This window comes from Rhizobium sp. BK181 (assembly GCF_014193305.1).
In the GTDB taxonomy this organism is placed as follows: Bacteria; Pseudomonadota; Alphaproteobacteria; order Rhizobiales; family Rhizobiaceae; genus Rhizobium.
In genome coordinates, this window is record NZ_JACHZA010000029.1 from 1 (window position 1) to 43789 (window position 43789).

General features: G+C 57.7%; 35 protein-coding genes and 12 pseudogenes. 18 read left to right on the forward strand and 29 right to left on the reverse strand.

Annotated features, from left to right (window positions below):
• From FHT77_RS29810 to FHT77_RS29820, 3 genes and pseudogenes are all read left to right on the forward strand, one after another.
• Nucleotides 1-132 (forward strand): annotated as a pseudogene (locus tag FHT77_RS29810) (IS30 family transposase); the annotation flags it as partial.
• Between the two features lie 120 nt (nt 133-252).
• Entirely contained in the window at nt 253-1626 is a 1374-nt protein-coding gene (locus FHT77_RS29815) for an ISNCY family transposase (protein WP_183759097.1), read from the forward strand.
• A 359-nt stretch (nt 1627-1985) separates the two neighbouring features.
• A pseudogene (locus FHT77_RS29820) lies at nt 1986-2741 on the forward strand (ISNCY family transposase); the annotation flags it as partial.
• A 174-nt stretch (nt 2742-2915) separates the two neighbouring features.
• Here FHT77_RS29820 and FHT77_RS29825 read toward each other — a convergent pair.
• Nucleotides 2916-3242 (reverse strand): annotated as a pseudogene (locus tag FHT77_RS29825) (VOC family protein); the annotation flags it as partial.
• A gap of 267 nt (nt 3243-3509) precedes the next feature.
• Between FHT77_RS29825 and FHT77_RS29830 the strand changes: the two are divergent.
• Complete coding sequence (locus FHT77_RS29830; protein WP_183759125.1) at nt 3510-4082, forward strand: response regulator transcription factor; 573 nt, start codon at nt 3510-3512, stop codon at nt 4080-4082.
• Nucleotides 4083-4455: 373 nt separating this feature from the next.
• On the opposite strand, the gene FHT77_RS29835 is transcribed toward FHT77_RS29830, so the two are convergent.
• The 5 genes and pseudogenes from FHT77_RS29835 to FHT77_RS29855 all read right to left on the reverse strand — a co-directional run bounded on the left by FHT77_RS29835 (nt 4456) and on the right by FHT77_RS29855 (nt 7440).
• Complete coding sequence (locus FHT77_RS29835) at nt 4456-5037, reverse strand: fasciclin domain-containing protein (protein ID WP_183759098.1); 582 nt, start codon at nt 5035-5037, stop codon at nt 4456-4458.
• A 151-nt stretch (nt 5038-5188) separates the two neighbouring features.
• A complete protein-coding gene (locus tag FHT77_RS29840; protein WP_183759099.1) occupies nt 5189-5842 on the reverse strand; it encodes a ChrR family anti-sigma-E factor in 654 nt (217 codons plus the stop codon).
• Nucleotides 5839-6414, reverse strand: a complete 576-nt coding sequence (locus FHT77_RS29845) for a sigma-70 family RNA polymerase sigma factor (protein ID WP_246712847.1) — start codon at nt 6412-6414, stop codon at nt 5839-5841. Before FHT77_RS29845 ends, FHT77_RS29840 begins: the two co-directional genes overlap by 4 nt.
• Nucleotides 6415-6627: 213 nt before the next feature.
• A pseudogene (locus tag FHT77_RS29850) lies at nt 6628-7046 on the reverse strand (DUF2177 family protein).
• A gap of 28 nt (nt 7047-7074) precedes the next feature.
• Nucleotides 7075-7440 carry a DUF2147 domain-containing protein gene (locus FHT77_RS29855; RefSeq protein WP_183759127.1) on the reverse strand — a complete coding sequence of 122 codons (366 nt, stop codon included), beginning with the start codon at nt 7438-7440 and terminating at the stop codon, nt 7075-7077.
• 162 nt (nt 7441-7602) lie between these two features.
• On the opposite strand from FHT77_RS29855, the pseudogene FHT77_RS29860 reads away from it, so the two are divergent.
• Nucleotides 7603-7776, forward strand: a pseudogene (locus FHT77_RS29860) (hypothetical protein); the annotation flags it as partial.
• Nucleotides 7777-7955: 179 nt separating this feature from the next.
• On the opposite strand, the gene FHT77_RS29865 reads toward FHT77_RS29860, so the two are convergent.
• Nucleotides 7956-8504 (reverse strand): NAD(P)/FAD-dependent oxidoreductase, encoded by a 549-nt coding sequence (locus FHT77_RS29865; RefSeq protein ID WP_183759100.1) that lies wholly within the window; start codon nt 8502-8504, stop codon nt 7956-7958.
• Between the two features lie 77 nt (nt 8505-8581).
• Nucleotides 8582-9190: pseudogene (locus FHT77_RS29870) on the reverse strand (Urease operon accessory protein).
• Nucleotides 9191-9330: 140 nt separating this feature from the next.
• Between FHT77_RS29870 and folE the strand changes: the two are divergent.
• The 5 genes and pseudogenes from folE to FHT77_RS31175 all read left to right on the forward strand — a co-directional run bounded on the left by folE (nt 9331) and on the right by FHT77_RS31175 (nt 13771).
• Nucleotides 9331-9939 (forward strand): GTP cyclohydrolase I FolE, encoded by a 609-nt coding sequence (gene folE / locus FHT77_RS29875; protein WP_183759101.1) that lies wholly within the window; start codon nt 9331-9333, stop codon nt 9937-9939.
• Nucleotides 9940-9981: 42 nt separating this feature from the next.
• A pseudogene (locus FHT77_RS29880) lies at nt 9982-10711 on the forward strand (SDR family oxidoreductase).
• Nucleotides 10712-10729: 18 nt separating this feature from the next.
• Nucleotides 10730-12292: a cryptochrome/photolyase family protein gene (locus FHT77_RS29885; RefSeq protein WP_246720228.1), complete on the forward strand. Its 1563-nt coding sequence runs from the start codon at nt 10730-10732 to the stop codon at nt 12290-12292.
• A gap of 45 nt (nt 12293-12337) precedes the next feature.
• The gene (locus tag FHT77_RS29890) at nt 12338-12481 is read left to right on the forward strand and encodes a DUF2256 domain-containing protein (RefSeq protein WP_210281074.1); all 144 of its coding nucleotides are present in this window, start codon (nt 12338-12340) and stop codon (nt 12479-12481) included.
• A gap of 441 nt (nt 12482-12922) precedes the next feature.
• Nucleotides 12923-13771: an FAD-binding domain-containing protein gene (locus FHT77_RS31175; protein WP_210281071.1), complete on the forward strand. Its 849-nt coding sequence runs from the start codon at nt 12923-12925 to the stop codon at nt 13769-13771.
• Between the two features lie 254 nt (nt 13772-14025).
• Here FHT77_RS31175 and FHT77_RS29900 read toward each other — a convergent pair whose 3' ends face one another.
• The 3 genes and pseudogenes from FHT77_RS29900 to FHT77_RS29910 form a co-directional block, all read right to left on the reverse strand.
• Nucleotides 14026-15468 (reverse strand): YncE family protein, encoded by a 1443-nt coding sequence (locus tag FHT77_RS29900; RefSeq protein WP_183759103.1) that lies wholly within the window; start codon nt 15466-15468, stop codon nt 14026-14028.
• 74 nt (nt 15469-15542) lie between these two features.
• Complete coding sequence (locus tag FHT77_RS29905) at nt 15543-15932, reverse strand: DUF305 domain-containing protein (RefSeq protein ID WP_183759104.1); 390 nt, start codon at nt 15930-15932, stop codon at nt 15543-15545.
• A 104-nt stretch (nt 15933-16036) separates the two neighbouring features.
• Nucleotides 16037-16796, reverse strand: a pseudogene (locus FHT77_RS29910) (alpha/beta hydrolase).
• Nucleotides 16797-17219: 423 nt separating this feature from the next.
• Here FHT77_RS29910 and FHT77_RS29915 point away from each other — a divergent pair.
• Nucleotides 17220-17507, forward strand: a pseudogene (locus FHT77_RS29915) (helix-turn-helix domain-containing protein); the annotation flags it as partial.
• 328 nt (nt 17508-17835) lie between these two features.
• Here FHT77_RS29915 and FHT77_RS29920 read toward each other — a convergent pair.
• The 6 genes from FHT77_RS29920 to FHT77_RS29945 form a co-directional block, all read right to left on the reverse strand.
• Nucleotides 17836-19434 (reverse strand): MFS transporter, encoded by a 1599-nt coding sequence (locus FHT77_RS29920; protein WP_183759105.1) that lies wholly within the window; start codon nt 19432-19434, stop codon nt 17836-17838.
• Nucleotides 19431-19874 carry a DoxX family protein gene (locus FHT77_RS29925; protein ID WP_183759106.1) on the reverse strand — a complete coding sequence of 148 codons (444 nt, stop codon included), beginning with the start codon at nt 19872-19874 and terminating at the stop codon, nt 19431-19433. Before FHT77_RS29925 ends, FHT77_RS29920 begins: the two co-directional genes overlap by 4 nt.
• A gap of 172 nt (nt 19875-20046) precedes the next feature.
• Nucleotides 20047-22029 carry an amidohydrolase gene (locus FHT77_RS29930; protein ID WP_183759107.1) on the reverse strand — a complete coding sequence of 661 codons (1983 nt, stop codon included), beginning with the start codon at nt 22027-22029 and terminating at the stop codon, nt 20047-20049.
• Nucleotides 22029-22316 (reverse strand): XapX domain-containing protein, encoded by a 288-nt coding sequence (locus tag FHT77_RS29935; protein ID WP_183759108.1) that lies wholly within the window; start codon nt 22314-22316, stop codon nt 22029-22031. The genes FHT77_RS29930 and FHT77_RS29935 overlap by 1 nt, the downstream gene beginning before the upstream one ends.
• Before the next feature lie 66 nt (nt 22317-22382).
• Nucleotides 22383-23072 carry a hydrolase gene (locus tag FHT77_RS29940; RefSeq protein ID WP_183759109.1) on the reverse strand — a complete coding sequence of 230 codons (690 nt, stop codon included), beginning with the start codon at nt 23070-23072 and terminating at the stop codon, nt 22383-22385.
• A 391-nt stretch (nt 23073-23463) separates the two neighbouring features.
• Nucleotides 23464-24351 (reverse strand): helix-turn-helix domain-containing protein, encoded by an 888-nt coding sequence (locus FHT77_RS29945; RefSeq protein WP_246720230.1) that lies wholly within the window; start codon nt 24349-24351, stop codon nt 23464-23466.
• A 203-nt stretch (nt 24352-24554) separates the two neighbouring features.
• Here FHT77_RS29945 and FHT77_RS29950 point away from each other — a divergent pair, with 203 nt between their 5' ends.
• Entirely contained in the window at nt 24555-25115 is a 561-nt protein-coding gene (locus tag FHT77_RS29950) for a hypothetical protein (protein ID WP_183759110.1), read from the forward strand.
• 59 nt (nt 25116-25174) lie between these two features.
• On the opposite strand, the gene FHT77_RS29955 is transcribed toward FHT77_RS29950, so the two are convergent.
• On the reverse strand, nt 25175-26107 hold the full coding sequence (locus FHT77_RS29955) for a VOC family protein (RefSeq protein WP_183759111.1): 933 nt from the start codon (nt 26105-26107) through the stop codon (nt 25175-25177).
• Between the two features lie 117 nt (nt 26108-26224).
• Here FHT77_RS29955 and FHT77_RS29960 point away from each other — a divergent pair, with 117 nt between their 5' ends.
• Nucleotides 26225-27124, forward strand: a complete 900-nt coding sequence (locus FHT77_RS29960; protein ID WP_183759112.1) for a LysR family transcriptional regulator — start codon at nt 26225-26227, stop codon at nt 27122-27124.
• 40 nt (nt 27125-27164) lie between these two features.
• On the opposite strand, the gene FHT77_RS29965 is transcribed toward FHT77_RS29960, so the two are convergent.
• The 3 genes from FHT77_RS29965 to FHT77_RS29975 all read right to left on the reverse strand — a co-directional run bounded on the left by FHT77_RS29965 (nt 27165) and on the right by FHT77_RS29975 (nt 29361).
• On the reverse strand, nt 27165-27893 hold the full coding sequence (locus FHT77_RS29965; RefSeq protein ID WP_183759113.1) for a gamma-glutamylcyclotransferase: 729 nt from the start codon (nt 27891-27893) through the stop codon (nt 27165-27167).
• A gap of 75 nt (nt 27894-27968) precedes the next feature.
• Nucleotides 27969-28427: a RidA family protein gene (locus tag FHT77_RS29970; protein WP_183759114.1), complete on the reverse strand. Its 459-nt coding sequence runs from the start codon at nt 28425-28427 to the stop codon at nt 27969-27971.
• A gap of 97 nt (nt 28428-28524) precedes the next feature.
• The gene (locus FHT77_RS29975; protein ID WP_183759115.1) at nt 28525-29361 is read right to left on the reverse strand and encodes an alpha/beta fold hydrolase; all 837 of its coding nucleotides are present in this window, start codon (nt 29359-29361) and stop codon (nt 28525-28527) included.
• A 661-nt stretch (nt 29362-30022) separates the two neighbouring features.
• Here FHT77_RS29975 and FHT77_RS29980 point away from each other — a divergent pair.
• The gene (locus FHT77_RS29980) at nt 30023-30190 is read left to right on the forward strand and encodes a hypothetical protein (RefSeq protein ID WP_183759116.1); all 168 of its coding nucleotides are present in this window, start codon (nt 30023-30025) and stop codon (nt 30188-30190) included.
• On the opposite strand, the gene FHT77_RS29985 is transcribed toward FHT77_RS29980, so the two are convergent.
• The 3 genes from FHT77_RS29985 to FHT77_RS29995 form a co-directional block, all read right to left on the reverse strand.
• Complete coding sequence (locus FHT77_RS29985; protein WP_183759117.1) at nt 30187-30459, reverse strand: AAA family ATPase; 273 nt, start codon at nt 30457-30459, stop codon at nt 30187-30189. The genes FHT77_RS29980 and FHT77_RS29985 overlap by 4 nt on opposite strands.
• 234 nt (nt 30460-30693) lie before the next feature.
• Nucleotides 30694-31155, reverse strand: coding sequence for a hypothetical protein (locus FHT77_RS29990; RefSeq protein ID WP_183759118.1), 462 nt, complete (start codon nt 31153-31155; stop codon nt 30694-30696).
• A gap of 772 nt (nt 31156-31927) precedes the next feature.
• A complete protein-coding gene (locus tag FHT77_RS29995; RefSeq protein ID WP_312859794.1) occupies nt 31928-32422 on the reverse strand; it encodes an MgtC/SapB family protein in 495 nt (164 codons plus the stop codon).
• A 296-nt stretch (nt 32423-32718) separates the two neighbouring features.
• Between FHT77_RS29995 and FHT77_RS30000 the strand changes: the two genes are divergently transcribed.
• Together FHT77_RS30000 and FHT77_RS30005 are read left to right on the forward strand one after the other, a co-directional pair.
• Nucleotides 32719-34584, forward strand: a complete 1866-nt coding sequence (locus FHT77_RS30000; RefSeq protein WP_409527476.1) for an AI-2E family transporter — start codon at nt 32719-32721, stop codon at nt 34582-34584.
• A gap of 210 nt (nt 34585-34794) precedes the next feature.
• On the forward strand, nt 34795-36072 hold the full coding sequence (locus tag FHT77_RS30005) for a cation:proton antiporter (RefSeq protein WP_183759121.1): 1278 nt from the start codon (nt 34795-34797) through the stop codon (nt 36070-36072).
• A gap of 49 nt (nt 36073-36121) precedes the next feature.
• Here the strand turns inward: FHT77_RS30005 and FHT77_RS30010 are convergent, their stop codons facing one another.
• The 3 genes from FHT77_RS30010 to FHT77_RS30020 all read right to left on the reverse strand — a co-directional run bounded on the left by FHT77_RS30010 (nt 36122) and on the right by FHT77_RS30020 (nt 39064).
• Complete coding sequence (locus FHT77_RS30010) at nt 36122-36568, reverse strand: NUDIX hydrolase (RefSeq protein WP_183759122.1); 447 nt, start codon at nt 36566-36568, stop codon at nt 36122-36124.
• Nucleotides 36569-37133: 565 nt separating this feature from the next.
• Nucleotides 37134-38150, reverse strand: a complete 1017-nt coding sequence (locus FHT77_RS30015; protein ID WP_409527477.1) for a linear amide C-N hydrolase — start codon at nt 38148-38150, stop codon at nt 37134-37136.
• An 86-nt stretch (nt 38151-38236) separates the two neighbouring features.
• A complete protein-coding gene (locus tag FHT77_RS30020; RefSeq protein WP_246720231.1) occupies nt 38237-39064 on the reverse strand; it encodes a hypothetical protein in 828 nt (275 codons plus the stop codon).
• A gap of 504 nt (nt 39065-39568) precedes the next feature.
• Between FHT77_RS30020 and FHT77_RS30025 the strand changes: the two genes are divergently transcribed.
• A complete protein-coding gene (locus FHT77_RS30025) occupies nt 39569-42229 on the forward strand; it encodes an autotransporter outer membrane beta-barrel domain-containing protein (protein ID WP_183759124.1) in 2661 nt (886 codons plus the stop codon).
• A 107-nt stretch (nt 42230-42336) separates the two neighbouring features.
• Here the strand turns inward: FHT77_RS30025 and FHT77_RS30030 are convergent.
• Together FHT77_RS30030 and FHT77_RS31820 are read right to left on the reverse strand one after the other, a co-directional pair.
• A pseudogene (locus tag FHT77_RS30030) lies at nt 42337-42603 on the reverse strand (PHP domain-containing protein); the annotation flags it as partial.
• A pseudogene (locus tag FHT77_RS31820) lies at nt 42600-42788 on the reverse strand (DNA polymerase Y family protein); the annotation flags it as partial. The pseudogenes FHT77_RS31820 and FHT77_RS30030, both read right to left, overlap by 4 nt.
• Here FHT77_RS31820 and FHT77_RS30035 point away from each other — a divergent pair.
• Nucleotides 42788-43344, forward strand: a pseudogene (locus tag FHT77_RS30035) (IS630 family transposase); the annotation flags it as partial. The pseudogenes FHT77_RS31820 and FHT77_RS30035 sit on opposite strands and share 1 nt — an antisense overlap.
• Nucleotides 43345-43789: the final 445 nt, after the last annotated feature.

Genomic DNA, 43789 nt, shown 5'->3' on the forward strand with positions numbered 1-43789 from the left:
TCGGTCACAGATGCCGATCTGATCGAGATCTGTAACCGGCTCAACGCAACACCCCGCAAATGCCTTGGCTATCGAACCCCGGCCGAAGTCTTCCGAAAGAAACTGCTCGCGCAGATCAGACATGCCGGCTAGCTTGATGAGCCACAAAAGTCGCGGTTCAGCATGAACTCACACCGCAAAGTTAGAATGTCCTGTTTCTGCAAAGTAGAAATGTCACTCTCTCCCCGGGTTTGATGACGGCGGAGATTGCGGATGGGACTGATTGCGATGAGCGAGCGTGATCTGCAGCGGATCGAGATTTTGTCGAAGGTGATCGCCGGCCGGATGACCCTGGTGTCAGCGGCGCATGTGCTTGACCTGAGCGAGCGTCAGGTGCATCGGCTGCTGGAGCGGATGCGGACTGGCGGCGCGGCATCGATCAGACACAAGGCGATCGGTCGGCCATCGAACAACCGGATCAGCGACGGTGTTCGCGATTACGCGGTGACGCTGGTTGGCGAACGCTATGCGGATTTTGGGCCGACCTTGGCAGCCGAGAAGCTCGCCGAACGCGATGGCTTGCGTGTGTCGCGCGAGACACTTCGAAGCTGGATGGCGGATGCCGGACTGTGGCTGTCGCGCAAGCAGCGCCGAACGTTTCATCAGCCGCGGCTACGACGCGAAGCCTATGGCGAGCTGGTGCAGATCGACGGGTCAGAGCATCGATGGTTCGAGGATCGCGGACCGCCGTGCTCGCTGCTGGTGTTCGTCGACGATGCGACCGGGAGGTTGATGCAGCTGCGCTTTGTGCGTTCCGAAAGCGCCTTCACCTACTTCGAGGCACTGGCGCTCTATCTCAAACGTCACGGCGCACCGATTGCCTTTTACTCGGACAAGCATTCGGTGTTCCGGGTGGCGAAGAAGGATGCCAAGGGTGGCCAGGGCATGACCCAGTTCGGGCGTGCGCTTTGCGAGCTAAATATTGAGATTCTTTGCGCAAATTCGAGTCAGGCCAAGGGCCGTGTCGAGCGGATGAACCGGACGCTGCAGGACCGCCTGGTCAAGGAGCTGCGGCTTTCTGGCATTGATACCATGGAGGCAGGCAATGCGTTCTTGCCGGACTTCGTGGAGGACTACAATACGCGATTTGCGATCATCCCTGCCCGCCCAGACGACCTGCACCGGCCGATGAATCTGGCGCCTGATCGGTTGACGGAGATCCTCTGCAAGCGTGAGCAGCGCTATGTCGGATCGCAGCTGACGTTCTCGTTCGAGCGCAAGCGGATCATGCTGGAGGAGACAGAGGTGACGCGTGGTTTGGTCGGTCGCTATGTCGAGACCTATGCCTATGCGGACGGTCGGCTGGATGTGCGTTGGAAAGGCTATTGCCTGCCCTACTCGGTGTTCGACAAGGATCAGCGGGTGACGCATGCGGCGATTACCGAGAACAAGCGGCTGGGTGAACTCCTAGCCTATATCAAGGAGCGTCAGGACCAGCAGGAACAGCCGGTCGTGAAGAGCAACAGTGACAAAAATGGCTATAAGCCGAGGGGTCGCAAGCCCGGAAGGCGCACGGATTACATGAACGATCCGGCGGTGATTGCGCGACGTGAGAAGGCTCTGTTGCGGCAGCAAGCTGCCGAGTGACGGGTCGATTGGATCGTCTCAAAGCTAAAGCCGAAGGGGTGTGTCCCACCCGCCCCCTCCCTTCCCTTGCAACCTGGCCCAGCCGGTCCGGTCGGGGGCTTGCCTCAGTGCAAGTGGACATGGTGAGTGTCGCATTTCTAAATGGCTGAAGACCCGCCCAAGGTGACATTTCTACTTTGCAAATCGGCGGACATTTCAACCTGGCCGCCACAATGTTTGTAGGGGCTATTTAGTAATGCGACAGTTGGGCCAGTTAGAGATGCGACAGTCTCGCCTCTCGACGTGCTGGTCAATGCCAACGTTGGGAGCAAGGATGACGACCTCCAGTCTGGTCGAGACCATGAGCGGTCGGAGTCGTCATGTCCTTTATGATCACCATGTCGCAGAAAGAATTGCATCGCCTCGAAGTTATTCAGAAGATCCGTGATCAGCGCCTGAGCGTCGTTCAGGCCGCCGAGCTGCTCGGCCTCAGCCGAAGTCAGGTGCACCGGCTGCTGCAGGCCTATGACCGCTCCGGCGCGACCGGCCTAGTTTCGAAGAAGCGATCACGACCGAGCAATCGGCGCCACAGCGAGGAGTTTCGCAATGCGGCGCTGGATCTGATCCGCGAACGCTATCTGGATTTCGGCCCGACGCTGGCCCGCGAGAAGCTGATCGAACTGCATCACATCTCGGTGGCCAAGGAGACGTTACGTCAATGGATGACCGAGGCCAGCATCTGGATCTCGCGGCGCGAACGCAAGAAGCGGGTTTTTCAGCCGCGTGGCCGGCGGGATTGTCTCGGCGAACTCGTCCAGATCGACGGCTCGCATCACTGGTGGTTCGAGAACCGCGGTCCCAAATGCGCCCTGCTCGTCTACATCGATGACGCCACCGGCAAGCTCTTGCATCTGCGGTTTGCCGGATCGGAGAACACCTTCGACTACTTCCATGCGACGAAGGCCTATTTGCAGCAGTGGGGCAAGCCTCTGGCATTCTACAGCGACAAGCACGGTGTCTTCCGCCCAGTCCATGCTTCGGAGAAAGACCGGACGAGCGGCCTGACGCAGTTCGGCCGAGCCCTTTATGAGCTTAACATCGACATCATCTGCGCCAATACCCCACAGGCCAAGGGACGGCCCGCCCTATCTCCCGAAGACATGAGCCGTGGCGTTTCAGGGTGCTCGGCGCAATCATTCCAGATCTCGATGATGTCGTCGAACGGAAGTGCGCTTCAGCGGCGCTATCGAAGAGATCATGACCCACACATGCCGATCTATGGCGTCTTCGCAGTTGCAGTTAATTCGACTTTTACCTAGCAAGCGACACGTGTCATCAATATCATCCACGACAAACATAGAGCGCAGGTAGCCGAAGCCATTCACTGGGGCGTTGCGGTGATCTTCGACGACCGATGGGTTTAAGAAGCGGGAAAGCTCCAGCCGGCTATGACCATCCGGCGTGCGCATCATAGCGATCTCGATACGCTGATCGCCCAATCCGGTGATACGTCCAGCCCACTCTCCTTCGACCGTGGCCCGCCCCTCGAGTTCGAGACCAAGATCGTGAAAGAAATCAATCGTCGCTTCGAGATTCTCTACGACGATTCCTATATTGTCCATCCGCTTGAGTGCCATGTTTATACTCTCCAGTGCGCCGTTTGAATTTACGATCTGTCGCCTTGTCGTAGAAGGGCGCGCGTCTCCAAGGCGCCGCAGCACTGGACACTCGTCCTGACGGTCGCCGATCCCTCCGACCCAAGGGCTTCACGAGCGGTCTGCAAGACCGCGAGCAACCTGACGAAGTTCCGCAAGGCATATAGATCTGATCTGAACAAGAAAATCACCGTAGATAAGGGGCTAGCTTTGTTCGCTGCAGTCCCAAGGGGTCCCTAGGAGGAGGCAATGGAAGGAACACCCGACCAGCCCGATGTAGTAGATGGTGAGTCTACGGAACGCTTGAACGTGCTCTTGGTAGACGACGACAACGCTTTCGCGCATCGACTTGGCAAGGCCCTAGAAGATCGCGGTCTGAATGTCGAAATCTGCACGACGATTGAGAACGCGGGCTCTGTTATCAGGCTCGGCCACCTTGATATACTTATAACTGATCTACGCATCGGCGACGAGAACGGTCTTGAACTCGTGAAGCTTTGTAGGGAAGTTTCGCCCAACATCAAGTCGCTAGTCCTTACTGGCTATGGCCACGTCAGCGCTGTTGTTTCGGCGGTGAAACTCGGTGCGACCGAGTTCTTGAGCAAGCCCGCCGACGCAGACGAGATTTTGGAGATACTCGGACTAAGCCAGCCTGAAGAGCAAAGTGGCGGCCCTTGTCTAACGCCTGCCGAACAGGTTCGATGGGAACATATCAACAGGGTATTGGCTGAAAACGGGTACAACATATCCATGACAGCGAGGTTGCTGAGATTGCACCGGCGGACTTTGCAGCGACTGTTGACCCGTGGCCAGCCGCGCTGATGACTACAACATAAACACAGTTGATTTTGTTTTGATCCGCGGTTCGAGCACTCCGTAATAAGTCCGTTCCATGCAGAGCCCTAAAGCGATGGAACCGGCTCCACACCCCAGGAGCTGACGCGGATCGGCATCGGATCCGCAAGGGCCGGCCTCCGCCGGCCCTTTATTGGAGGAATTTATCAATGGACTACGAAGACGGCATGACAGTGTTTTACGATCCGGTATCAAAGACGGTAATCGTTGTCTTCCGCGGAGTAACTACGATACTGAAAGGACCCTTCGAGAGTGCACGCAGTGGCGTCTCCGCTGGTGAAGACCTGTGCACTAAACTCGGTTGGCGTTCGAACCGGCCGGATGCGGATGCTGACTTCAGTCAAACGTGAACATATAAAGTGCCGCGCCGAGAGTATCGCAGAACTTTATCGATCACGTGGATCACGCCGTTCGACTGCTTGACGTCAGCTATCGTCACCGTCGCCGTTCCTCCTGCCTCGTCAGTGAGCGTGATCTTGCCCATGTTCTCTTTAGCCTTCAAAACACAGCCGCCGACCGTCTTGATGTCATGTTCGCCGCCATCATCCTTGATCATCTTGGCGACGGTGCTGGCCAGCGCATCAGCGGCAACCACGTGGCAAGTCAGAATTTTGGTGAGCTTTTCTTTGTTTTCGGGCTTGAGTAGAGTCTCGACGGTTCCTTTCGGAAGCGCCTCAAAGGCTTCGTTGGTCGGAGCGAACACGGTAAGCGGCCCTTTCCCTTCAAGTGTGGAAACCAGGCCCGCAGCCTTGACGGCAGCGACGAGCGTCGTGTGATCCTTCGAATTCGCGGCGTTTTCGACGATGTTCTTGTCCTCGAACATCGCCGCTCCACCGACCTTAGGGTTGGCGGCATATGCAGCCAAGCAGCCGGTCATCATGCTGGCCAACGCGACTGCCGAAACTACCAGAAATTTCTTCATAATCTTCTCCTCTCAATGCCGGCCTCTTGGCTCGGTAGAGGTTCTACGAATAACCGCCGCTCCGGTTCAAAAACGAAGAAAGATCGTGCAAAGTGATCTGCACAAGAGGCTGTGAGCAGGTCTGCGATTGTTGGATCGATGATACTGACCGTCAAATCCCGAGGATTGGCTGTATCAACCGCAAAAACCTGCTCTTGAAGCGTAGCGGCGCCTCGGTCACGGCAAGACATATACAATCTTTGCCAGCATCAGCCTTAGGCTGATGCATCAAGCTGTCGTCGGCCATCTCGACATCGCCTCGCGCAAATGTCGAAACCTCGTCGCTGAAGCTCCCGTCAAGCACCAGCGTCAATTCCACGCCCCGGTGAGAATGCTCCGGGACCGGCTGACCGGCAGCAATCTTGAGCAGTCGCACTGTCGTTGTCTCGTCGCCGGTCGGTATCATCATTTGGGCAGCGCCGCGCCCGAGCTGGCGCCACCTTAGACCGCCCGCTGCGTCGATATAGGTCCTCAAAGGTTCCGGATATGTCCGATCCGAAGCGAAACGATTTTTGATTGGCACAACCTTGTCGATCTGGCCTGCATCGATTTTTGCTTTTAGACTTTGCCAGCTTTGCGAGACATCGGCATCATCAGCGGATTCACTGTCGATAAAATACCCCCCAACGCTTTCGAAGGTCGACAGCTCCGATCTGCATGCCGGGCACAAGGCAAGATGGGTCGCCACAGCAACGCTCCAGCCTTCAGCCAGGGTCCCGGCCGCATATTGCTGGAGCATGTCGCCGTCCAGATGATGTTTTATCATTTGGCTTCGTCCTGAAGCGCTGTACGAAGTTTCTCGCATGCAAGTCGTATCCTTGATTTCACCGTTCCAATTGGGAGGTTTAGTTTTTCTGCGATCGTCGAATGGGTGAGCCCTTCGAAAAACGACATGCGCAGCACTTCGGCATATCTCCCCTTCAAATTTGTCATTGCGCGGCGTAGCGCTGCAGCGCTTTGCTGACGCTCGATTAGCACGTCAGCGGCCTCAAACTCATCCGGGACGAACGCCGGATCGTTTGGATCGAAATCAGGCTTTATAGCTCTGCGAACAGAGTCTATCATCTGATTTCTGGCGATCGTGAATATCCAGGTCGACGCCTGCGCCCTAGACGGGTCGAAAAGCGCAGCCTTGTGCCAGACGCGCATCATCGTCTCCTGCGCCAACTCCTCTGCCAGTATCCGGTTTCCTCTCGTCATTTTCACCATGTAAGAGCGCACGCGCGGATAAAAGTGCCTATAGAGGAGTTCGAACGCGCCGATATCGCGCGAATCTACCACCGCGGCCATCAACACCCTGATCCGTTCTGCATCTAAGCTAACGGTTTCTTCCTCCAATTTACCGACCTTTCGCGCCCCGCCCGACGACGTCGGCCACACTTTCGCGTCGGCGCATGTGGCTCGAAGTACTCCGGTTCGAAGCGGCATCTGTATATTCATGGCGTAACCTACGCATCAGCGCGCTGCTGGATCAAAAAATGAATTCAGAAATTTGCCTCGAACTATCTGCTTGGGCTTGGATAACCCCGGCGCCGACGTCGCGTGCGAGCATCAAAGGCGCGCCACAGTGCCAAATTTCCGCTGCGTGACCCAAAACCCAACGCCTGATGCTGCCGCCGACAAGACCATTTCCCAGATAAGGTCGGCGACCGTCAAGCCAGTCGACCAGTTTCTCAGGGTGGACTGGTTGGTCAGGTCATAGGTGGCATAAGCCATGAAACCGACGGCAGCGCCGTAGATGATTGCTGTCGCTATCGATCCTGAGATGTACCCTGTCCTGACAGCGAGGAGGTCAGCCCAGCGGCGTAGACCAGGTAGAAAGCCACTGCCGGCGCCAATCGGAACTGCGGCGCAAGCATCTCGCCCAACGTCGGTCGATAGAGACGGTCGGCCATGGTGCTCAGCCAGACAAAATCGATTGCGACGAAGGCGATCAGCGTTGCGGTGTAGGCGGTCAGGTAAGTTTTCATACGGGGCTCCCAGATGGATTTTTCGAGCTCAGTTTATGCGCGTCCATTCCACGCCCTTGCAGATCAAACCGGCGATGACACAGCCTTTCGTGGTCATCCTATCGCCATCGACTTTGACTGTAAGCTTGTAGATCAGGTCGCGTTGCGGGTCGAAAGCGGTACCCGGGTAGCTGCCCTCGCTGTCTTCCGTGATGGACATAACCAGTTTGCCACCTACCTTCTCCTTCGGCGTGCCGGGCTTTATCCAAGTGTTGACCGCGCAGATATCAGCGCCGCACGACGCAATACGCACACGCGCATTTCCGCCTGCGCGCGCCCAGTTGCCGTTTATATCGGAGGCTTCAGCAGGGATGCCGCTCCAGCAAGAAAAACGGGAATTGCCCAGGCAAACGATTTCGCTCTGTTCCTTCCGTTCGCTGTCGCGAGCCTGATGACCTTTATCGGGCTACGATACGCGGGGCTTTGGCGCCGATAAAGAGACATCAGAAACTGAAGTGCAAATTAACGATCCAGGGAGGTCTCAATGAAAAATCATCTCAGTAGCGTACGGCCGTTCATGCTCGCGCTTGCCGTCATTGCGTCGGCAACGTGCCTCGCACAGGCCGAACCCGATGGCGTGAAGGTCGAACCAGACCATTACCGCGGCACCTGGCTGGAGGCCGCCAGAAGACCCATGTATCTGACCTACGGCTGCGTCGCGGGCTACTCAACCTATAGGCCCGGCCCATCGAACGGCATCAAGAGGCATATCGACGTTGACATCGGCCCAAACGCCATTGGAATTAACAACAAGAGAAGCGGGCTCTGGACGAGCCGGTTTTGAGTGGTTGTAGGCTATCCATCCAATAACTGGATCCGATACACGAGCGGCGGCGAAGAGCTCGGGAGGGTGAGAATTTCGCTTTATCATCAGCGTGAAACCCGCAAGGTTTCATGGTGGGAAAAGCTGGCGGGCAAGAGCGCCGCACTTTGTGGCGCCCGCGCAGTCGCAACGATCCAGTCGAACGGCCCCTCCACAAGTTCGCCGGAGTGTATAAGCCAGCGACCAGGCTCTCCGCCGATCTCTGCCACCCGGCAGTCAAGACGGATATCGAGGCCCTTCGCCATCGCTTTCGTCAAGGCGGTCATAGAGGGAACGGCGACATACCTTGTCGTGCTTGGAACCACGTGTCGCGCCGGACCACCTGCGGTCAACGACACCACATCGCCTGTCCAAGGCTTGACCAAACCCACCCCGCAAGCCTGCTCTATTTCCCTGCGAAAATCCTGATCCCGTACTGTGAAATATTGTGCGCCGTGATCGAACGAGACGTCGTCAATCCTGCGTGTCGCCATCCGACCGCCGACGCCTCTGCTTTTTTCGAAGACGATCACGTCTGCAATTTTCTGCAGTGACCTAACAATAGTCAGCCCCGCAATACCCGCCCCTATAACCCCAACTCGCAGCCGTTCCGCCATTCGAGTTACGCCTCCCATTTCTGCTGCTGCCTCGCGTCACCGTATTTGCTGCCGGTTCGCTCCGCAGACGTCAGGCTTCACAGCCTTCGCAATTGCCCTTGCGCGATCAGCCGATCGACGAAGCCGCGCTCGGCGTCGAACGGATGCCCATCCCATCCCTGATGCGAGAAGCCAGCGAGTAAAACCTGATCGCCAGACGCTGCAACCTCGCCGATCACTTAGGCTATAGTGATTAACCCAGAGCTCGGCACAATGTACGCGCCCGGCATGAGCCCTCGCAGCTCCAAATCCAAGAGATCATGATATCGGCGTGGAATCACCGCAAAGCTTTCGCCGGTGTTAGTGGCGAAGCTTGCAAAGCTCTCAGTATAATCGTCACAAAAATCGTTGAGCTCGGGATATTGTATCGCGAAGACCGGCTTGAGTTCGGCAAACCTTGAAGTCTCGCGAACACACCAGATCTCCGCAGCACTTTTCTCGGCCGGGCTGTTGCGCCACTCCCCATTTCCAATCATTGCGGCAGCAGGACGGCCAGTATTGCAGACCGCGACGATATCCGTTCGACGGCCGCCCTCGCCGACCGAGCGACAGCCATTGAAGCGAACGACAAGATCACTGCCGTCAATTGCACGCGCTTCACCGCGCGAAAATGAACCGTTGCCAACTATCACGATTGTTCGCGCCATCTCTCTGCTCCACGGTAACTGCATGCTTACGAGGCAATCGCGAAACAGATCAAAAAGTTGGAACCTAATGCGCTGGAAATTTGATCCGACCGATGGGTGGCGTCGTACCATCTGGGTTGTCATAGCGAAGGACATTTCTAATGGACGCAACCGCCAACGATACCGACTTTCTAGCGGCCGCGGAAATACCAACTCAGGAGGAAGCCGAGGCCGCCGTGCGGACCTTGATCCGCTGGTCTGGCGACGACCCGTCCCGTGAAGGTCTCCTCGATACCCCGGCGCGTGTCGCCAAAGCTTATCGGGAACTTTTCGCCGGCTATGACACAGCGCCGGAAGACGTTTTGGCGAGGATCTTTTCCGATGTCGCCGGTTACGGCGACATGGTGGTCGTCAAGGACATCACATTCCATTCGCATTGCGAGCATCACATGGTGCCGTTTCATGGTGTTGCCCATATCGCGTATTTCCCTGATGGCGGCGTCCTTGGACTTTCAAAAATGGCACGAGTCGTGGACCTTTATGCCCGTCGGCTGCAGACGCAGGAAACAATGACGTCGCAGATTGCAAAAGCCCTCGACGAGAGCCTTCGACCAAAAGGCGTGGCCGTCATGATTGAAGCGGAGCACATGTGCATGGCGATGCGCGGCATTCAAAAGCAGGGTGCCAAAACCATAACTACGACATTCATGGGCCAGTTTGAAGGCTCTGCGCAGGATCAGTCGCGCTTCATGATGCTGGTGTGCGGCTGATTGTCCGAGCTGGAACCATCCGATTTGCAGGGAGTACGTTCAATGGCGGGGAAGCTGGTGACATCGTTAGACCCCGGATACTCGGCCCTCGGGTCCAGTGGCGGCATCGGCCATGCGATCGCCAATTGCTTGGAAGCCGATCCCAATTGTTCAAACACGGTTCAGCTTTTGCGCCGTGATGATCAGCTTGACATCACTGACGAAGAATCCGTCCATCGCGCAGCCGATCGGTTTCAATCAACGTCGTTCGATTTGATTGTGTGCGCGACGGGAGCTCTCACCATAGATGATGCCGAGCCGGAGAAGTCGATCGGACAGATTTCGCAAAACCGCCATGATGAACCAGTTTGCCGTCAATGCCATTGGACCGGCATTGTTACTGAAGTACTTCGTTCCGTTGCTCGCCAGGAAGAAACGGGTGATCTTCGCATTCCTGTCGGCGCGCGTCGGGTCGATCGGCGACAATCAGCTCGGCGGCTGGATTTCTTATCGATCCTCCAAGGCCGCGCTGAACCAGATCGTCCACACTGCCGGGATCGAAGTGTCCAGGGCAAATCCCGCATCGGTGGTCGTCGCAATGCATCCAGGCAGTGTTGCCACATCCCTGTCGGATGGATTTTCCTCCGGTCACGAAAGGTCGGAGCAAGACGACGCCGCGCGATCCGTTCTTCAGGCGCTTGACGCGCTAGAGCCCGCAAATACCGGCGGCTTCTTCGCATATGACGGGAGCTCAATCGTTTGGCATCAGACATCGCAAATTCTTCGCTGGTGACCAGAACCTGATTAGACCTTGCAAGAGGCTTCGTTGAAACGTGCTCGCAACCTGATCTTTGTGCTTGGCGATCAGCTATCGCTCTCGCTGTCCAGCTTCGATGATGCTGACCCGAAGCACGACGTCATCGTTATGTGCGAGGTCATGGAGGAGGCCTCATATGTCCATCACCATAAACTGAAAATCGCGCTGATTTTCTCTGCGATGCGCCACTTCGCAGCAGAACTCCAGGATCGAGGCTTCTATGTCCGTTACACAAAGCTCGACGATCCCGACAATTCCGGTTCCTTCACCGGTGAACTCAAACGAGCTGTTGAGACTTTACGACCGCGACGTATTGTCATCACCGAGGCCTCCGAGTGGCGAGTCCTTGAGGAAATGGGAAAATGGCACGAAACCATCGGTGTCTCGGTCGAAATACGAACAGATGGCCGTTACCTCTGTTCGAAAGCCGAATTTCAAGATTGGGCACGGGACCGCCGATCCCTGACGATGGAATATTTCTACCGGGATATGCGGCGCCGGACCCGACTCCTAATGAGCGGAACCGACCCGGAAGGCGGCCGATGGAACTTCGACGCTGAAAACCGCAAGCCGGCGAAGCCCGATCTTCTTCGGCCGCGGCATCCACTCTACCGTCCCGATAAGACGACCACGGAGGTGCTTGGGCTTGTCGAACGGACATTTCCGAAAAATATGGGGTCGACCGCAAATTTTTCATTTGCGGTAACGCGCGCCGACGCCGAAGGGGCGGCGCGGACTTTTATGAAAGAGTTCCTGCCGAATTTCGGTGAGTCACAGGATGCGATGCTGAGTGAGGATCCCTTTCTCAATCACGCGCTCTTATCGTTTTACATCAATATCGGTCTGCTCGATCCTTTGAATCTTTGCCGTCAGGCGGAACGAGCCTACATCGAGGGCGACGCTCCACTCAACGCCGTGGAAGGTTTTATTCGGCAAATCATCGGATGGCGCGAGTTTATCCGTGGTATCTACTGGTTGAAGATGCCGGGATACGAAAAGAGCAACGTCTTCGAGGCGCACAGACCGCTTCCCGAGTTTTTTTGGACCGGCGATACCGACATGGCCTGTGTTTCGGATGTGATCACAAAGACGATCACCCACGCCTACGCCCATCATATCCAGCGCCTGATGGTGGTCGGCAATTTCTCGATGCTCGCGGGGCTCAATCCGTTTGAAGTGCATCAATGGTATCTCTCGGTCTATGCGGACGCCTTCGAATGGGTTGAGTTACCCAACGTCATCGGCATGAGCCAATTCGCCGATGGCGGCTTCATGGCGTCCAAGCCATATGCGGCCAGTGGCGCCTACATTTCCCGGATGTCTGATTACTGCAATGGCTGCCGATACAAGGTCGCCAAAAAGATCGGCGATGATGCCTGTCCTTTCAACTCGCTCTATTGGGACTTCATGGATCGTAATGCGGCGGGATTGTCTAAGAACCATCGCCTCTCACAGGTCTTGTCCACATGGCGGCGAATGGATGAGGACAAAAGGCACACCTACCGCCAGAGCGCTGCAGCTTTTCTAAAAAAGCTGGATAATCGAGAGCGTGTTTAATTTCTCCCGAAAGCGCACAGGAAGGGCTGGCACCACGTGACGAAGATGGTCAAAAAATCCGATCTGCGGAGAAAAATCTGTTACGCCTGTGGGTTGCCTTTCGCTTGGCGACGAAAGTGGGCAAAGAACTGGGGCGATGTGAAGTTCTGTTCGGATCGCTGCCGGCGTTCGAAAGCGGCCAAAATTTGAGGAGTTTGTCTTCCTGTACCGGGGTAAGCGAGTGTTAGCCGCAAATCACCTGAGGGTTGAACCGCGCCCCGCCCGGCAGCGTAACAGCTCTAGTTCGAAATCTGAGACAAACATGCTAACCTTGAAAGAAACGCCACCTGAGCAAACAGAGTTTCGTAAGCCGCGATCACGCGCTGCAACGGCTGGAGGAATTCCTGCCTGCAGCGGGCTCGCAATACGCTCGGTTGCGGAACTTCGATCGGGGCACCGGGCAGCATGTGCATGTTTCGCGGCTGTTGGCAGCACTGCGGCGTCGGGTCGTCTGTGAAGCCGAGGTGATCGCGGCAGTCGTGGCGCGGCACGGGATCGTCCAAGCTGAAAAATTCATCAGTGAGATTTTCTGGCGGACATACTGGAAGGGCTGGCTGGAGCAGCGGCCGGCGGTGTGGACGGGCTACATGAATGAGCTGGACAGAGCGCACGCTCGATCATGATTATGGTATGTGCCAGATGCATGACGCCGCCTGCGAGGGCCTCAGCGGAATTGACTGCTTCGATGCCTGGGTCGTGGAACTGAGAGACATCGGTTATCTTCACAACTGGGCCAGGATGCAATTCGCCTTGATCTGGACGTTTACGCTTGGTCTACCCTGGGAGCTGGGCGCCGCCTTCATGTTCAGCCATCTTGTCGATGTTAACCCGGCGTCCATCACCTTGTCCTGGCGCTGGGTCGCGGGACTGCACACGAAAGGCAAGGCCCATCTTGCCGATGCTGACCGCATCCGCGCTATGACCAACGGCCGGTTATCTCCCGAGGGTATCGCGCGGAAGGCAGTCATTCCAGCTGACGGCATCATCGTGCCACCACCCCCTCCGGTTCGAGATTTTACGCGCTCGGATAAAGCGCAAGCGGCCATGGTGCTGATAACCATCGAGGATCTCTCGCTCGAAACACTGCCTGAAATGCATGAAATTGCGATCAAGGCGATTGCGGTTTTAACAGCTGAACATGAACGGGATCGTATGGCGCTGAACGATGCGCTGAGACGGGCAGCAAACACGTGGCCGCAGGCCGCTGTTCTGGGGTCACCGGAAGAGGACGGGTTTCGAACTGCAAAAGCGCTGGGTTGCGGTCAGGTGATTACAGGCTTTTCGCCTATCGGTCCAACAGCTCGAAGGCTCGATATGCTGGGGCAAACGGCTGCCGGCCGCGGAATGCTGTTGGCAGAACACTTGCGAAGCTGGGACCAAAAGGCATGGCCCTTTTGCGCAAAGGGTTCCATGCCCTCAAACAGCGCACTCCACTTTTGATCAGTAGAATGCTATTGCCAAGGTTTGCCATCATTGCGATCAACAAGCTCACGATTACGTACGCCAAGCGCCTAATCGTGGGGTGTTCAGGTGAATATGGGGAGCCGACCACGGGCGGTGGGGCACCGAGTCCAGCGGCGGACGCACGAATGATCCTCATCATTAGACGATTCCCGATAAGAGTTGTGCTTTTCTAACGCGCTGATCCAACGCTAGGTAAAGGAAAGGCGATCGAGTCGAACACCCTCAATTGTCTACTTGGCAGACACTTGGACTTGCAGGACGCGTCCGGCGCGGCCATCAATTGAGGCCGCAATCACCAGGAAGCGTTTCTCGTCCTCAAGGTCAGGTTCCACGATCTGACGGATGGGCCCAACAGCATTGACGATAGCCGCGCCTGCGGGATTTGTCGTAAAAGATGCTAAGGCCTGCAATGTTCCTCCGCCGTTAGGGTCCGAAGAAAGCGCCAGAATGTAGGGTGTCTTTGGGTCAAGCCCGGTCACGGATGCCTGCAGGACTTGAGTAAGGCCCTGGTCAAAAAGGCTGACGCTTGTTTTGGCTTTATTTCCTACGTCGACTGAGACAAGCTCTAGATGCGCAGCCTCGCCGGCTTTGCCAAGGGCTGTCAGATTCTGCGTCCCATTTCCGACTGGGACTGCGTTTGGCACGTATATTACAGCCTGAGGCGCTTGTCCTATTGGGATGTTCGCGATGACCTTGTTGTCAGCGGTGTCTATCACAGCGAACTGATCTGCGTTTTCCAGACCAACGTAGACGCGACTTCCGTCACCAGACGGCCAGATGCCGTGGGGTAGGAAGCCAACCGGAATGGTTGCTACCAGCTCAAAATTGTCAGTGCGGTATACTTTCACCTCGTTGGCACCTCCAACCGTGACATAGGCGAATGTGCCATTTTTATTCACGACAATGTTGACATGATTGGTAATGGGCCCCGTATCAATTGTCTCGATCAAATTGAAAGGTGGCTGCGCGTTGAACACCTGGGTCTTTCCAATATCCTTCAAAGTAAACCAGACCTGCTTTCCATCTGGCGATGCAGCTATGTTTGGGCAGAACGGACTTGCCTGCTTGACGCGTCCCACGATTTGATAATTGGCAACGGTCACTATAACGGTCTCGGGATTGAAAGACGAACAGATGTAGCCGTACTTGCCGTCCGGCGAGAATATCTGCATCCCGGGACCCGGCGGCACCTTGATGCGTGTCCTTTCTTTAAAACTCGCGACGTCGATAACGGACACATAATCCTCGCCTCGAACGGTCACCCAGACTTCTTCGCCGTTAGGCGTGAAGAATGCCTCATGTGGAGACCGACCGACGTAAGTTGTGTGCTTCACCGCGTTGGTAGCGGTGTCGATGAACGATACGGAGTTCGAGCCAATAGAGACAACGGCCAAGGTCTTCTTATCAGGCGAGAAACCCATCCCGTGGACCAGGACTTGGCCTTTGTAAAGCGGACTAAGATTACCGGGCTGCGGATCGCCCAGCTTGATCACTCCAAGAAGCTTGTTAGCAGAAGGGTCAACTACCGATACCGTGTTAGAAAATTGTTCAGCAGCGTAAGCCCGATCACGACTGCTGACCGCAATGTCAGGGTCGGAAGCTGCAAATGGGACTTGCCCGGCCCAACAGCAAATTGGAGTAAGCGCGGCGAATACGATGATGGTTGACTTCATGCACATAAAAACCTCCCTGTCGCTTCCAAAGTTGCACACAAGCTGGTAAAATGCTCATGGCGAAACGTACTCAATCACCTCGCTCCGAGCGGGGCAGCCGGTGGCGGCACGTCTCCAACCGCCCTCTTCATCGAGACAATCTCTTGTCCCTGAGTAACTATGATTTCTTGAGCTAACCGCCTCAGCGGTTCATTCTTCCCGAACCGCAGATACACTAAAGCCATATCTATTGCGCCTTGATGATGTGGTGCCATCATTGCGACGAAGTCACGATCCACATCGCCCGTATGACGCACGGCCATCTGCGCCATCATCTTTTCCATCGCAGCATTCGTTTCATCGAGCCAACCGTTGACCGCCACTGAGTCCTGGGTAGTGGGCTCCCTTTTATGGTGGTGCTCACCTGCAAAAGACCACGATGTCCACACCACGGTAGCTGCTAGGAATACTTTTGAATTTGACATATCGAGATTCCCTTTGCGGTGAGGCCGCCATTGTCCCAGCGAGGAAGCCTAATCGCTTTTTGTGTGAACTTCCCGCCCTCGCCGGTTAGAAATAATCGGTTCGGCTATTCGGACTTTTCGATGATCTCTACGACCGTGTCTGGGTGCGATATCATAATCACATGCGAACCGCCCTTTATGACTACGGCCTCTTTGGATCCGGCCCTCTTCGCCATCCAAGCATGCGCTTCGGCCGGAATGTTCTTGTCGGCGTCTCCGTAAATGAACCTGGAAGGAATATTTTTCCAGCTCGCAACTGTAGATGCCTCTGACACAGCGACGTCTGTCACAGGCCGTTGCGCTGCGCCATAACGGCAGCGCCGGCTTTTGGCACATCGGCAGCAAACTGTTGAGCGTCTTGCTTGATGTAAAAATCGCTTGTCTTACCATCGAGTTTGATAGGCGCGGCTAGAGTGGGCGGCAAAAACGTGCTACCAGGAAATCGATTAGTTAACGAAGAGCAGTCGCGCCTTTATCTGGTGCGAAAGCAGCGACAAAGACAAGAGACCTCACCTTTGCATTGCCCGCAGCTACTTCATTGATGACAGAACCCCCGTAAGAATGTCCGACAAGAATGACGTCTCCCGGCAAAGAGTCGACGATCTTGCGAACGTACGCACCGTCACCTGTGACACTCCTCAGCGGATTAGATGCAGCAGCAACTGGATATCCATCTTGCTCCAGCTTCGCGATCACCTTACTCCAGCTTGACGAATCCGCGAAGGCACCGTGTACTAGGACAACTGTCGGTTTTTCTTGTGAGTGAGCGATGTTCACCCCAACAATAGCGATAGCTGCGAGTGTGATAAGTGCCTTGATTACCATATCCTTCCTCCTTATGATCAGACATTTGTACGCACGCTGTATCAAATGGATCATCTACATTGTGGGAAGTAAACAGCGGTGCAACCGGCCGAGGCCGATTGCGGACCTTGTGTCGCGAAGCGTATTTCGAACAAAAGGCCGTAACCAGTTCCTTGTGAATCTCCAGAGGGCTTTCCGGAATATCCGTCTCAATGGTGGCGTTGCGCACCAAAGAACCGACTAAGCCGTTGAGGCCGTCTTCGACAACCCCATCAAATGCAGAGCGCACCGGCCATATACAGAAAATCTGCCACAGATCGGCGACGTTGCCAGTCGCTTGTCTCTCGCTGATAGACGCCTTCACGCTGTCGCCAGCTTCAGTATTTTCGCCATTCTGGCCCCTATACGCAGCTTGCTCTCGCCGACCAACGACGCCTACATCAGCTGGTGGCGGCAAAAGTGCCTGTCAACGAAATGGCCCGTCAGCTTGGCCGCCATCGTTCGACGATTTACCCCGAGATCAAGCGCAACACGTTTCGCCATCGTGAACTGCCGGACTACGACGGCTACTACAGCACGGTAGCTCACGATATCTCTAAGGACCGGGGACACCGGCTGAGAAAGCTGCGGCGGCACCCGAATTTACGCACGGAGATCATCAGCCAGTTGGAGGCACGCTGGTCTCCGGAGCAGATCGCCGGGCGCCTGTTGTTGGAGGGGCGCAGCCTCGTCGCATGCGTCGGCGACGTCACCTTGCAGGTTGATTTCCGAAAGCATCGTGCGGCTTTGATCCCCAACTGCGCCGTGCAAGTGCTAGCGAGTATCGAGCGGTAAAAGAACAATTGCCAGTGAGAAAGCCGAAGGGGAATGTTATCACCCGAAGGGTAGGAAGGGAGGGAAACTTCATTTCTTGACCTCTATTTCTGTTAGGTGCCGCGACGTCGCTCCAGCTTTGACGCCAGATGCCAGCTTCAACAATTGCATCAATTGTTTCGAGTTCATTGCGCGTGGCGGCATAATGGGCTGGGCGGCCGAAGCCGCCACCCTGCCCAAGTCTTCATCATGCGGCACCAGGCCGATTGATCGTCAGGAAGTGACGGACAACAGGTTTCTCGGGACCGACATGGTAGGCCAGCACCCTGCCCTGCAGGTCGGCGTCGGCGTTGGAGACCCGCTTGTGCTGGCGAAGATGTTCAGCCCAGGATTCCACCATGAACCATTCGACGATCTTTTCCGGGTCAGCAGAGTCCTCGGTGACACCCCAGCCATAGGCACCATCGCGGCGGCGTTCGTTGGAAAGATGATCGATGGCGTGCAGGAATGCGCTGCGGTGCTGCTTCTCGACCTTGTACTCGATCAGGATCAGAACCGGACCACGGTCATGGGCAACGGGTTCCGCAACAAGCGGCTCAGGCCAGTGATTGGACGGCACCATGTCGGCATCGCCTGCAGGAAGCTTCACGTGGTGCATGATGAACCCGGCCACAAGCAGTCCGGCGGCTCCGATGAGCAGGGTCGATTGGATGCCGACAGCCTCGCCGACCGCGCCCCAACCAAGGCTCCCGGCAGTCATCGCACCATTGAAGACGGTGAGGTAGACGGCGAGGCCGCGACCACGCACCCAGTTCGGAAGAACAGCCTGGGCCGCGCCGTTGAGCGTTGTCAGAGCAGTGATCCATGCCGCACCGAGGAACAGAAGAACGATGATGGCAACGATCTTCGGCGGGGCGAGTGACAGGACACCCATGACGGCAGCGGTGATCAGCGCGGCACCGAGAAGCAGGCCGTCGGAACTCAGGCGTTCGCGCAGCTTCGGCATGACCAAAGCGCCACCAATCGCGCCTGCACCGACTGCACCGAGCAGGATGCCGTAGAAGCTGGCATCACCACCCAGCAACTGCCGGGCCACGAGCGGAAGGAGCGCCCACACGGCGCTGGCGAAGGCGAAGAAGATCGCGGCGCGCAGGAGGACGACGTGGAGCGGTTTGCTCGAGCGGGTGTAGCGAAGCCCGGCCCGGAAGGCACCGAAGAAGTTCTCCTGCAGCGCGTCGTTTGCATTCTTCGCCCGTGGCCACCAGACCAGAGCTGCGATCACCACGGCGTAGCTTGCGACATCGGCGCCGTAAGTGATCCCCGCTCCAAATGCTGCGAGAAGCAGGCCGCCCGCGGCAGGCCCGATGGAGCGGGCAATGTTGATGCCGAGCGAGTTCAGCGCCACGGCGCTCTTGACATCCTCGCGCTTCACCAGTTCCGGAACGATGGCCTGCCAGGTCGGCCCCATGAGCGCCGCACCGATCCCGCCGAGGAAGGTCAGACCGATCAGCGCGCTGACCGACAGCATGCCCGTCTGGGACAGGATCATAAGCGAGATGCTGACGGATGCCAGCAGGAGCTGGACGGCGATCAGGAACTTGCGGCGATCGAGGATGTCTGTGAGAACGCCCGCAGGAATGGCAAGCAGGAAGATCGGCAGGGTTCCGGCCGCCTGGACCATGGCGACCGCGGCCGGCGATGCCGAACGATCCGTCATCAGCCAGGAGCTTGCGACGTCGCGCATGAAGCTTCCGGTATTGCCAAGGACGGTGGCGATCCAGAGAACCGCAAACACAGGCTGTGCGAGTGGCGCGAAGGTTCCGCCGGATGCTTTTGCCGCGCTCATTTGCCTGCTCCCTTTGTGAGGTCGAATGCGGCGACGAAGAGGAATGCGCCAGCGAGGCCAACATGTTCAAAGAACGCGTTGGTCGCCATCATGCGGTCCATGCCGGGAGCCATCTCCCAGAAGCGGAGGGCGATGAAGGTCGCGAGAAGTGTGAAGCCAGCCAGCGCCAGGGCGCCTGCCCAACGCAGAACGCCCGAGACCACCATGGCTGAAGCCGCCAGTTCGAACACGATGACGGCGAGTGCGAAGAAGGCGGCTGGGTGGAGACCGAAGTGGTCCATTTCGGCCAGTGCGCCGTTGAAATCGAAGATCTTGGTGAGCGGACCCTGGATGTAGGCGGCGCAGAGCGCAAGCAGCGACACGGTTCGCATGACCGGAGAGGCGACGATGCGTGCCAGACTGCTCCGGACTGGATTCGACATAGGGGATTGGTGGGTCATATCTGCTCCTGCGTTCGCCGATCTGTTCGAGCGGCTGCGTTTGATGGAGCGATATTGGCTGGTTAACATCTTACCAACAATTGCAGCAATCGTTTCGATTTAATTGCTGTTTTTGAAATTATCCGATGGGTCGCTCGGGCGGCGGCGTGGCCGCCCGAGCGCAAAGCTGAGTTTAGACCGCCCAGCAGGAGCAGCCGAGCGCGCCGAAGAATCCCTTGAGGTCGGCGATCGGAAGCTTGGATGTCCAAGCTCCAACATGGTCATGGCCATGCACGCCGCAATTGCTGGCACATCCGCATGTGGAGATCGCCGTGCGGCGCAATGAGCGAGCGCCTGCGCCTTCAGGTTCGCCCCACGCCGCGTAACCGCCGAACTTGCGTACGGGAGACCAGTCGGGCATCGCTGGCGGGATGTCGTTCTCGTCGAGCGTCTTAAAGTCGCCCGCGCCATAGACGATCTTGCCGCCGACCATGGTCAGTTCCGAGGTGAGGAACGAAATCTCGTCCTCGGAGCAGGAGAAGAAGTCCTTGTTCGGCACCACGAGGTCGGCAAACTGGCCCTTCTCGATACGGCCCTTCTTACCTTCTTCGTTCGAGAACCATGTGACCTTTTCGGTCCACATGCGCAGTGCGGTCTCGCGATCGAGGCAGTTTGCACGCGGGTAGAGCTGCATTCCGCCGACTGTCTTGCCGGTCACCATCCAGGAGAGCGAGACCCACGGATTGTACGAAGCGACGCGGGTGGCATCCGTCCCTGCCGAGACATTCACACCCTTGTCGAGCATGCGCTTAATCGGCGGCGTGGCTTCCGCCACTCCATGGCCGTAGCGCTCAACGAAATATTCGCCCTGATAGGCCATGCGGTGCTGAGTGGCGATGCCGCCGCCGAGTGCGGCGATGCGGTCGATCGAGCGATCCGAGATGGTTTCGGCATGGTCGAAGAACCAGTTCAGTCCTTCGAGCGGAATGTCCCTGTTGACCTTCTCGAACACATCGAGGGCGCGGGAGATGGTCTCGTCATAGGTGGCGTGGAGACGCCAGGGCCAGCGGTTTTCCGCCAGTACGTGGACGACCTCTTCCAGCTCGCCTTCCATTTCCGGAGCCATCTCTGGACGGGGCTGGCGGAAATCCTCGAAGTCGGCAGCCGAGAAGACCAGCATCTCACCGGCACCGTTGTGACGGAAGTAGTCGTTGCCCTGCTTGTATTTGACCGACCGCGTCCAGTTCAGGAAGTCCTGTTTCTCTTCCCTGGGCTTCTGGGTGAAGAGGTTGTAGGCCAGACGCACCGTCATCTGGTTCTCATCGGAGAGCTTCTGGATGACCGCGTAGTCGTCCGGATAGTTCTGGAAGCCCCCGCCCGCATCGATCACGCCTGTCACGCCGAGGCGGTTCAGTTCGCGCATGAAGTGACGGGTCGAGTTGACCTGGTAGTCCAGAGGAAGCTTCGGCCCCTTGGCGAGCGTCGAGTACAGAATGCCCGCATTCGGCTTCGCGAGCAGCATGCCCGTCGGGTTTCCGTTGGCATCGCGCGTGATTTCGCCGCCGGGTGGGTTCGGCGTATCGCGGGTGTAGCCGACGGCGCGCAGGGCCGCGCCATTCAGGAGTGCCCGGTCGTAGAGATGCAACAGGAAGACGGGGGTATCGGGAGCGATCGCATTGATCTCCTCGATCGTCGGCAGGCGCTTTTCGGCGAACTGATGTTCAGTGAACCCCCCGACGACGCGAACCCATTGCGGCGCGGGCGTGATCGCCACCTGGCGCTTCAGCATGTCCATCGCATCGGCGAGCGATCGAACGCCGTCCCAGCGCAGTTCCATGTTGTAGTTCAGGCCGCCGCGCACGACGTGGGTGTGGTTGTCGATCAGACCCGGCAGGACGCGCTTGCCCCTGAGGTCGACGATCTTCGTGCTGGCACCAGCCATCGCCATGATCTCGCTGTCGGATCCGACTTCGAGAAACAGGCCGTCCTTGATGGCGATCGCCGTGGCGTTCGGATTGGTCCGGTCGAGGGTCGTCACGCGGCCGTTGTGGAGGATCAGGTCGGGATGCATGGTGTCTACTCCGGTCTGGTTTGGATCGGCGGCTTTCGCGGGGGAGAAGAGGTTCGAGAACGCCAGGCTCGACGCGCCTCCAAGAAAGGATCGACGCGTCGTCATCAGCTCCGCTCCTCCGCTTTCGCCTCCGCCTGATGGGCGAGGTCGATAAGATCGCCGCCCTTAGGCAGGTGGCCGAACACGTGCGGCTTGATCTGATGGAGCCATGAAACGGCTGCTGGCTCCTTTGTCCAAAGCGACTTCGCGAGCGGGAGGATCTGCTCGCCGACCAGAATGCCGAGAAGTCCGACCAAGGCAATGACAGGCGGAGCCGGCGAACGGACGTTCAGGAGGCTGTAGACGATGCCCACAAGCAGACCTGCACCGAGAGAAAGAAGATAGATTTTCACGGGATGCCCTCCACGGTTAGAGAAAGGCCGCTCCGACGGGGTTATCGGAGCGGCCTGATCAGGCCCTTACTTGGCGGGGTTCGGGCCGATGCGCTTGCCGTGCTTGACACGTTCCTCTGCGCCGTGAACCATCGTGTAGGCGTAGTCGATGCCCATCCCGTATGCGCCGGAATGCTCCTTCACGAGGGTGGTGACAGCATCGTAGGTTTCCCTGCGAGCCCAGTCGCGCTGCCACTCGAGCAGGACCTGCTGCCAGGTGACCGGGATCACGCCTGCCTGAACCATCCGGTCCATCGCGTATTTGTGCGCGTCGGAGGACGTGCCGCCGGAAGCATCCGCGACCATGTAGATCTCATAATCTGGAACATCATGCAGGGCCGAGAGTGCGAAGGTTGTGTTGCACACTTCCGTCCACAGACCGGAGACGACGATCTTCTTGCGGCCCTCGGCGGCGTTCTTCGCCAGCGCGTCACGGACGTTCTGGTCGTCCCAGGAGTTCATCGAGGTGCGCTCGAGAATGTCGTTCTCCGGGTAGACGGCAAGTAGTTCCGGAAAGGTGTTGCCCGAGAAGGATTGCGTCTCGACCGTGGTGATCGTGGTGGGGACGTTGAAAATCTTGGCGGCCTTGGCGAGGCCGACGACATTGTTCTTCAGTACCTGGCGATCAATCGACTGGACGCCGAACGCCATCTGCGGCTGCTGGTCGATGAAGATGAGCTGGGTGTTCGCGGGGGTCAGGACTTCGAGCTTGGACATGGGTCAATTCCTCTTCGGTTGCTGTACCGCCTGTTGCGGTGTCAGAAATGGGCAGCAGCGTCGATCGGAGCGCACGGCGCTCGTTCTGCAATCCTTGAAGTGTTTGCGGATCGGTGTGGCTCCGCTCACTCGTTGTCATTGGCTGCTGAATAGAAACCTAACGCATCGGATAACCGCACGGAATTGCAATATTGATTGTGAATGAATTACGGATTTCGCAACAATTCCCACTAATTTAGGTGCCCTTCCCCGTTCGGTCACGGGAAGCGCCCGCCGCTCACCCGATGGGGCGGATTTTCGCGCGACATTGGAGGAAGGTCTTGTCAGATAGTCAGATGCGTAGAACAAAAGACAGGCAAATCTTGGCGTGCGCCAAGCGCTTCCATGCGCGTCACGCGGTTCGCCGCCAGATACCAGGCGTCGTGCCAACGACATTCGCGAACACGCGAGTAAAGTGGTTCTGATCCGAGAAGCCGCAGGAAATCGCCACTTCGGAGAGAGAGGCGTCCGTCTCAAGCAACAGCGTCCGTGCCCGGGTAATCCTCTCGCGCAGCAGCCATTGATAGGGTGTCACGCCCGTCGTTTCGCGGAATGCGTGGATGAAGTAACCGCGGGAAAGACTGCAAGCTTCCGCGAGCTCCGCGATCGAGACGTTGCCGTGAAGATTGTCGAGGATGAGCGCCTTGGCGACATTCTCCTGGGCGCGGGAGAGTTTGCGCGATCTCGATCCGCTTGAGACGGCACGCTCGCCGTATTGCTGGATGACGTGTGTTCCAATGGCTGCCGTCAGTTGATCGACAAACAGCCTGTTGGCCTTTTCCGGGTTTTCGAGCGCAGGTATCAGAGCGCGTGCCAGGTTGGCGAGAACGGGATCCGGATGGGCAGTGATAGTGTTCAGCGCCGATACTGTCGGGAGATCGGCTTCATCGGCGATCAGGGCAAGCGAGTCGGGAGAAATCTCGAGGAGAAGGAAATCGAAGGGAGCCGCGAGATCGGCCTTGTAGTCCTCTCCCAGGCTGCGGATGTAGACAGAGTCGTGGTCGAAGACATGCGTTGTCGCGTGGTGCTCATGGAAAATGCGGCGGGTATGGCCTGGAAGCGTCGAGACACCGACGGCAAATCCACGGTCGCTGGCGGGCGTGGAGACCTGCTGCAGGAAGGCGTCACGTGACCCCTTGCGCAAGACGGTGAGACCCGCGCCGCGAATTGTTTGGTTCCTGTAGAGCTTGTCGAACGGGCAGCCGAAGCTGTCGGTCGATTCGTTGCCGGGATTTTCCAAGGGAGTGGTGGATTTCCTCAGCAAACACGCTACCTTCCAGTTCGCCTAAGCTGTTTCTTTCCCCATCACCTCCCGGAAAGATCGAGGTACTTCTCTATCCTAATGTGACCGGGCGCGCCACAACGGTGGATTGAACGGAAAATTGCTAACCAGCGGCCCGGAACATCCATCCGACTTTCAGGCCCTTTTCATACGAGTTCATTGTGAGTGAAGCATCGGCGGTCGCCGACAAGATAGGCGAATGGTTCCAGGCAGGCAATGCTCGCACTCTCGTGACGAGACCTTTCCGCGATACCGAGATGACGATGGCCCACGTCGTTCGCGACTACGCCGAGCATGATCCTGCAGTCGTAATCCCGGCCGACGAGGCGTTTCTCATCGTGCTCTATCTAACCGATGTCGAGCATTCGGACATCTGGCAGGACCGACCGCCATCTCTGCTTAGGATCTATCCCGAAGGATCCATCTGTCTCGTCAACCTGGAAAATGGCGCTGCGATCGCCGTCCGCGGACATTTCGAAGCACTCGTGATCCATCTCCCACGCAAGCATCTGGCCGAGCTTGCGGAGCAGACGGGTGAGTCCCCTGTCGACGATCTGACTGTCTGTCGTGGCATCGACGATCCGACCGTGCGGGACATCGGCGCGGCACTACTTCCCCTGATTGGCGAGTATGAGGTGGACCAGTCGCTCGTCGCACATATCGCACTTGCCCTGAACGCCCACATCGCCCATTGCTATGGCCGTTCGAGTAGGACGCACTGAACGCGCCGCAATCACAGTGGTTCGCGGCGCTCGAGGTCCTCATGGCACGAAAGAGCGCGTCAGGCTGCCAGCGGCACGAGGTTGGCCTGGATCTGATCCCGGTAGTCCTCGTATCGGCTCGGGAGCTTGAGAACTTCTCCGAGATGCGCGGTGTCCTCGTCACGGTTGAACCCAGGCTCGTTGGTGGCGACCTCGAACAGGATACCGCCCGGCGTGCGGAAGTAGATGGCCCAGAAGTAGTCGCGGTCGATGACGGGTGTGACTTGATAGCCCGTGTCCATCAGCGCTTTGCGCACAGCGAGCTGCTTCTCGCGGTTGTCGACGGCAAACGCAATGTGGTGAACTGATCCCGCCCCCTGACGCGCAAAGGGCGTTTTCGGCAGGGATGCAAGATCAATCGTGTCCGCTCCGTTTCCGTTTGGAATGATGAAGCGAGTCACGTCGCCGTCCTTTTCGGCGCGCTGGTACCCCATGAAGCCGAGCAGCTCTTCCGTCGCAGCCGTATCGTGCAGGCTGAAGCGAGCGCCGGCGAAACCGCGGATGGCCGCATCGTCGGGAATTCCACCCGCCCGCCATGGCGAGCGGTTGTCGTCGGCGGTCTCGATTAGCGCAAGACCGTCGCCATCCGGGCCCATGAAGCGAAGACGGTTGGCACCGAAGACAGTATCCGTTTCCAGACCGTCGACACCTTGAGCCGCGAAGCGATCCTGCCAGAACTTCAGCGAGCCCTTTGGAACCGAGAACTGCGTCTCACCGACCTCACCCACGCCCGCACGACCAAGCATCATGTTCGGGAATGGGAAGTAGGTCATCACCGTGCCTGCGGAACCATTCTCGTCACCGTAGTACAGGTGGTAGACGCTCGGATCGTCGAAGTTGACAGTCTGCTTGACGCGCCGCAGGCCCAGCGTGTCGGTGAAGAAGCGATTGTTCTGCCGCGCGTCCGATGCCATCGAAGTCACGTGGTGAAGTCCCCTGATGTCCTGGATCATGTATGTGCCTTTCAATCAGCGCTGGTGTTCAAGTGTTGATATGAATGTACACCCGTTGATCACAGCGCGGAATTGCAATATTCATTGTGATTGAATTGCTAAATTTGAAACAATGATATGAACGACTACAAAGCCCTTCGAACTTTCCTCCTTGCCGCCGAGAAGCGGAACTTCGCGCAGGTAGCCCGCGAACTGGACATGACACCCGCAGCCGTAACGCGTGCCATCGCCGCGCTCGAGGCAGAACTCGGCGTACAGCTCTTTGTGCGCACCACGAGGCAGGTTTCTTTAACGACCGATGGCGCGATCTTTGCCGCGCAGATCCAGCCCGCGGTGAAGACGCTCGAAGACGCGCGGTGCGAGATGATGAACGCGCACAAGGCCGATGAGGGACGGCTTCGGATCAGTGCGCCAACGTGGTTCGGCAAGACCGTGCTCCCGCCGATCCTTTCAGGATTCAAGGAGCGCTATCCGAAGATGAGCTTCGAGATCTCGCTGTCCGATGGATTGGTGAACATCGTCGACGACGACTACGATCTGGCGATCCGCATCTCGTCGCAGCCTTCGGACAAGTTCACGATCTGGAGGAAGATCCGGGTGGTGACGCGCATCCTGGTCGCCGCTCCCGGAAGCAGATTCGCCGACATGCAGCACCCAAACGAACTGAAGCCCGATGACTGCCTCGCGTACAGCGGCGAAAGCCGGCGTGAGAACTGGGTGCTGTCCGACGGCGGGTCAAGCATCACGATTTCGGCAGGTCGGGCCTTCAGCGCCAACAGCGGAGAGGTTCTGGCGGACATGGCCGCCGACGGCGCGGGTGTCGCGCTGCTTCCAGGATTCAACATCGCCGATCACATCAATAGCGGTCGCCTTGTCCACGTCTTCAAGGGATGGGCGCCGCCGAACCTGTGGCTGACGCTGTTCTACCCGCCCTACCAAGCCCTCCCGCCAAGGATTGCGTCATTCTCCAAGTTCTTCGAGGATCAGGTCGCGGCAAAGATGGTCATGTTGGACTGACGCACGCACATGCCCGTCACCATGATCTGGCACACGCCTTTCAGCTTCGATCATGCTGTTGGAATGCTCTAAGCCTAGCTGCGACTATTTGCTGTAGCTGCCACAGGTTTCGATCATAGATTTTGCGATCCGCCAGATCTGAAACCGTCCGATGCAGGTACTCCGCGCAAGATCCGGCAGGTCCACATGCCTGGGCGATCAACCCTGCCGCCTCTTCGAGGGGGATCTTCTCCGTGAGCGGAGATTGCCTGCCGCTCGCCCAGAACGTGAGCGCGCGCCGCACACCCGTCGGTGTCTTGACCGCAACCCAACGCACCATATCGCACACTTCGGCATACCGAATCTCTCGCGCCAGAAGAGTACGCAGATTCTCCCTCTTGGTAGTGCACGGAAGCTTGAGGACAAGACCCGAACAGCTTCCTCCTGGCCGAAGCGCGAGCATGAGACCGGGCGCGTCGGAGGTGGCCCTGAGCCGCTCAATCCTCAACGAGAACGCACGGTGCCAGCCGTAAGCGACCGCCTCTTCGCTGGCGGCCACCTCGAAACCCGGATTCCACATCAAGGATCCGTACGCGAACACCCATATCTCCTCGTCATCAGCCTCTTCCTCAACCCTGCTGACGAGGTCGTCGAGCTGCTCGGGCGAGATCGGGTTCCAATTGGGTTCCGGTCCCTGGTCTTCGACAATTCTGATGGTCGTGGCGACGAGGTCGGGGGTGAGTTCCATGGTAGCAGGTGCGGGCGCCTTGGCAGCCGGTGTTTTTGGCATCGTGTGAACCGTTTCAACGGGTTTGCCGCCTGAGGCCCATCGTCTCCGGCGCTTCATGGAGTAGCTGCCGCCCGATCAATCAGCGGAACGGTTGATGATTGCCCGGAAAGTGATTTCGACGATCTGTTCGGGGAAAGCCAGCGCCGAAACCCCGATTAGGTTGCTGGCGCACTGAGGTACATCCGTACCGTACATTTCCTTGCGGACCTTGGATCCAGCCGCAAACGCGCTAGGAACATCAAGCACGTACAGTGTCTCTTCAATGACATCGTCGAGGGTCGCACCATATCTGGCGAGCAGAGTCTTTGCGTTGATGTAGGTCTGGCGGATCTGGCTCTCCATCTGCGAGAAGTCCGCAGGCCGCTTATCCTCATCGAGTTCCGCCGGAGCGACAAGATTGCCGTTGCCATCGTGGCTCAACTGGCCCGAGACATAGATCGTGTCCTTGACCTGCACGGCTTGAACGTATCCGAAGGCGCGCTCCCAGGCGACGCCATGGTTCTCTACTTTCTTGGACGGGTTGCTGTTCGTCATCGTAGATTCCTTTCATCGAATGATGGCGCGCCGAGTGGGCACTCGCGGTTCATGGAGGCGACGGATGCGTGGGACGCCGCACCCGCCGCCGGACCGATCAGGCCTTCACGAAGGCCAGGAGATCAGCATTCAGGACATCGGCGTTGACGGTCAGCATGCCGTGCGAGAAGCCGGGATAGGTCTTGAGCGTGCCATTCTTCAGGAGCTTGGAAGACTTCAGTGCGGAGTCTGCGATCGGCACGATCTGGTCGTCTTCGCCATGCAGGACGAGGGCTGGAACCGTGATTGCCTTCAGATCTTCCGTCTGGTCAGTTTCAGAGAACGCCTTGATGCCGTCGTAATGCGCCTTCGCGCCGCCCATCATGCCCTGGCGCCACCAATTCTGGATCACGCCTTCCTGGACTGTCGCGCCATCCCGATTGAAACCGTAGAAGGGACCAGCCGGAACATCACGGAAGAACTGCGCGCGGTTGGCGGCAAGCGCCGAGCGGAAACCGTCGAAGACTTCCATCGGCAGACCTTCAGGATTCGCTTCAGTCTTGAGCATCAGTGGAGGTACGGCGGAAACGAGAACCGCCTTGGCGACGCGGCCGGCTGGCTGGCCGTGCTTGGCGACGTAGCGAGCGACTTCACCGCCGCCGGTGGAGTGACCGATGTGGACGGCATTCTTAAGGTCGAGCGCTTCGACCACGGCGAAGGCATCCGCGGCGTAGTGATCCATATCATGGCCCTCGGAAACCTGAGCGGAACGTCCGTGACCACGGCGATCGTGCGCAACGACGCGATAACCCTTCGACAGGAAGAACAGCATCTGGGCATCCCAGTCGTCCGACGACAGCGGCCAGCCGTGGTGGAAGACGATCGGCTGCGCGTCCTTCGGACCCCAGTCCTTGTAGAATATTTCGGCGCCGTCCTTGGTGGTTAAATATGCCATTGTCTTGGTTCCTTCGGTTGAGCTGGATGCTGATGCAGCCTCGGCTGCAAGATTGAGAGACGGTGAAATCGCCATGGCTGCGACGGCGGCACCGGCGGAAACGAGTGCGCTCCTGCGCGTCATGGAAGAAAAGGTCTGCGTCATTTTCGGCTACCTGCGGCTTCTTCGTTGAGGCATCAGGCGACGCTGAGTTCGTCTGACGGGCGGATAGTGCCGCAAGCGTAGGGCGCTCACAATTGCGCCAGTTGTTTCGATTTTATTGCGGAATCTGAAATGGTGACGGTGGTCGACGGTCCCGATGGCTCCTCAACATTTCGTCACGCGACGGTCCGATCAGCCCAGTTCCTGAGTGCTCAAGGAAAACGCCCTCCCCTTCGCCAGCAGCTTTAGTGGAAGTTCCGGCTTTGGACCTTGACGGTGTCGATATGGAGGTTCGGAATAAAGATATCGCGCACTTTGCTTGCTTCGGACGGTCTTGTGGCATCTCCGCCCCCCGAGGAACTGTGAGCGAACTCGCCAACCCGTCCGCACTGCAGCTTGAATTCCGCAGCACGGGTCCCGGTAGCGACGATGGTAGCCCATCGCCCCTCTCGGCACCGGACAGGCCAGAGGTCGCCGCCGCAAAGTCTCGATAGTCCTCGGCGCCAAGGCTGTCGTGCAGATGCATCCTGAAGATGGCCTCACGCGCGCTCTGTTCCGGAAGCGAGATCTCGACGTGACGGTCAAGCCATCCTGCCCGCAGGATCGCAGCATCGACCATCTTGGGATGATTGCAGGCAGCGACGACGATAACACCCTCCCTGCCGTCGATGCTGTCGAGTTACTCTAGGAGGCCATTGATCGCCTTGATGTCGTAGGACGCATTGCTACCCTGAGCGCCATCCCTAGATCCGAAAGCGTCGACCTCGTCGATGAACAGGATCGCTGGCGCAGCATCCTTGCCTTGAAGCTCTTCTGCATGGCCTTCAGGAAGTCGTTGAGATATCCCTTCGCCTGCCACTTGGCGTACGAAGTGGCGATCAGCTTGACATGGCATGAGGCGGCGAGCGCGCGGGCGAACATTGTCTTGCCCGTCCCTGGCGGACCCGACAGCAGCATTCCCTTGTCGACGTCTTCCCAGGAGATCGTCCCCGCGCGCCAGTCGGCGAGCTCTCGCGCAAGATCGAGCCCCCACTCCTTCGCTTCGCCGTAGCCCCTCCATGTCTTCGAGGCGCACCTGCGAGAGCGCTTCGGGATCCTTGGTCTGCTTTGATGCCGAGGGTTCCTCCCGCGCCATCTTTTCAATGATTGCGAAGGCGCGCGAGATCGGCCGGCCTCGTGTCATCGCAAGCTTCAGGCGTTTCCAGTTGGATCTCGCGAGCGCCTCCGCTTGCAGATCGGTGACACCGATACCGTATGCCCACCGAACCACGCCGCGCACCAGGCGACTGTCGGGAGACGGAACGTGGACGATTGCATCGAGAGCGTGCCGGAGATCCGATGGGACGCTTCTGCCGACTTGAAGAGGATGATCGTCTTCGTGTTCTGCAGCATGTCCAACACGGAGTCGGTTGAGGATTCCGCCTTTTCGTTATCGAACGCCTTGACCTGATCCCGGAAGCGAAAATCAAGTTCCCGGTCGATCACCACGAGCGCTGCCCGCATGTAGGTGACCCTGCGATCCCAGTCGGGAACGATTAGTCCGATGGCGTAGCGAGTGGCACGCTTCAACGGTCGGATGGCGCCGCTGATGGACGCGTATGCGAGGAATTCGGGCAGCGAGAAATCGTGCCCGTCGCGAGAAATATTTTTCATTGTGTGATTCCGGATTGAAGAAGATGTCGGCTGGCGCCCGATGGCGCGTCACGTCATCCCGTATCCGGCGCACCCGCGTTTCCGGGCTGATCAGGGCTTCATCCAGATCGATCTCCAAGAATCCTTGGAGGACAAGCGAGGCCACCGTCGGCATAGGTCGCCCTTCCCTCACCCGACATGCACTCGGCGACTGTCAACGATCCCATCTCCTCTAGGCCGGCCACGAGGCGAATCGTGTCACCGAGCGGCGCTCGGTAGAGGCCGTATCGGAGAAGATCCTGCGCATTCCGGAGTCGAAAGCTGTCGGCGAATTCGATCATCGCCACGGGGCCCCATGGATTCGATCGCGCTGGATAGCCAGACCGGCGGCGATGGCTCCTCCTGGCCGACGTCGATCAGGAAGGATCCGCCCGCGACGGTCAGCACTAGGAGTCGAGCTGGTATTCGTCGTCCCCGTCACGCGGCGGCGGCGGCGCAGCTCTCCATCGAACGACATCGGGATCGAGATCGAGCAGGCATGCGAAGTCCCTCGCCTGTTGGGATCTGAATTGCGCGGCCATCGCATTTGATAGCCGCCATCGGTGTGTAGATCGTTGAAAGCGTGACCTCGCGCGGGACAGCAGCATCCCAGCGTCATTCGAGACGCTCTTCATGGCATCCCTCGAAAACGAAACGCAGAACTGGGTTCGATCCTACGAATTGAGACTCGTGGAGCTTGCCGTCATGACACCTATCGATACCACCGCCGAGCTGCGGAGCATCGCTTTGGAAACTATTCCTTTGCCTGAAAATCCTCGGACAGGCTGTTGGGGCTAACTTCGTTCACTTGGGCCTCAACCTTGAAGTTCGCCATTACCCGCAGGGTTGCAAAAGTCGCGATTGAGAGAACGATGGCAGTCTCGTAGGCGCCCAATCCCACTGCTGCACCGATCGCACCGGTTGCCCATAGGCTTGCGGCCGTTGCCGTGCCGCGAATACTAGCTTTTCCGACCAGTATCGCGCCACCGCCGATAAATCCGACCCCATTGATGATCCCTTCAACGATACGGGCGGTCGCTTCCGCATTTTCTTTGGTCACGGTTTCGGCCGCCTGAATGAATCCACAGGCTGCGATGGCGACAAGCGGGAAGGTACGCAGGCCGGCACTACGCTCGTTCCGTTCCCGATCCCATGCAATCGGTAGCGCAAGGATATAGGCAGCCAACAACGCGGTAAGGTTTCGCAGCAAGTCGCCTTGAACGCCGATATTGTCAAACCAGTCAGGCACCACTTCCTCCATGGTTGTGAACCGTGAAAGATGGGCGACGGTGGATATCCGACAAGACGTAGGTCTGCCGAAGGACGAAAGAACTCACGAGAAGAGGCCAGTATGGGTAGCCCTTGTCGGCTGTCCGGACCAAGCCGTTCCCATCCTCTCTTCGAGCAAGCGCCGCTCGATAAACTTCGAAGCAGCGTTATCTTCAATCGATGATGACATGGTCGCATCGAACCACGGAGGCTTAAGTGATCGTCGGAAGCGTTGAAAAGGCCGACGGAGCAAGGCCGCCCTCGGAGGAGAATGGGATAACATCCACCATCTCTGCCCGCACCGTTCTCATTCTCATTGGCGTAGCTGTCATCCTGCGTGTCGGCCAGGAGATCTTCGTTCCCCTCGCACTTGCACTTTTGCTCACCTTCATGCTCGCTCCGATCGTGAGTTTCTTTCGATCGCGGCGCATTCCCAAAATAGCTGCAGTGCTGCTAGCTGTCGCCTTCGCCTTCGTGTCCATCGCCGTTTTCAGTTTCGTCGTTGCCACGCAGGTTGCCAACCTCGCGCAAAACATTCCCACCTACCAACGCAACATTGTGGCGAAGGTAGACGCCCTCGCCCACACAGGATCCGACAATAGTGTGCTTCAAAAGGTCCAGAGGGCGGTTGAACGCGTCGGCGAGGAGTTGAAGTTTAATGCAGCGGAAAGTCAGAAGGAAGCCCCCGTCCCTGCAATCGACCAGCGACAGCCGCTGCCGGTGGAGATTATAGCGCGCTCAAATCCTATCGAGACGTTGGGCAACCTGATCATACCGCTCATAGGCCCATTCGCCACCGCCGGACTCGTCGTCGTCCTGGTAATCTTCATGCTGCTGGAGCGAGAGGATCTTCGGGACAGGTTCATTAGGCTCGTCGGTTTGGGTGATCTACACAAGACCACTGCAGCGCTTCAGGAGGCGGGTAAGCGCGTCGGTAAATATCTCCTCATGCAATTGGTTGTGAATACCCTTTACGCCATTCCGATCACGATCGGCCTGTGGCTGCTGGGTATCCCCAATGCGATCCTATGGGGTTTACTAACACTCGTCCTCCGGTTCGTGCCTTACATCGGCCCATTGATCGGCATGATCCTTCCGCTGTTCCTGGCACTGGCCATTGCACCAGGATGGTCGCTGGTCGCGTGGGTGGCAGGACTTTTCATCGTAACCGAATTGACGAGCAATAACATTGTTGAGCCGTGGCTCTATGGTAGTCACACCGGCTTGTCTTCGCTAGCGATCATCGTATCGGCCATCTTCTGGTCGTGGCTTTGGGGCCCAGTAGGACTGATGCTGTCCACTCCCCTCACCGTCTGCTTAATGGTTCTCGGGCGCTACGTGCCGCAATTTGATTTTCTGGACGTTCTCCTTGGGAACCAACCGGTCTTAAGAGCCCACGAGAAGCTCTATCAACGCCTTCTAGCCGGTGACCCGAACGAGGCAACCGACAATGCTGAGGAGTTTCTCATGGAGGAGTATTTAGTGGACTACTATGAGGCGGTTGCGTTGCCGGCGCTAATACTTGGCGAAGCCGACCGACAGCGTGGTGTAATGACAGAGCGGCAGATTGCACTCGTCGCCTCCACCGCCCTTACTCTCGTGGAAAATCTCGCAGAGATCGCCGACGACGAAGAAAGTGATGAGGAGTCCGAGCACACGCCGACGGACGAGATAACGGAGCTTCCTGACGGGCGAGGCAGAACTGTAGCATGTGTCGGCGGGCGCAGCGCACTCGATCGGGTCGCGGCTTCGATGCTCGCTCAGGTCCTTGCTGTCCAGGGAGCTGGCGTCGTCACCGAGCCAGATGGCGCGTCTCCCGGAGGAGTGCCCGCCCTTTCGGCGATCGAATCCGCGGACACGGCCGTCGTGGCCTTTCTGAACGGCCGCTCTAAATCACATGCCCGTCAAGTGGTTCGCCGGTTAAAACGCCTCAAACCCGGCCTCCGCGTCGGTGTGCTACTGCCGGCTGCCGATGGCGATCAGTATCCAAAGGTGGCAGCCGAAGAACTCAACGCCGACTTTGTTTCAAGTTCGATAAGCGAGGCAATTCATGAAGCCTTGTCAAGTTCGGCCGCTGTCGAATTGAAAGCAACGGTGAGGCGATTGGCGAGGCCGACCCAACGCAGATCCATTGAAGCCTAGGGTTAGAAATACGTGTCCGACTTTTGTCCTTCGTAAACCGGACATGCACCGCCGGGAACGCCCCCTGCCGCTCGCCAGCGGCATGCATTGCGATGACGAGGTTCATATAGGCGGGTGCGCGTCGCGCCGGTCGATGGACACGGAACGCGGCCACATAGCTGCGCGTTAGATGGGCAGTTCGTTGACATTCAGGAAAAGATCACAGCGTCGTTGAACAGTTATGCCGTGACCATTTTTATTTTTGGAGGCGTCGTTCTCCTAACGACGTGGCTGCCACTCGTCCTTCGGCGGATGCCACTCTCCCTTCCCATTTGCTGTATCATCATCGGCATTTCGTTGGCGTGGCTGCACCTTACGATGCTTCCCCGGACAAATCCGCTGGCAAACCTTCGCCTCACTGAGCATATGACAGAGGTGGTGGTCATCGTCGCCCTGATGGGCGCCGGCCTGAAACTCGACCGGCCAATCGGCTGGAAGCGCTGGATCATAACGTGGCGGCTCCTCGGGATTGGTATGCCTCTTTCAATTGCGGCTATTGCCGTTCTCGGGTGGTATATTCTCGGGTTGAAGCCAGCTTCGGCCCTCCTCCTGGGAGCTGCCCTCGCACCGACAGATCCGGTTCTTGCTTCGGACGTGCAGGTCGGACCGCCACAGACCGGCCAGAAAGATGAGATTCGCTTCGCTTTGACGTCAGAGGCCGGCCTGAACGATGGACTTAGCTTTCCATTCGTAATGGCGGCGATCGCACTCGCGACCAACCCCGGATCCAATTTCGAGTGGATCGGACGATGGCTGGCGATTGATGTCTTATGGAGACTTCTCGCAGGCCTCGCGGTCGGCTGGGCGATCGGTCGCATCCTAGGCTATTTCACGTTCAGGCTGCCGGTGTCGCGACGGATCGCAAAGACAGGAGACGGGCTTGCCGCGCTAGGTTTCACTTTCATATCTTATGGCGCAACCGAACTCATTCATGGCTACGGTTTCGTTGCGGTATTTGTCACCGCGCTCACGCTTCGCGCTGTTGAACGGCACAGCGACTATCATTCGGAATTGCACGATTTCGGAGAGCAGATCGAACGCCTATTGATGATGCTCCTCCTCGTATTCTTTGGCGCGGCACTGGCAGAAGGCACGTTGTTCCTTCTGGTCGACCGGTGGGTTGTCCTCGTTGCCGTGCTGGTTCTCGCAATTGCTCGACCTTTTGCTGGGTGGATAAGCCTGCTTGGATGCCGACATCCTCAAGCCGAGAAGATTATCATTTCCGTGTTCGGTATCCGCGGACTGGGATCCATATATTATCTGGCCTATGCGTCGGGTATTGCAAGATTCGAGGGCATCGAGACGGTGTGGGCAACTGTCTTTCTTATTATCCTGATGTCGATCGTGGTACACGGAATCACCGTCACGCCAGTTATGCGATGGATCGATCGGCGTCGCGGCGTAGACCCCCTGAAACCCATGGCTGCATCTGTTGAAAATGGCTTATGACCCAGTCGCTGCGCTTGGACTTGCGAAACAGCTGCGAAAGACGTCAGAATCAAGACCCCACCCCTAGGAGTATCTTCTTCAACTCTGGATTCTTAACGCGCCGCGCCGCCTCCTCAGGCTTCATCCACGCTACGTTTCGCTCGGTCATCTCCGGAAATTGCTTCTTCCGGCGGCGGACCTTCAGAAGGTAAACATCCACGACCGGCTCAACCTCAAGACCGTTACAAAGAATTTTGGAATATCGAAACCGTCCGAAGAGCTTTCTGCTTACCTTTCCAATGACACCGGCCTCCTCCCAGGCCTCACGCTCTGCGACCTTATGAGGCCTCAGCCCGCGGATGGGCCAACCCTTTGGTATCATCCAACGCTTAGTCTCTCTTGTGGTAATGAGAAGGACCTCGGGCCCATCTGACATAGTACGTAGGCAAAGCGCTCCGAATTGTCTGACCGGCTCGGCCCGTACATAACCTTTCGATTTATCGCTCTTTATATTCATTTTCTGGCTCGATTCTGGATCGCCCCTAACCCAACGGACCGCACCGCGTTCCAGCCAAAATTCGATCGGTGTGGCCCTTATTTGCCCACACGTTAATCTGATGCTTGTGCCCACGCGACCTAACCATTGATTTTAAATGGCAATGCCCTGGCTTCCTCACGCCGGATCTAGTTTTGTCGCTCGCCATGCCCAATAACGAACGATCCCGTTGCAGAGCTGGCCGGACGATCTCTAGGAATAACGTTCCCTTTAACTTTCAACAAGCTAAACCCGGACGTTAACAACGCTCGACCTTTATGTGAGCGCCAATCCGATCTCCTCCCTGCCTGTCACGGCAGCGTTTTGGTTCACGCGTGCAGGCAACTTTTTGGCGAGGAATGACGCCATACGGGGTGAGAGCGACATCGCTCCGCCGGCGGGCGGGATTAGGTCGCTAATGTACTTCAAAATTCCAAAGTCTTTGGTCCTCCGGGTTGACACTGGGTCCGAACCAATCGTTCGGCTCATGCGTTCCCTCTCATGCTTCTGACGCCGATAACGACCGGCGTGCCCAGTCTTGCCACATCTAAAGTCCGAGGAACTTGAACGGCGCGGACTCCTTGAAGTCCTTCGTCGCGTCTCCGGCGTAGGTGTGATCCTGGTTCTCGCCCAGATCGAGCTTCATCACCTTACCGCTGTCCTTGGAGAAGTCGATTGCCTTGAGATCGACCCAAAACGTATTGGGCGTCAGCGCTGACTCGAAGAAGTAGAGCATACGCTTGTGATCTACGACCGTCCGCCAGCGTGTCGAGGAGATGTTCGGCTCTTCCGGCGTGTTCAAGCCGTAAGGCACGGAAGCGTTTCGAATGACGCTGAAGACGCTCGCCAAGGCCCTGTTCGGATCTTCGTCCTTAGGAATGGCATTCACGTAGAAGGACGCACGCGCGAACCGGTCGGAGGCGCGGTTTGTGCCCGGCAGCATGACCGTCCCGCCGATCTGCTTCCAATAGGAATTCAGGGCGAGTTGCTCGTCAAAGATCGGCGAGTTCGTCATCACCTGATATTTTCGGTCATGGTGGATGACCTGCCTACCGTTGATGTACTCCACGATCGCACTGTCGCCAGTCTTGTCGGACATCGAAAGGTGCAGCGTCGTCAGGCGGTTCTCGCCCGGGACGTTGTCTGTGACAACGGTGAAGGGCTCCTTTTCAAGCGCTGCCACCGCCTCGTCCACGGACGCAAAGTTGTCGAGCACATATTGCCCCCACGCCGCGATCGTCAGGCCCGGTTTGCTGTCCTTGTCGAACTTCGGATACTCGGACTCCACGAGCCACAGCAGATTGACATTGAGGCCCGCCTCGTTGACCCCATCGGTCGTGGATACGTCGTATCCGGTGGCAACCACGCTGCCATATTTCGCTGTCCACTTGATGGAGTTCGGACCAGCCTCGCCGTTGCGGTCGATGCCACGCGGCAGCACCCAAAGGTTCGTGGCGACATCGCTCTTCCAGTCCATCGACCGGGCAGTGATGATGTTTCCATCCGGGCCGAGATAGACCAGGCGCGTGCATGCCTGAGCCGCTGTCTGCCCGAGGACCATCATCGATCCGACGGCGAGCGCAACAAGTGAACGAGCCAGAGGGTTGGTGCCGAAGATCATCCGCTACTCCATCCGTTGTTTGAACTGAACTAGAAGCGCATCGAGAAGCCGACGACAGGACCGTGTTGGCTGACATCCCAGCGAAACTTGTTTGCGCCGGTGAAATCGTCGTTTTCGTAGTCCTGATACAACAAGCGATAGCCGGCCCTGAGGATCGTCGGCTTGCCGAACATCTCCATTCGGTAACCGAGATAGGCCTGCGCATTGACGCTGACCTTCGATCCGACATCGAAACCGCCGATGTCAGCCTCGGCAAACAGATTCCAGCGCTCGGTGAGATCCGCATTCATCCGAAGGCCGATAAATGGATCGGTCCACTCGGCGCTCTTCGTGGTACTGGTGCCGAAAGCGGAAACATCTGCCTTCAGCTCCGTCCAACGAACCCCGGCGGTTGGCTCGAAGGCGATCGTTCGAGGTTTTCCAAAGACTGTCTGCCCACCCAGATCAATCTCGTAGGCCTTGAAGAATGCGCCTGCCGAGAGTGTCGTGGTCTTGATATCAAGCCCGATCTCGTGCGCGAAAGCCTCTTCATCCTGACTTGTCTGAACGTGCTGCCCATCGAAATAGACGCCCCATTTTCCGTTCGTAACCTCGACATTTCCCATCAGGACGAAATCGAGGTGATCGAAAATCTCGGAGAATGGCACGTCCACATCCGTGTCGAAGCCGGCGAGCGATCCACTGCCATTCAGCGAGGCGGCCCAGGCATATGGGCTGACGATGACTGCCCATTCCCTCTCCGGCTCCATGCGCTCAGCATCGAAGTCAGCAGCCCTGCTCGGTGAAAACGCTATCAACGACATGCAAAACACGAGGCCGAACAAACTCATCGGCACGCAAGGCGAGAATCGAAGCATTCCTGGCCTCCGCTACGGGACGCCTCGCACCTTACTATCTGAAAGCGCAAATTCAAGGGACGCACGAGGAGCAGACGCAGACAAGAGGGTCCCGAACATCGTCCGGGAGTCTTCTTCCTCCCGGGGTTCCGCCGTCCAGACCGCCCGCGACATTCGTCCGGCACTGGTTCCGCCAACGGGGATCGGGCCTGCTGGCGATATCATCGAAGGTGGAACTGTGCTGCGCCGGACGCAGTCCTGGAATGTTCGTTCGCCGTTAGTAATTTCGACTGTGAACTCGCTTGACAGTTGAGCTGTCCGAAACAATCTTGGAAATAGAGAACGCTGATTTAGAATCACCTAACGCGCTGCTAGGCGGTCGTACTGCTGCGGCAATTTGGCAGTCCTATTCGAACGGAAACATAACCGAGTTCCTTGAAACTAATCACTGCGGCAGTCGTCACGAAGAGTTCGCAACTCCGCCGCACAGGTACCTCGATTGCATGTCTCGTCGGAGTCGCAGGAATGGCTGGTCAGAAACAGTGGCATACCCCCAATAGCTGCGTGAATGGCATCGGTGAGCGAAGGGGACCAAGTTTAGTTTCGCTGCCAGTCGCGTTGTTGGGACTTGCCGCCATAGTGGGAGCAATTTTTCCGGACCTTGCCGAAGCGGCGTGTTTCAACGTTACTCGCGGAATATCAATTACCGGTTCCACCGCAGCGGATGGTCAGCCGACCGCTGGTGAGACGGTTAGCTGTGACGCGAATGCGCCCAATCCATTCCCTTTCGGCGTTGTCGCGACCACCGGCCAGAGTAATATCAACGTAACGAATGGCACGGGATCGGTGATTACCGCGCCTGGCAGCGGCATTCTACTCAATGACTCTGCAACCATTGTCAACGACGGTGCAGTTATCACGACTTCGCTGAATGGTTTCGGGCTATCGAAGCAGTTCTTCGGAACGATCACCAACAACGGTACGGTGGAGACCTCCGGACAGACGGCGCACGGTATCCGCTCCCTAGGTGGCTTCGGGGTTGTCACCAACACCGGCACGGTTTCAGTCAGCGGATTGAACGCCTACGGCATTTTGGCTGGCGTCAACGAGACCGTCGTTAATTCTGGTCTGATTTCCGCGTCCGGCGACGGCGGCAATGGCATCTTCATGCTCGGCGGCACGCAGGTGACGAATACCGAGACCGGAGTTATCACCAGCACCCTGGCCACCGGCATTCAAGGTTCCGGCAGCAATTTCACCGTTCGCAATGCGGGCGTCATCTTGGGCGGCAACGGCACGGCGATCAATCTTCCTGGTGGGACCAACCTCATCGAAGTGACGGGCGGCGCGATTACCGGCGATGTCGTAACCGGCGCCGGCGTTGATACGCTGAACTGGAGCGGCGGCGGCACGATTGCCGGTGCAATCCGTTTGAATGACGGCAACGACGTCGCCAATCTGGAGAATTTGCAACCGGCCATATTGCAGCCCACGACGCTAACCGATGGTGGACTCGGCACCGATACGCTGACGCTCACCAACGTGCAGACCTCGGAGCCCGAACGCTTCGTCAACTGGGAAAGTATTGATCTGCGGGCGAGCACGCAACTAACCATGGGCGGAGACCTGACGCTAGGCGATTTGGCCACTCAAACCGGCACACTGACGATCGACCATACCAGTACGCTGACCGCGAGTGGAGGAAGTTATTCGATTGCACCGAGTGTGTCCGGGGCAGCAGTCGATGTGGACAATTCCGGTATGATCGATCTGGCTGCTGCAAGCAGTTCAGTTGGCGACCGCCTGACCATTCTCGGCAACTATACGGGCTTGGACGGCGAACTTCGTCTCAACACAACGCTGGGCGACGACAGCTCGCCGACCGACATGCTGTTGGTCACTGGCAATACGGCCGGCCGTACGCTGGTGGACGTCGTCAACGTCAACGGTGGAGGCGCTCTCACCAGTGACGGCATCAAGATAATCAGTGTGGACGGCTTTTCGGATGGCACGTTTGCTCTTCTTGGCGACTACGAATTTGAGGGGCAACCCGCCGTCGTCGGGGGAGCTTATGCCTATAGACTCTATAAAGGCGGTGCTTCGACGCCCAACGATGGCGACTGGTATCTCCGCTCGGTATTAAACCCGTCCGATCCGGACATAGAGCAGGAGATACCGCTCTACCAAGCCGGCGTTCCCGTTTACGAGGCCTATCCGCAATTGCTTCTTGGATTGAACGGTCTTCCGACCCTCGAGCAGCGCGTCGGCAATCGTTACTGGAGTCACGCAGGCAATGTCGTTCCTCCGCGGGAGGGCGCGCCGCAGGAACCCAACATTTTCATCGAGGACAGCGGGATCTGGGGCCGCGTCGAAGGCGCGCATAGCAGGTTTTCCCCGCGCTTTTCCACCTCCGGCGCGGATTATGACATCAACAGCTTTCGCTTTCAGGCCGGGCTCGACGGGCTTTTCATCGAGAATGACAATGGCAGGCTGATCGGCGCACTGACGGCGCACTACCTTCATGGCAAGGCCAAGACGGACTCCATCTACGGCGATGGCGAAATATCGACGGACGGCTATGGTATTGGCGGCACGCTGACTTGGTACGGCGAAAATGGCTTGTATGTCGATGGCCAGGCACAGGGAACTTGGTATGACAGCGATCTGAACTCCACACTCGCCAACCTGGGGCTGACCAACGGCAACAACGGTTTCGGCTTCGCGCTTTCCCTTGAAGGCGGTCAGCATCTAGTGCTGGACCAGCAATTATCAGTGACCCCGCAGGCGCAACTCGTCTATTCGAATGTCGATTTCGACAGTTTCCACGACACCTTTGAAGCGCGAGTGGGTCTTGACCAAGGCAATAGTCTGCAAGGGCGAATTGGCGTAAGCATCGACCGCCAGAACGCATGGCAGAATGACAAAGGTATGATCGACCGATCCTATGTCTACGGCATCGCCAATCTTTACTACGAGTTTCTGGACGGCACCAAAGTCGAGGTTTCCGATATGAGCTTTGCGAGCCGGAATGACCGCTTCTGGGGTGGTATCGGTCTGGGGGCTAGCTACAACTGGGACAGCGACAGATACTCGCTCTACGGCGAGGCCTCGATCAATACCAGCCTAGCCAACCTCAGTGACAGCTACGCCTATAAGGGAACGGTGGGTTTTCGTGTGCGGTGGTAAGTGGAAGGAAAGCAATCAGCAATATCGAGAATATAATTCCCGATATTAGAACTATAGTCGACGAAATTTGCAAAGTGGCAAGCTAGTCTAGGCTAGGGTGATCAGGCGGTCAGCCTCGAGTATGCGATGCGGTCGGTCGGATAGACGAGAACCGACATGCCGTCCTGAAGGTCAAGTCGACAGCCGACGACGAGCCTGATCCCCGTCGCCCGGGAGGCCTCGAGCACACGGAGGATCCCGGCCAGCGAATTCCGGTCCACGACACCGATGGCATCGATGCCAAGCTCTTTGGCGGTCTGGAAAAGCTCGTCGGCCGACGACGCGCCCCGGAGGAAGCTGAAGTGGGTAGTGACCTGCAGCTCGGCGCATCTCATGCGAAGATTCCGTGCATGAACCACCTATGCGATCCCGTTTCCGCATCCACGCCATCGCCGGAGCGGAATATCCAAAGCCGCTCGCCCGCATCATCCTCGACGACAAAATAATCCCTGACCGCCTCGTACTCCGAACAGCGCTGCCACCACTCCCCGAATATTTGCTCGGGACCGTCCGCCTTCTGCCCGCTGGAGGGCCTGGCAAGACCGCATCGATCCGAAGCGGCTCGTCTTTATCGACGAGACGTGGATCCGCACCAACATGGCGCCGTTACGCGGGTGGGGGCCGAGGGGCAAGAGATTGCGCGGCTTTGCCCCGCACGGCCGCTGACGCACCCTGACCTTCCTTGGCGCCCTCCGCTGCGACAAGCTCACTGCGCCCTGCGTCTTTGACGGTCCCATCAACGGCGAATGCTTCCTCGCCTATGTCCGCCAGCAGTTGATCCCAACCCTCAAGCCCGGCGACATCGTCATCCTCGACAATCTCGGCTCACACAAAGCCAAGGCCATCCGCGATGCCATCAGGGCGGTTGGCGCCAGACTGTGGTTCCTGCCAAAATATTCCCCCGACCTGAATCCCATCGAGCAGGCCTTCGCCAAGATCAAGCACTGGATGCGCCAGGCCCAAAAGCGAACCATCGAGGAAACCTGGCGGCATCTGGGCCTACTCGCCGACACCATCAAGCCAGAGAATGCGCCAACGATTTCTCAAATGCCGGCTATGCTTCCGTCAAAACATGAAACGCTCTATCGCAGATCGGAGATCATCGATGCTCCCATCAAGGTGAAGAAGGGTCGTCAAAAGTAATTTCCACCGCCATCTTCGGATCATTCAAGCCCGCTTCGGCGGGCTTTTTTGTTGCCGAAATTCTCCGGATCACAGCTATCACGGATTCTCAGAATCAGCGCTATCGCGAATAAACGACAATATTCGGGAAAGCAGGACCCGCATAGAGCTTATACAATTGTTTTCATTGTCGATTCAAAAATGCGACCGGTTCGCAGGTCGTGTCCCGCCGAATGGTGTAGGTCGACGGTAGCGAAGCCGCTCGTGAGCGCGTTCTCAATCGCGCCGTAGCGAGCGAGCGGCGAAGCGGCGGTCATCGAAGTTCTCCGGTAAAGTCGGGTTGCTCACACCAACCTGATTGGAAGGAACCACCGATGACCGATGTCATGATGAACCTGC

Bases quoted from the DNA above. Each gene is read 5' to 3' on its own strand.
- FHT77_RS29815 (WP_183759097.1), top strand. From the start codon at position 253: ATGGGACTGATTGCGATGAGCGAGCGTGATCTGCAGCGGATCGAGATT.
- FHT77_RS29830 (WP_183759125.1), top strand. From the start codon at position 3,510: ATGGAAGGAACACCCGACCAGCCCGATGTAGTAGATGGTGAGTCTACG.
- FHT77_RS29835 (WP_183759098.1), bottom strand. From the start codon at position 5,037: ATGAAGAAATTTCTGGTAGTTTCGGCAGTCGCGTTGGCCAGCATGATG.
- FHT77_RS29840 (WP_183759099.1), bottom strand. From the start codon at position 5,842: ATGATAAAACATCATCTGGACGGCGACATGCTCCAGCAATATGCGGCC.
- FHT77_RS29865 (WP_183759100.1), bottom strand. From the start codon at position 8,504: ATGGCGGAACGGCTGCGAGTTGGGGTTATAGGGGCGGGTATTGCGGGG.
- folE (WP_183759101.1), top strand. From the start codon at position 9,331: ATGGACGCAACCGCCAACGATACCGACTTTCTAGCGGCCGCGGAAATA.
- FHT77_RS29890 (WP_210281074.1), top strand. From the start codon at position 12,338: ATGGTCAAAAAATCCGATCTGCGGAGAAAAATCTGTTACGCCTGTGGG.
- FHT77_RS31175 (WP_210281071.1), top strand. From the start codon at position 12,923: ATGAGCTGGACAGAGCGCACGCTCGATCATGATTATGGTATGTGCCAG.
- FHT77_RS29900 (WP_183759103.1), bottom strand. From the start codon at position 15,468: ATGAAGTCAACCATCATCGTATTCGCCGCGCTTACTCCAATTTGCTGT.
- FHT77_RS29905 (WP_183759104.1), bottom strand. From the start codon at position 15,932: ATGTCAAATTCAAAAGTATTCCTAGCAGCTACCGTGGTGTGGACATCG.
- FHT77_RS29920 (WP_183759105.1), bottom strand. From the start codon at position 19,434: ATGAGCGCGGCAAAAGCATCCGGCGGAACCTTCGCGCCACTCGCACAG.
- FHT77_RS29925 (WP_183759106.1), bottom strand. From the start codon at position 19,874: ATGACCCACCAATCCCCTATGTCGAATCCAGTCCGGAGCAGTCTGGCA.
- FHT77_RS29930 (WP_183759107.1), bottom strand. From the start codon at position 22,029: ATGACGACGCGTCGATCCTTTCTTGGAGGCGCGTCGAGCCTGGCGTTC.
- FHT77_RS29940 (WP_183759109.1), bottom strand. From the start codon at position 23,072: ATGTCCAAGCTCGAAGTCCTGACCCCCGCGAACACCCAGCTCATCTTC.
- FHT77_RS29955 (WP_183759111.1), bottom strand. From the start codon at position 26,107: ATGATCCAGGACATCAGGGGACTTCACCACGTGACTTCGATGGCATCG.
- FHT77_RS29960 (WP_183759112.1), top strand. From the start codon at position 26,225: ATGAACGACTACAAAGCCCTTCGAACTTTCCTCCTTGCCGCCGAGAAG.
- FHT77_RS29965 (WP_183759113.1), bottom strand. From the start codon at position 27,893: ATGCCAAAAACACCGGCTGCCAAGGCGCCCGCACCTGCTACCATGGAA.
- FHT77_RS29970 (WP_183759114.1), bottom strand. From the start codon at position 28,427: ATGACGAACAGCAACCCGTCCAAGAAAGTAGAGAACCATGGCGTCGCC.
- FHT77_RS29975 (WP_183759115.1), bottom strand. From the start codon at position 29,361: ATGGCATATTTAACCACCAAGGACGGCGCCGAAATATTCTACAAGGAC.
- FHT77_RS29980 (WP_183759116.1), top strand. From the start codon at position 30,023: ATGCATCCTGAAGATGGCCTCACGCGCGCTCTGTTCCGGAAGCGAGAT.
- FHT77_RS29985 (WP_183759117.1), bottom strand. From the start codon at position 30,459: ATGCTGCTGTCGGGTCCGCCAGGGACGGGCAAGACAATGTTCGCCCGC.
- FHT77_RS29990 (WP_183759118.1), bottom strand. From the start codon at position 31,155: ATGAAAAATATTTCTCGCGACGGGCACGATTTCTCGCTGCCCGAATTC.
- FHT77_RS30010 (WP_183759122.1), bottom strand. From the start codon at position 36,568: ATGAATATAAAGAGCGATAAATCGAAAGGTTATGTACGGGCCGAGCCG.
- FHT77_RS30015 (WP_409527477.1), bottom strand. From the start codon at position 38,150: ATGATGGTCCTCGGGCAGACAGCGGCTCAGGCATGCACGCGCCTGGTC.
- FHT77_RS30020 (WP_246720231.1), bottom strand. From the start codon at position 39,064: ATGCTTCGATTCTCGCCTTGCGTGCCGATGAGTTTGTTCGGCCTCGTG.
- FHT77_RS30025 (WP_183759124.1), top strand. From the start codon at position 39,569: ATGGCTGGTCAGAAACAGTGGCATACCCCCAATAGCTGCGTGAATGGC.